Here is a 50,844-nt window from a genome sequence, read left to right as displayed (position 1 = left end):
CTCCGCTGGTTGCCGCGGACCGGATGGACCCAGCGACCGGCGACGAGACGATAAGGCAGGCGAGGGCCTGGTTCGGCGCGGAGTCCGACCTGCGGGTGGACGAAGTCTTGGCCGAGCTTGGGGAGGCCATCGACACCGAGTTGGAGGCAGCGGAAGTCGCGCTGAGCGAGCTACCCGGTCGGGATGACCTGGTAGCGGAGGCGATGGGGGTGCTGGCCGAGTCGGCCCCGTTGTTGAGCCCCGCGCAGCGGGAGTGGTTGGCTCCGCTGGTTGCCGCGGACCGGATGGACCCAGCGACCGGCGACGAGACGATAAGGCAGGCGAGGGCCTGGTTCGGCGCGGAGTCCGACCTGCGGGCGGCATGGCCGGAGGAGCGGCTGAAGGCGGAGGCCGCGATCCAGCAGCCCCCGAGCGAGGAAGCGTTGCGTAGCGCGGACAAGCTGATCGCCGCGGCGTTCGACGCGGGTGAGATCAGTGATGCCGACAAGCGTGACGACGAGCTGGCCGGGGCTATCAGGACGATGATCGCCACCGCGACGAGCAGCGGGGGTTGGGCTGCCGGGTTGCAGGTGGCGGACGAGATCGCCGCGGACCGCGGCAGCATGGCGCGTGAGTGGACGCAGGACCGCCTCGATGTCGAGGGGTACGTGGCGTCGATCGCGCTGGAAAAACTGGGCGACCCCGAGTACGTGTCGCGGCTGCGGGAGCCGGCGCTGGATCTGGCGTTGTCGTCGATCAATCCGTTGCCGAGGATCAGTGGTTTCCAGCAGCTCAGCAGTTCACCGGTGGAGGCGGCTCGCGACGTTCTCGCGTGGCGGATGCACCAGGCGGGCGGGCCCAGTACGGCCAGTCTCGGCGAGGGCGAGGCTTTGGCCGCCCAGATCGGTAGCGTGCCGGCTCTGCGCTGGGAGCCGCGGCATGTCGTGCTGGCGGCGGCCGGCTTGCGCGCCGATCCCGCCCCCGCATTCGCGGCCGTCGTCACGAACAGCAGTTACCTGCGCACCCAGGTGCATGGCTACAACGTGTTCGACATCGCGCAGGTGACTGCGGCGATCAGGGCAAGCAGCGGGAACACCATCGAAGAGGCTGTGGTTGCCACAGCGTTGGTGCGGCTGCTCGGCATCGAGCCGCTGAGTCCGGGCATGGTCGACGCTCTTCGCGCCGAAGCTGGCGCGTCGCCGGGGCAGGTCATGCCCGGCTCGGTGGTCACGTACTTCAGCAGCGTCGAACTCGCCCGCAACGGTTACGCCCCCGAACAGATCGCCTGGCTGGTCAATCACCTCGAACACGAGGCCGAGGGTCGTCTCAGCCTGGACCAAATCGCCGACTACCTGGCCGTGGAAACAAAGACGGAGCCGTGGTCGGGCAAGAAATTCGATGCGTTCCGCGAGCAGCCCGCCCTCCGTGGTGCGGTCGATCCGGCCGTGCGGGAGGCAGCGAATCAGCACAGCCCGGCGCTGCTGGCCCGCCGCCGGTATTCGCAGGACGACGTGGCCACGGCGCTGCAGAACGCCATCGACGCCAGCGCCGTTGTAGTCGAACCGGAAGCGTTGTCCAGGCACGTCGCCCGCGCGCTCGGCACGGAGAAATGGACCTGGGAGAAGTTCGAGCAGGTGCGCGCCGCAGCGCCGGCAGAGGCCGATCTCGATCCTGAGCTGCGCGGGATCGTCGAGTGGCATGTCGGAACCGCCGCACTGTTCGGTGCCAAGTTCGGGTTCACCGATGTCGCCGCTGTCGTGCAGGCGGTCTGGGAGCAGGAAGGCCGCGAGGTGCCCGTCGGGCGCATCGCGGAGAACATCTCCCGGGAGCTCCGGTTGGGCGGGGGGAACCGGCCGCAGTTCGACGAGGTCCTGGCGGAGGCGCCGTCGCTGGCTTCGGTCAGCTCGGACACCGACGCGGAGGTGTTGCGAGCCGTCGATATGCAGCTGCTCCACGAGGACAGCATCAACCTCGACGACATGGAACGGGTCGTTGAGCAGGTCCAGCTCAGGAGCGGGCCGGACACGAGCTTCGCGCCGCTGATGGCGCTGGTGATGGGCGTCGAAGCGTGGACACGCGCACGCTTCGCCCGCGAGCTCGCGCACGCGCCAGAGCTTGTCGACATTCCGCAGGACTTCCGGCCGTCGATCGCCGCGGAAGATCGGGAGTGGCTGCTTGAACAGGGCCTCGACCCGGATCACGTGATCCGGGTGGCCGACCGCATCGTCGAGATGAGCGACAACAACGTCAGCTCGTGGTTTGTGGTGGACAACATCATCCGGTCCTTCAAGACCGCTGCGCCCGAGCCATCCTCATCCGCTGACGGTGAGCCTGGCCCGAATCGGCGTCTGTTCACCCGCCAGGTGCTCAGCGACGAAATCCACGCCAGCGGCGAGAGGCCTGCAGTCGAGGTCCGCACCATGACTGCGGTGGAGGCCTTGTTCGACCCGTACCTGCTCGAACTGCACGAGCTGGATCCGGAGGCGGTGGCCTCTGTCGTGGAGACGGAGGCGGCGGCCAACGACATGTCCGTGGTGCAGGCCGCCAGGTGGATCGCCAACGACAGCGGTCTCGTCCGTAGCTTCACCCCGTTGCATCGCCGGCAAGTCACCGGCGCCCGGGTGGAGGAGGTCAAGGCGGAGGCCGACCGGTCCGCCGACCTGTTCGCGGAGATCGACGGTGACCTGCGAGAAATCGACCCCGCGTCGCTCGACAGGGCCGAAGACACAGCGGAAGCCAGCGCGCGTGCGACTCGGACGGCCTGGGACCAGGCTCAGCAGCGGCTGACCGACGCGGCGGCCAACCTGGACGTTGAGCGGGGCCGGCACGCTGACCTGCTTCGTGAGATCGATCAGACCCCTGCGGGCACTCTGCCGCCACAGGACTCGGACGAGCGTCTTGCCCGGTCCGCGGCGGCGGTGGAGCGGGCGGAGCGACTCGTGCGGGAAGCCTCGGACGTTGTGTCCGCCACCCGCCTCTCGTGGCAGGTGACCGACGCCGGGCTTGCACAGCTGCGAGAAGCCCGTGCCGAGCTCATCGACCGGATCGAGACCGTCCGCGGCAAGGCCGAGCGCCTGGTGGACAGGGTCCACGCCAGGTCCCAGGAGGCGAGCCGCGTCGAAGCCGACGCGCGCGAGGCCGCGCAGACCTACCGTGCCAAGATCGCCGAAGCCGCGCAGGCTATCGAGAAGCTCACCTCCCCTGGTCTCGACGGGGAGCAGCGACGGGAAGCCGAGTCGCTGCTCTCGCGGGACCTCGACGATATGACCGAGCGGGACAACCGGATCGCCGCAGCGGCTGACCAGTCGGAGCTCCTGCACGGCGAGGCCAAGGCCCTCGGCTCGGAGTTGCGCGAGCAGTACGAGACGCTGAACGCGGCCATCGAGAAGTACCAGACCGTTGCCGGCGCCACCGCTGCGATGGTCGAGCAGGCAGCCGAGCTCCAGTTGCTCGCCATGAGTTCAACGCTGACCATCGAGAGCCTCAAGGGCGTCTCGTCGCTGGTCGACGCGGTGGCCGAGTACAGCGGAGAGGACCGTGCGGCCATCGAGTCGCAGATCCGCGAGATGAGCCTGGTCGAGCTCGCCGAGGCATTCACCAACCGGGAGCTGCCGATCCAGACCGCCGCGGGTGACCGGATCCTGGTCCCGGTGCAGGTCGAGCTGCATCGGCCGCCGGGCAGTGCCGCGCCGTCCACGCTGGCGCCCATCATGGTCGAGTCGAGCGGCACGGAGAACCGTGACTTCGACACTCAGGAGGCATCGGCCAGGGCGGTCTTGCGGATCCCGCTGGGGACGATCGAGCCGATCTCTAACTCCGACGCGTTCGTCCGTCCCCTGGTGTGGGTCGGACCGGCGGTGGACTCGCGCCATGATCTCGACTACACCGAAATCAACCTGGTCATGGAGGGTGACGGCGGCCGCCCGGCCATCCCGGCAACGATGACCGTCCGGGTCGGGTCCGGCGCCGTGGGGCGGCGACCCGCGGTGGCGATCCTGGATGCGGGCCTGCGCGTGGCGAGCATTACGCCGGTCAAAGCAGCCGAGGATGAGGACACCGCCGAGCTGACGCCGGAGGTCGTTGACCGCCTCGCCGGGAACGGCATTCGGCTACCGAAGGGGATCACCGAGGCGATCACCGCCGGGGCGCGGGTTCGCCTTGTCGGCTCGACCCCGGCGAGTCGGGGCGAGGAGCACAAGGTCGAGTTCAACGCGTCTCAGCTCGAAGGCGTCGAGCTCGCCGCCGGTGGCGGCTTGGGTGCCGGCGAGATGGTGGGGCTCGTGACCGGGCTAATGGGCGGGCTCAACGTGGAAGGCGGGTTCGGTACCCACAACGGCCCCTTCTCGATGGTCTACCTGGAGAACAAGGTGAAGGCGCTCTACGACCGGCTGGTCTACGAGGTGGGTGGCCACCGGGTAGCGATGCCGGCGCACGTGGCCATCCGTGCCGGCTTGCCTGTTCCCCGCCATTTGACGCAGTCGAAGGACATCGAGGTGCCGCCCGAGCGCCGTGCCCCCGCCTTCCTGGTGGCGCCGGAAGAAGTGAAGGAGGTGCCCGAGCCGAAGGTCCGCGAGTTCGCCGAGATGGTCTCCGAGCGATTTGCACTTGGCCCACAGGGCAAGGCCGCCCTGTGGGAAGCCCTTGGCGGGCACCCCGACGCCGGCCGGGGGGAGCTTGCCGCGGCGAAGGCCACCGAGGCGATGCGCAGTGCGACGGCCGGTGAGTTCGCGTTCAGCTGGGTGGAGGCCGACGGCAGGGCACACCGGGTCGCGGTGCGCATCGAGGCGGAGGTGCCCAACAGTTTCCAGCCGTCCTCCGAACGCTCGAGGACCAAGGAGGACAACCGCCTGAACCTGCGTGCCCGCGTGAGTTCTGCCAACCGGTTCTTGCGGTTCGTCTTCGGGCTCTTCTCGTTCCTGAGGGGCAAGCCGAGCTCCTGGAACATGCCGAGCATGGGCGTCAGCGCCGGTTTCAACGTGCGGCGCACCAACATGCAGGGCTGGGCGACGGAGAACGCACGTGGGTACACCGCGGAGAACCTCGTCGAGGCCTACGCGAACGCGCGGGTCGCGGGCGTACACACCTCCTGGCAGCTGCCGAACTTGGCACAGAGTTTGCTGGCCGGTGGCACGATGATCGGCTCGGACGTGCGTGGTCGCCGGGCCGCGCCGACGGCCGCTGACGCGCAGCTGGCGGGCCTCACGCCCGGTGACTCGCTGTATCCACATGAGACGGAGCGTGCGGAGCCCGGCGATGCGTCCGGTTCCCCGGACTCGCGGTCGTTGTCCAGGCCGAAGGCGTTCCGGAAGGTGCTGCGCAAGGACGAGTCCGGCAATAAGCTTCCGCCCGAGCCGCAAGCCGTGCCGTCGCCGCGGCAGGGAGTATTCAGCGAGCGCATCGAAAACGCGGTCCTGCTGGCGGTGCCGGAGAGCAAGCTCGCCTGGGCGACCAAGCCGTTGCCCGCCAGTGAGGTCGAGGAGCGGACGTATCTCGGGTCGCTGCCGGACGGTGTCACCTTCCGCAGGCTCGAACCCAAGAAGGTGGGGAACTTCGCGTACCCGCAGACGGTGCGGGTCAGCCCCGCCGACCGGGCTGCCGCGGAGCTGTCGGGTGCTCGTTCGCTGGTTCCCGCCGACGGTGGACGGCCGGATGCGCCCCAGCACAAGCCGCCACGGCTGTTCAAGACGTGGTCGAGCCCCGAGGGGCTGAAGGCCTTCACCGAGGTCTTGCCCGACGGGACGACGACGGAGTACCGGTACGAGGCACCTCCGCACAAGGGATCCGGCGACGCGGTTGGCCGACTGGTCGATACGTTCGATAGCTACGGCGCTCATCGAGTGGACGCCGACCTCGCGCTCAGTGGCCGGAAGCAGGAGGTGCCCGAGCTGGCGACCGGCGGCCTGTGGTCGCGGCTGCTCACCAAGAAAGTCCACACCAGCGAGTTCGGCAACTACCGGCTGCTGAGCGCGCAGAGCGCCAAGGACTCCCCTGAGTTGTACCGCTATGCCAGCCAGTTGCCGCTGATGGTCAGGTCGCGTTCCCGGGGATACCAACTGGGCGTGCGGATCCTGCTGTCGCTGATCAGCGTTATGCCCGGCAGCGCTGGGCGGGTGCTGGGCAACCTGCTGGGGCTGTACAACCTGAACCTCGGAAAGACCGTGCTGAAGGCTCCGGGCCCGTTGCAGGTGCTCCCGTACTCCGGTCCCACGGCGGTCTTCGTCGTCGACCGGAAGACGACCTACGAGACGTCCAGCCGCGCGGTCAACTGGTTGATCAACAGCCGGCTGCCAGGGGGTCCGGCGGTCTCGGTGGTGCCCAACGCCGCGGTGATAGTGATGCCGCTGGAGGACGCCATCAGCTTGTACGAGGCGGACGGCGAGGAGGTGCCGCCCGAGCTGCTCAAGGAGCTGGAGAAGCACCGGCAGGAGCAGGCGGATGCCCAGGAGACGGCGGAAGCGGAGCTCGAGCCTCATCGGGCTCGGATCAAGGAGTGGATCGACGCCGGTGTGACGGTCGCGACGATCGTGCAGCGGCTGCGTGATGATCACGACCTGTCGGTGTCGGAGTCGTCGGTTCGTCGTTGGATCGAGGCGTCCCCGGTACAGACCCTGCTGCCGGAGAACCCGGAAGACTACCGTTCGCACAACGGGACGGTGGTGGAGTCGTCCGAAGTACACGGGCGGCAGCCCCTTGCCGAGGCCGAGCGGGCCCTCGATTTCCTGCAGGTGACCGATGCCGAGTTCCGCGACAAGATCCTGCAGCCGATCGAGGAAGTGCTGGCTGAACCGGACGGGCATGTCACGTTGAGCGACGCCCTGGCCGGCAGGACGACGGAGCAGGGCGCGGTGCTGTCGATCGTCAATCCGGCGAGCAAGGGCTGGCGGCGGCTGTTCGGGTTCCACGAAGTGGTCAACGTGCGGATCTCCGCGGAAAGGTCGGACCACGAGGACGAGACGCCGGTGCGGCGTTCCCCGGTGATGCCGACGTCGATGGCCTCCCTCGCCTTCTCGATCGTGCTCACGTCGCTGACCAAGGCGAGGACCCTGGTGTTCGGCGGCGGTCCCCAGGTCGGCGGCGCGCACGCCGAACCGCGTCCAGGCGGGGGGACGGACACGTTCGGCGGGGCCAGCACCGGACTCGTGGCGGTTCGCGAGAAGACGAAGGTGACCATCCTGGACGGCAGCAACAAGGAGGAGCGCGGCGTCAGCACCTCGCAAAGCCTCGTCGGCCGCACCGACGTGAAGGTGAAGTACACGCTGGAGTTCTCGCGGCACGAAAAGCCCAGCTTCTTGCTCAAGGCGGTCACGCTGGGTCATGTGGTTGACAAGGACGTGCTGCCGCTGCGGGACGGTCGGCCGCAGGGTCCGGCGAAGCTGCGGAAGAAGTCGCCGCCGCCGGAGGGAGGGGGCAGCGCCGCGGTGTCGGTGCCGGCGACCGTGCTCGGGAAGGTGGGGCTGATTTCGCCACAAGCCGGGTTCGCTCCGGCGCTGCAGCGCCCGGCACAAGGGCCCACGGTGACCGTCCACGCCACGCTGCCGGACGGGGCGAGCCCCGTCTTGGCGGTCGGCGACGGCCTCCAAACCATGGCCATCGGCGAGTACACCTCCAAGGCGTTCGAGTCGGTGTTGAAGGCTCAGCTGGGAAATGCTCCGCTGTCGCCGGGCGCGGTCACGGCAACGGACCTGGAGAACGCGGCGGCCAAGGAGTCGCGCTACACCGAGGAAGGCAGTGCCGGCCGGCTCGTGCTGGACATGCTCTCGCGCGGCAGCACGGTACGCGGCGGTATGCACGCCATGGCTCACAGCAAGGACCGCTACGGGGCCGAGAAGGTTGTGGTGCGACGGGGTTTCCGCAAGAGCCGGATGAACGTCAGTGCCCACGCCAAGCCCATTCCTGCCGAGTTCACGCTGCTGAAGAAGGTGCCGCCGGAGGCGGGCGCGACGCTGGCCACGATCGACCAGTTCAGCAAACGGTTCGGCGAGTCCGAGGCCACGGCGGTGGGCGCGGCGGCGGGGTTGCGCGGCGAGGGAATGGGCGTCCGTGCGGAGGGTGAGGGTGCCATCAACCCGAATGCCCGGGTAATCCCGGAGGGCAACGTGCTCGCCGAGCACGACACGCATTTCGTGTCTGATCGGGGGGCGACGAACTGGGCGAAGAACAACGTCTACAACGACGATAAGTACATATTCCGCGGTAGCTGGCAGTACTTCCTGTCGGTGAAGACCCGCCACCAGCGCAGTGTGACGCAGGTGGACGCGCACGACGACAGCATCGACGTGGTGACCGGTGATCTCGCACTGCGCCTCGGCATGACCGACCTGGGCCAGCTGTGGCAGCAGGAATCCGTCGCGGTGCCCAGGGGGGGCGTAGTCGGCAGCACTCCCGGGCGAACCGGAGCGTTCATGCATGGCGAGGGCCAGCGGTACGAGCCGGCGCGGCCCGCGTTGCCTCAGGACGACCTGACCAGGGGCCGCAACCTGGACATCGGGCCCGGTGTGACCATGAACCAGGTGGTCGGCTATCTCGCCGGCCTGCCGGCGGCCCTGCGGCCTGCCACGTACACCTTCGCCCAGGACGCCGGCTTCACCGAGCAGCGACTGCGCGATGCGCTGACCAACGCCATCCAGCTCAACTGGCGCGGGCAGCAGGTGCGCAACCTGCTCGACGCGATCTACCCCGGCGACGAGGTCGGCAAACACACGCAGCGGGAACGCGCCGACGCGATCGCCAAGCGCGAGATGAACCTTCGCTCGGAGCAAGCGCGGCACCTCGGCCGCGGCCTGCGCAACGATCTGCGCGACGTCATCGCCTTCGACCTGGTGACCCGGGGCGAGGGCGCGGCGCTCGATCGCGCCAGGAACATCCGCCAGGATCTGGACCTGCCGGCGGCACCCATCCCCAGCACCGGCCGCCCGGACGCCATCGAACCGGCGCCCACCCCGAAGGTAACGGAGGGCGCCGGTGAACGGGAGCTGGAACGCGGCCGGGAGGGTTCGGCGCTGCATGCCTCGCGTGTGCTTCGTTCGCTGGTTGCGGATCGGGTGGGCGTGGAGGAAGACGCTGTTACTGCTGAGCAGGTCGGTGAGTTCGTCAGGTCCCAGCCGGGCCCGGATGAGGTCGGCCCCCTGCTGGACCGGATCCAGACCGCCCGCGACCTGCTCAGCGAGGTCAGCGACGTCGACCAGTTGGAGAGCCGACGGAGGCATTACGTCGCCGCTATCGGCGAGATCAGCACGCTGCTGGGCAACCGCGAGCTGAACCGCGATGCCGTCCTCGAGATCGCCACGAGGATCGCGCGTGGGCTGGGGGCACTCCGGGCTGAGTCGAGGACCGCGTCTGATCAGCCGCTTGCCGTTGACCGCGGCGCTGGTCGGGAGAAGTTGACGAGTGAAGCCCAGATCTTTGATGCGGCGAGGAATCTGAGGCCGCATTACAACGACCTGAAGGCCGCGCAGCGAATCGTCAGCGAAACCAACCTGTTTGACACCCCGGTTAACCCTGATGTTGTCGATCTCGACGGTGAAATCGGCTGGGGTTTCCCGTTCAACACGGTGTCTCGCCTCGTTGCCGAGCAGCGCGCGAATCTCCCGCGTGGGTGGAATGAGCCTCGTTTGAAGCGGTTCGCCGCTGAACTCGGACGCGTTCTGCGCACCGAGAATCCGGGGTGGGTGGTGCGTAGGGAGCTGGAGAAGCTGAGGGGCGGCGCCGGCCCCGGCGACGCGGCTCATCAGCCCTCCGTCCCCGTGATGCCCGTGATGTCGGGTGCGGCGTTGGAGGCGCAGCTGGCCCGGGTCAGCTCTGACGAGGACGCATGGCTGGCGCGGCTTCCCGCGGCCGAGAAGTGGCCGTATTTCAACGGGCTGGGTATCGCGAACCGTCTGACCAACAAGAAGCATTTCGGGTACATCAGCCCGGCGGCGGCGGCTTTCCGCGAGGAGTACCCCAGGGACTGGGGCAATCTTGTGGAGATTGCCAAGCGAGCGCACGCGGGCTCGCAGCCGGCGCTGGCGTTGTTGAGGAGGACGCCTGAGCTGGCTGGGCTGGTGCATAAGGACTCATCACGGGTTTCTTTTTATGGGTTGGTGCCTGTGTTGACGCATGTCGTGCGGGAGGGGTACCAGCGGGCGGCGAACGAGCCGGGTGATCAGGGTGGGCAGGAGCGTGTTCTTGCTTGGGATGCGCTGCCGGTCATTACGGTCGCCGGGCTGGAGGATGCGGCGAATCTTCTTGTTCGTGAGACTGATAGCGATCGCTGGGATGTGCTGGACGCGGCTCACCCGCTGACCGAGGGCGGTCGGGAGTCGAACGCTGAGTGGCTGAAACGTGGCCAAACCGCGGCGAAGGCCTTCTGGGCGAAAACGTCGGATGCTGAGACATCGAAGATTTTGAAGAGGCTGCCTCCGGCGAAGCGGGACGCGGTCGAGGTCATCACTGCTCATGTGCTGGCGGGCAACCCGTTGGCCTTGTTGATGCTGGCGAAGACCGGGGCGTTCCGCGACGCCGACTCCTGGGGGCCTGTGCCCGAAAGGTGGTCCACTTCATCAACTGCTGTCGATGTGATGAAGGTCTTCGCGACCTTGGTGTCTGCTGGGCCTGTGGTGTCCGGGCAAGAGGTTTCCCGGGGCGCAGCGGCCGAACAGCGGGATGTGGTGCCGTTGAGCGCGGAGTGGCTGGTTCGTGCGGTGGATCAGCTTCGCACGGCCGAGCGAGACATACCGGTACGGAAATGGCTGGATCGCGCCGAGCAGCTGCGGACGGCGAAGGAATTGGTGTGGGCCGCGTACGGCGAGTTGAGCGATGACGACCTGCGTGCTCTGAATGCGTTGGACCCGGTGGTTCAGCGTGCGGTCAACAGGCTCGTCGCCGAGGCATTGGCGGGTGTGCCGGAAGCGCTGCAGATCGTGGGGGATACGCCGCGGCTTGAAGAACTTGGCTGGGATCCCAATGTGGAGTCCGATGGCGTCGCCGTTGCTTTGTCGGCGCTGGAAGTCGTTGCTCGGAACTCGTCGGCCTCGCCGGAAAGCGCGTCCCCGGCGTCGATGGTGTTGCCGGTGCGGTCGCAGGCCGAAGAGGAACCGGGGGAAAGCTCCACCGGTCCTGTCCGCGACCGGGCCACCGTGCCCGACCCGGGCGACGACGTGCTGATGGACGACGTCCCGACGTTCTCTGACGACGACGTCTCCGAGGGCTTCGGGGGCTTCGGGGACGGCTCCGAGTTTTCCGGTGACTCGGCGGATGTGCCGGGTGATAAGGGCAAGGAGGTTGTCGGGCGGCCGGGGGTTGCTGCGGAGCAGGGTCCGGCTATGGCGGATGTGCGGCGGTTGGAGTTGACGACGCCTGATGGGTTGGAGTCCCTGGCGCGTGACCTTGAGCTGCGTGAGGCGGAGCTGCGGTCGTCGTCGCTGCGGGAGGACGTGGAGAACGACCGGCGCCTTGACCGCGAGATGTTGAAGATTGGCCGGTCTTGGCGGGCAGCCGTGGACAGGGGGCTGGTCCCGGCCGCTTTGAGCGGGGTGTCGGAGAAGGTTCTCAAGACGGTTGCCAAGCATATCGTGGCGAAGACGCCGTCGGCGGTGCAGGCGGTCGGGACATCGGAGCTGGCGGGCCTGGTTAACGACGAGGGTGAGAGCCGGATTCCGCTGGCGGGGTGGCTGGTGGTGCTGGCGCACGTGGCTGAGGGGTCAGGGAGTGTTGCCGGTGGTGTCGGGACGCCGGATGGGCGGTTGACGTTCGAGCGGTTGGAGAAGGTTGCGGGGGAGCTTGGTGATGCGGCTGAGGTGGAGCGTTGGGCTCTGCCGCCGACGGGCGAAGTACACGACGAGAAACGGGAAGATGCGGTGTGGCAGCTGGTCAAAGCCAAGCTTGCGGTGGTTGAGGCGTCCGAGAAGGAGGCGCCGGAGTCATTGGGGCGGCTGCAGTCGCGCGAGCAGGAGGTTGTGAAGACGTTCGTCGCGCATGTGCTGGCGATGAATCCGGTGGCGTTGCGGGTGATGGCGAAGACCGAGGCGTTCCGCGCCGCCGAGTCGTGGGGCAACACCGACGGCTGGGCCTTCCACCTGGCACTTTTCAAAAAATCCAGGGAGGTTGCCGCAACCTTGCTGAACCTGGTCGCCGGGGCTCTCTTGCAGGGGGCGGTTCCGGGTGGGTCGTCGCAGATGCCGCAGCCGGGATCCGCCGAAGGTCAGAAGGCTGCGGGTTCCTTGCCTGCGGGATTGCGGGAGGTGGTCAGCGCTCTGGACCAGGACGAGCTGCGCCACTTGACGTCGGCTTTGAAGGCGAAGGGGTCGGTTAGGTCCGAGCTGTGGTCGGCTTCCGAGCGGCGGTCGGCTTTGACCGAGGCGAAGCAGGAGGTGGCCAGGGCGCTGAGCCCGGAGGGCCGTCGGGTCTTGGGCGGCGGGGACCCGGTGGTTCAGAGCGCGATCATCAGGTTCGTCGCCGAGGCATCGGTGAGTGACTCGTTGGCACAGAAGATTGCGCTGCAAACGGGCTTCGCCGCCGGTGACGTCGCGTCGTTGTTGAGGGCTGCTGTTTCGGGGGGTATGGATTGGACGTCGCTGGCGGCGGCCGCGAAGGAGCTCGCGCCGGAAAGCGGCGAGCGGTCGGTGGCGAGTGGGGTTTCTAGGAAGGGGCGTAAGCGGCAGCGTGCTGCTGTGGAGCAGGCCGGTCCTCAGGTGGGTTCTCCGGCGAAGCGGCAGCGCGGTGATGAGGCGGGACCGTCACAGGCGCTGGAAGCGGGATCGTCACCGGTGCAGGCGCAGGAACAGGTGCTGGATGGCGGGTCCGGGTTGCCGCTGGTGGACGACGCATTGGTTCCGAGGGCACTGCACGGGCTGTCGCCGGGTTGGCTCACCCCAGCCGAGTACGACGCTGCGGCGCGGGGCCTGGAGATGAATGACGAAGAGCGCGCCGCCGTGGTCGACGAGGTCGTGAGCCAGTGGGAACCGGCCGGCCAAGAAATGACGGTTTCCGCTCAGGGGCAGGAAGCCGAGTCCAATGCCGCCGACGACGGTAGTGCGGTCACCGGCATTTCGCCGCTCCCTGGCCTTGAAGGCGACAGCGACGGTAGTCCGGGCACCCTTGAAGGCGACGGTGGTGACGGGTTGCTGTTTGGTGCAGGGCCAGACGACGCGGGGTCTAGTGACGTGGGGGAGGCGTTCAACGCTGACGGCACCAGTGGCGGTGACGCGAGGTCAGGGGATACCGCGGCTTTTTCGGTGGAGTGGACGCCGCGGGGGTTGCTGGATGCGGCGTATGCGCTGGATGAGGTTCGGGCGCGTGACTTGTCGTTGTCTGCGGAGCGGTTGGGTTCGGCGTTGGCTGACGTGCGGCGGGTTTTCGATGGCCGGGAGTCGAGTGATGCGGTGCATCGGCTGGCTGAGGCAGGGTCGGCGTATCGGGATGCTGCGTTCAGGATTGTTGCGCATGTGCTGGCTGAGACGCCGGCGGCGATGTATTTGCCGGAGTTCGCCGGTGTTGATCTGGATTCCGTCGTGGATCTGTTGGGTGTTGTGGCCGCGCGGGTGCCGGCCTGGCCGGCGAGGTTCACGCCGGAGGGTCTGCGAACGGTGGCGGATCGTTTTGATGCGGCCGAGTCGGCGTTCCTTGAGGGGCAGCGGCGGCGGGGGACCGATCGCGAGCATGTCGTGCGTCTGCAGCAGGCGCAGGCCGAGGTGGCTGACGTCTTTGGCTGGATGACGGAGGCGCATCTCCTGGCTGGTCTGGATGAGGTGGATCGGGGTGCTGTCGGCAGGATCGTCGCCTATGCGCTGGCCGGTCGGCCGTTCGCGCTTGAGGTGCTCTACGCGACACCTCAGCTTCGTAATCTGGGCTGGGGTTCTGCGGAGGAGTTGGTGCAGGAAATCGCGGACAATGTGCGGCAGGTTCGGCAGTGGGGGGAGCTGGCGGGTGGAGTTGAGGCGTGGGAGTCGTTCTCCGGCGCGTTGGACCGTTTGCGGCTGAGGTCGCATCGCGTTCCGGAACCGGCGTCGTTGGGCATGGTCGTTGATGCCCGGGGTCGGTTGGGGGATCTCGCACGGAGTGCGGAGGAGCCGTCCACGACCGAGTTTCTGGTGGTGCGGCGCCCGAGTGGTGGGCGGGGCCAGGCGGTGCATGTGCGTGGATGGGAGGCGCTGAGTGGTGTGCTTCCGGATGCGCTCGGTGATCCCGGTTCCGGATATTGGGTGTACGGGCTCGATGCTGGGGGGCGCCGGATCGACCCTGGGCACGTTGCCACCGTGATGCCCGTGATGGCGGGGTGGACGGGTGCGGCGTTGGAGGCGCAGCTGGCCCGGGTCAGCTCTGACGAGGACGCATGGCTGGCGGGGCTTCCCGCGGCCGAGAAGTGGGTGTATGCCAACAGGCTGGGTATCGCGACCCGTCTGATCAGCGAGGAGTATTTCGGGTACATCAGCCCGGAGGCGGCGGCTTTCCGCGAGGAGTACCCCGGGGACTGGGGCAATCTTGTGGAGATTGCCAAGCGAGCGCACGCGGGCTCGCAGCCGGCGCTGGCGTTGTTGAGGAGGACGCCTGAGCTGGCTGGGCTGGTGCATGAGGGCTCGTCACGGGTTCCTCTTCGTGGGTTGGTGCCTGTGTTGACGCATGTCGTGCGGGAGGGGTACCAGCGGGCGGCGAATGGGGCCGAGCGCGGTGATCAGGGTGGGCAGGAGCGTGTTCTTGCTTGGGATGCGCTGCCGGTCCTTACGGTCGCTGGGCTGGAGGATGCGGCGAATCTTCTTGTTCGTGAGACTGATAGCGATCGCTGGGATGTGCTGGACGCGGCTCACCAGCTGACCGAGGGCGGTCGGGAGTTGAACGCTGAGTGGCTGAAACGTGGCCAAGCCGCGGCGAAGACCTTCTGGGCGAAGAGACGAACGCCGGATGCTGAGACATCGAAGATTTTGAAGAGGCTGCCTCCGGCGAAGCGGGACGCGGTCGAGGTCATCACTGCTCATGTGCTGGCGGGCAACCCGTTGGCTTTGTTGATGCTGGCGAAGACCGGGGCGTTCCGCGACGCCGACTCCTGGGGGCCTGTGCTCACAACGCAGCCCAACGCAAAAACTGCTGTCGATGTGATGAAGGTCTTCGCGACCTTGGTGTCTGCTGGGCCTGTGGTGTCCGGGCAAGAGGTTTCCCGGGGCGCAGCGGCCGAACAGCGGGATGTGGTGCCGTTGAGCGCCGAGTGGCTGGTTCGTGCGGTGGATCAGCTTCGCACGGCCGAGCGAGACATACCGGTACAGAAATGGCTGGATCGCGCCGAGCAGCTGCGGACGGCGAAGGAATTGGTGTGGGCCGCGTACGGCGAGTTGAGCGATGACGACCTGCGTGCTCTGAATGCGTTGGACCCGGTGGTTCAGCGTGCGGTCAACAGGCTCGTCGCAGAGGCATTGGCGGGTGTGCCGGAAGCGCTGCAGATCGTGGGGGCGGCGCCGCGGCTTGAAGAACTTGGCTGGGACCCCAATGTGGAGTCCGATGGCGTCGCCGTTGCTTTGTCGGCGCTGGAAGTCGTTGCTCGGAACTCGTCGGCCTCGCAGGAAAGCGCGCCCCCGGCGTCGACGGTGTTGCCGGTGCGGTCGCAGGGTGCTGTGCCGGTGGGTGACGGGCGGGTCGGCGCGCGGGACAGCGACGGTGATGGTGGCGCGCCGCAAGTGCTGCGTGACGCGCCGAGGCGAAGCCTGAGGTGGGCCGGAGAAGAACAAGGGGAAAGCTCCACCGGTCCTGTCCGCGACCGGGCCACCGTGCCCGACCCGGGCGACGACGTGCTGATGGACGACGTCCCGACGTTCTCTGACGACGACGTCTCCGAGGGCTTCGGGGGCTTCGGGGACGGCTCCGAGTTTTCCGGCGACTCGGCGGATGTGCCGGGTGATAAGGGCAAGGAGGTTGTCGGGCGGCTGGGGGTTGCTGCGGAGCAGGGTCCGGCTATGGCGGATGTGCGGCGGTTGGAGTTGACGACGCCTGGTGGGTTGGAGTCCCTGGCGGGTGCACTTGAGCTTCGTGAGGCGGAGCTGCGGTCGTCGTCGCTGCGGGAGGACGTGGCGAACGTCCAGCGCCTTAACAGCGTGGGGTCGGGGATGGGCCCGGCTTGGAAGTCAGCCGTGGACAGGGGGCTGGTCCCGGCCGCTTTGAGCGGGGTGTCGGAGAAGGTTCTCAAGACGGTTGCCAAGCATATCGTGGCGAAGACGCCGTCGGCGGTGCAGGCGGTCGGGACATCGGAGCTGGCGGGCCTGGTTAACGACGAGGGTGAGAGCCGGGTTCCGCTGGTGGGGTGGCTGGTGGTGCTGGCGCACGTGGCTGAGGGGTCAGGGAATGTTGCCGGTGGTGTCGAGACGCCGGATGGGCGGTTGACGTTCGAGCGGTTGGAGAAGGTGGCGGGGGAGTTTGGTGATGCGGCTGAGGTGGAGCGTTGGGCTTTGCCGCCGACGGGCGAAGTACACGAGACGAAGCGGGAAGATGCGGCATGGCATCTGGCCAAAGCCAAGCTTGCGGTGGTTGAGGCGTCCGAGAAGGAGGCGCCGGAGGCCTTGGGGCGGCTGCAGTCGCGCGAGCAGGAGGTTGTGAAGACGTTCGTCGCGCATGTGCTGGCGATGAAACCGGTGGCGTTGCGGGTGATGGCGAAGACCGAGGCGTTCCGCGCCGCCGAGTCGTGGGGCAACACCGACGGCTGGGTCCTCAACCTGGCACATTTCAAAAAATCCAGGGATTTGGCCGCAACCTTGCTGAACCTGGTCGCCGGGGCTCTCCCGCAGCGGGCGGTTCCGGGTGGGTCGTCGCAGATGCCGCAGCCGGGATCCGCCGAAAGTCAGAAGGCTGCGGGTCCCTTGCCTGCGGGATTGCGGGAGGTGGTCAGCGCTCTGGACCAGGACGAGCTGCGCCACTTGACGTCGGCTTTCAAGGCGACGGCGAGGTCAGGGGCCGGGCGGCGGTCGGCTGGGTCCGAGCGGTGGTCGGCTTTGGCCGAGGCGAAGCGGAAGGTGGCCGGGGCCTATGACGAGCTGAGCCTGGAGAACCCTCAGGTCTGGGGCGGCCTGGACCCGGTGGTTCAGAGCGCGATCATCAGGTTCGTCGCCGAGGCATCGGTGAGTGGCTCGTTGGCACAGAAGATCGCGCTGCAAAAGCAAGAGCTTGGTGGCTTCGCCGCCGCCGGTGACGTTGAGTCGTTGTTGGGGGCTGTTGTTTCGGGGGGTATGGATTGGACGTCGCTGGCGGCGGCCGCGGAGGAGCTCGCGCCGGAAAGCGGCGGGCGTAAGCGGCAGCGTGCTGCTGTGGAGCAGGCCGGTCCTCAGGTGGGTTCTCCGGCGAAGCGGCAGCGCGGTGATGAGGCGGCGGGGGATTCGTGGGTGGGGGGTGTGTGGGACAGGGCGCGGGTGCTGTCGGCGGTGTCGGCGTTGGAGGCGCCGGGCAGTGGTGAGGCGTGGAGTGGGATTTGGGGTGAGTTGGGTCCGCCGAGCGGGTTGGACGCCTCTCGGGCTTTGGCGGGTGAGGATGGGGAGGTTTTTGAGGGTGTGGCGCGGGTGGTGTGGCTTCGGGCTAATCGGGGCGAGGTCGCTGAGGTGGTGTTCAACGAGATCCTGGCTGGTTTGAGGGCTGAGCAGCCGACCGCGGGGGCATCGTCACAGGCGCTGGAAGCGGGATCGTCACAGATGCAGGAACAGGCGCCGGACGGCGCGTCCGGGTTGCCGCTGGACGACACATTGGTTTCGGGGGCACGGCGCGGGCTGTTGCCGGATTGGCTCACCCCAGCCGAGTACGACGCTGCGGCGCGGGTCCTGGAGATGGATGACGAAGAGCGCGTCGCCGTGGTCGACGAGGTCGTGAGTCAGTGGGAACTGGCCGGCCAAGAAATGACGGTTTCCGCTCAGGGGCAGGAAGCCGAGTCCAATGCCGCCGACGACGGTAGTGCGGTCACCGGCATTTCGCCGCTCTCTGGCCTTGAAGGCGACAGCGACGGTGGTGGCGGGTTGCCGGGTGGTGAGTTTGGTGATTCTGCGTTGCTGGACCGCCAGCCCGAGTCGGTCGGCGGGCCGTTTGGTGCCGGGTCAAGCGACGCGGGTGATAAGGGCAACGAGGTTGTCGGGCGGTCGCGGGTTGCTGCGGAGCAGGGTCAGGCTACAGCGGATGTTCGGCCGTTGGAGTTGACGCCTGGTGGGTTGAATTCCCTGGCGCGTGACCTTGAGCGGATCGAGGCGAGGCTGGAGTCGCCGTCGCTGTCGGAGAAGGATTTGGAGAACGCCCAGAGGCTGGGCGAGCTGAATAGTGGCCCGTTTTGGAATTCAGCCGTGTGGAGGGGGCTGCTGCCGGTGTTCCCGGCCGGTTCGGGTCCGTTCACTCTCCATGTCAAGACGATTTTCCGGCATATCGCGGCGAAGACGCCGTTGGCCGTGGAGGTGGTCAAGGGGACACCTGAGCTGGCGGGCTTGCTTCACGGGGATGTGAGCCGGATTCCGCCGGCGGGGTGGCCGGCGGTGCTGGTGCACGTGGCTTGGGGGTCGGGGAATGTTGCCGGGACGCCGGTTGGGCCGGTTGAGCGGTTGACGTTCGAGGGGTTGGAGGGGGTGGCGCGGAAGCTTGGTGATGAGGCTGGGGTGGCGCGTTGGGCTTTGCCGCCGACGGACGGAGTGCCCGACGAGAAGTTCGAGAAGTCGCGGGAGCTTACGGCGGAGTTTCTGGTCAGAGCCAAACATGCTGTGCGTGCGGCGTTCCTGGAGAACCTTGTGAGTCCAGATGCACGGGGTCTCTTGCAGCAGCTTCTCAAGAAACAGCCGGGCAAGTGGGAAGCCGTGAAGACGTTCGTGGCGCATGTGCTGGCGTTGAATCCGTTTGCGTTGCGGGTGATGGGGAAGACCGAGGCGTTCCGCGACGCCGAGTCGTGGGGCGACACCGACGGCTGGACCGACACGCGCGCAGCCGACCCAGCCAGGGAAGTTGCGGCAACCTTGCTGAATCTGGTCGCCAGTTTGGTTCCTGCACAGCCGGGATCCGCCGGAAGTCAGGAGGATGCGGATCCCATCATGCCTGCGGGATTGCGGACGGTGGTCAGCGCTATGGACCGGGCCGAGCTGGACCTCTCGAACAGACAATTGCAAAAGCGGCGGTCGGTTCTGGTCGAGGCGAAGCGGAAGGTGGCCAGGGCTTATGGCGAGCTGAGCGGGGGGGACAGTCAGGTCCCGCGCGTGGACCCGGTGGTTCAGAGCGCGATCAACAGGTTCGTCGCCGAGGCATCGGTGACTGGTTCGATGGCGCAGAAGCTGGTGTTGCAAACAGCGGAGCTTCGTGACTACGCCGGTGACGTCAAGGCGTTGTTGAAGGCTGTTTCGAGGGGTATGGATTGGAGGCCGCTGGCGGCGGCCGCGGAGGAGCACGATGCGGCGCCGGAAGGCGGCGGGCGGTCGGTGGCGAGTGGGGTGTCTGGGGATCGGACTAAGCGGCCGGCGCCTGTGGAGCAGGTGGGTTCTCCGGCGAAGCGTCAGCGCGGTGATGAGGGTGCGGGGTCTGGTTTTGGTGCGGGGTTTGGTGGGTTGGTGTGGTCGCCGGAGCGTGTGGTGGCCTTGGTGGCTGGGTTGGATGCGGCGGAGGGCGCGTTTGTCGCGGCGCGTACGGCTGAGTCTGTGGCGTTGGCGCATGGGCGGATGGACGCGGAGATGGAGGGTGTTTTTGCCCGTCTGCCCGGTGATGTTCGGGAGGCGGTGGATCGGTTTGTGGGTTATGTGTTGGAGGGTCGGCGGTTTGCGTTGCGGGTGGTGGAGCAGACGCCGCAGTTGCGGGGGGCTGCTGGTTCTGCCGAGTCGTTGTTGGGGGCTGTGGCGGCGGGTTTGGCGTGGGGGGCGTTGGAGGATGGGTCTGCGGCATGGGACGGGTTCGCGGGGGCGTTGACTGGTCGGGGGGCGTCGTTTGATGGCGGGGTAATGCCGGGGTCGTTGGAGGTGGTTCCGCCGCAGCAGGATGTACGGGGGGTGCTGGATGCGACGGTGATGCATGCGTTTGCGGAGGGTCGGGTTGCGGCGGAGGCGCTGGTGGTGGGGTGGCCAAAGGACGGTTTGAGAGGTGGTGCGGGAATTCGGGCGTGGCACGTGCCGGCGATGGGGCAATTGCCAGCTGGTCTGAGTGATGCGGATTTCCGGTACTCGGTGGTCGTGGTCGATAATCAAGGGCAGAAGCTTGATCTGGTGGTCGATGACGAGGTAGCGCCGCCGGGGCAGTTGCACATGCCGGAGGCTGCGCCTGCCGATCCGAACATCGCAGCCGCCCGTGGTGTCCTCGACAAGTTCGCTGACATGAACCAGTTGGAGGAGAGTCGGCCTCTGCATTATGCCGCTGCGGTCGACGCGATTAGCCAGCTGTTGAGGAATGGCGAGTTCAGTGACGCATATATCGACGACGATGCTCGGTTGATCGCGCGTGGGCTTGGAGTGCTTCGTCCTGCGCTGGTGACGTTTGCGCCGCCTGCGGTGGTTCTTGGAGACGGTCAGGCCCGGTTGACGAGTGCAGACGACATCTACGCGGTCGCAGCGGATCTGAGTCCGGATTACAACGACCTGACGATCGCGCGGCGAATCGTCGACAAAACCAATCTCTTTGACACGTCGGTTGATCTCGGGAGCACGGTTGGCCGTCGCGTGGGATCTCAGTACGACGCCGTTTCCCGTCTCGTTGCCCATCAATACGCGACGAACCCCAACCTGAGGTGGAACGAGAAGAATCTGGAGCAGTTCGCGGTTGGTCTTGGCCTCATTCTTGGCACGGTCAATCCGGCGTGGGTGGTGCAGTTCGAGGGGTTGGGCGGTAGCGGCCCTGATCAGGTCGGTCAGGAGACGCCAGCGGAGCCGGTGCAGTACGACCCGGAAGAACTTCGCGACTACTGGGAACAGCAGCAGCTGTCCGGGGGTGGGCACGATCCGGCCGGGGCCGGCCCGTCCACTCAGCCGCCGCCGCGGCACACCGCACCCGATTACGTGGTGGGGTCACAGCCCGGTCTGGAGTGGGAATTGCAGGGCGTCGTGCGCGGTGTGCAGGATCGCTTCAAGATCCAGATTGGAACATTGCGCGGTGTTTCCGGCTGGGACGAGGTCGTACAACGTCTGCAAGCGTCTGACAGTATCCGAGCCTACGGGGTGTTGTTCGACAGCTCGAACGGCGCGGCGTGGGGACTAGAGCGCGATCAGGCGGAGCTGTGGGCTTGGCGCGGCGGCCACGGGCAGCCCCTGTCGGAGGTTGCCGAAGTCGCGGAAGGCGCCCTTCACCTGTTCGTGATCGACGGCAACTACAAGGTGTTGCACGGCACCACGGTGCCCGTGACGTACCCGTCGGTCCCGTCCGAGGCGCTGAAGCGCGATAACGTCCGAGGCGGCGTGGCGGCGGTTGACAGTTTCACCGAGGCGACGGGACTGGATCCGGAGGTACAGACGTTCCCGGGCAAGGCACCGGCGTTGTTCCGGAGCCTGTGGGAGTTGGCGGAAGCCGCGGACTCGTTTGATGCACTGGTGCTCCGGGAGGTGCGCGGCGGCGTCAGCGAGGCGTGGCATCTGACCCGGCAGGCCGTGCTGGCTGGGGAGACCCCGCCCGAATTCGGCTCTGAGGCACTGAACGAGCCGGTCAGGTACGGCGTTTACGTGGCTGCCGATGGCATGAGGATCGCCCACGACGTGGTGATCGATCCCGCGACAGCCCCTGCGGTGCTGTCCCGGCATGTGCTGGTCACGCGCATCGACGGCGGGCGGTTGGCGGCTGAGGGTTTCGAAGCGGCGACGGGCAAGTCTCTGGAGCTGCGGCTGCTCGGCGGTGATCCCCGTGAGGCGAGGGCGCGGCTGCGTGCGGCGGCCGTTGTTGCGGATCTTGCCGGGGTCGTGGTGGCGACGGCTCCCGTCGCCGGGAAGGCGTGGGTGCTGACCCGGGAGCAGGTGACGCGTGAGGAATTCGGGCCGGAGTTCTCACGGAGCGGGGTTGACTACTACGCCCACGCGGTCGACAGCGCGGGCGAGACGATCGACCTCGACCTGGACCAGCTGTCGCGCACGGCGCAGGCCGAATACGCTCCGCTGACCTGGACGTCGGAGGGAATGCGTCAAGCGGCACAACACCTTGCGATGCTTGGGGAACCACGGGTCGACATTCAGCGACACGCCGAATTTCGGGCGAAGGCGGAGCAGGCGTACCGCGCCTTGCGCGCGGAGTCGCGGGCCTTCCTGGCCGCGCTGGACGAGCCGGACCGGGACGCCATCACCGCGATCGTCACCGACGTGCTCTACGGCACCAAGGAGGCGGCGACGATGCTGGTGGCGACACCGGAACTTTCGAACTCCTCTTGGCGGTCCGCCACCAGCTTGCTGGACGCTTTCGCGACGCACCTGCGGACGAATCGGCCTGCTCACTTTGGTGAGATCGCCCCGCAGCTGACGGTTGCCTCCTCTACTACTGCGGCGGCGCTCGCCGGGGAGGAATCAGCAGATACGGCGGCGCCGCCTGTGCCGGTGGCGGTTGATCGGGTGATCACCCGTCAGCAGCTGATGGAGAACGTGGATGGGGGGCGTGAGGCGCGGCAGGAATTCCAGAGCGCGCTGCGTGATCTGGAGCTCCCGGTCATGGAGCCGGAGCCGGTTCTGTTGAGTTCTGATGCCGGTGATGCTCGGCGTCGCCTGGAGAGTTTCGCAGAGAGGGATGTTTTTGCTCAGGCGGTGGTAGTGCGGCTGCCGCGGTCCGGGGAGGCTGGGCAGGCTTGGCGTGTGACTGTTGTGGAAGTGCGGATGTGGGCGGAGTTCGACGATTTCCCTGATGGTTTTGAGGATAGTTCCTCCGATTACTTCTTGTACGCGGTCGATGATCAGGGGCGTGTGGTTTTTGGCGGGTCGTCGGGTACGGAGTCTGTGGCGGAGGAATCGGCCGGGAGTGGTGTTCGCGATGAGGTGGAGTCTGGGGTTGATCACCCCGGTTTCCCAGCCGATGGGATGCTTACCGAACGGGCCCGCAGGATCCGGCGTCGATGGCGTTCCTGGCACCGCGGTTACGATCGGGTCCTCCGCCTGTTCCGCCGCATCCGGCATGGGTCTCCGCTGGTGCGGTCGCAGGGAATCGTGCCGGAGGATGAATTGGTCAGGGGCGATGATGTCGCGTCAGGCCCGATCCTGCCGAGGCGGACGCCCGATGTGATCGACAACGACACGTTGGCGCGCCTGGTACCGGGTGGCCAGGAGGCTAGTTCGGATTTCTTGCGGGAGACGCAGATTTCTCCCGTCGAACCTCCCCACATGGTGCCGCGCGCGGCGGATGTTCTCGATGGGCAGTCTCCGCGGCCGCAGACACCGAGCCAGCAGCACGGGGAGCAGCAGGCTGCTCCGGATTCGGTTGACGGGCTGACCTGGACGCTCGACGACTTGGCCGCAGCGGCGGAGCGGCTTCGGGACGCCGAGAACGAGCGCCTGTCGCCGGAGGAGCGAGCCAGTGCCGAGAGCCGCTTCGACCAGGCGATGAAACAGGTGGAAAACGCCGGTGCCGGCACGACGCTGGCCAGGCAGCAGAAGATCTTCCTGACGGGCCTGGCACCGGAGTACGTCGAGGCCATCAGGACGATCATCGCGCTCGCGTTGATCGGCAGTCCGGCGACGACGGGAGCGTTCGCGAGGACGCCGGAGTTGAACTTTGCCCACGGGCGCCAGGCTGACGTGTTGCTGAAGACCTTTGTGCAGCAACTGCTGGATCATCGGCCGGGATCGTCGGCGTCGGCCGCGCAGGTGCTGGCGGCGGAGACCGCCAGGCGGTCGGACGAGGTGAGCTTGCCGTCGGTTGAGCCGTTGACGGTGCGGCCCGCGCCGGAATCGCCCGGCGGGTGGGGCGGTGCGCGGGACAGGTCTTCGGACAACGACGGATCTTCCGTGGAGTTCGATGAAACCGCTGCCGACGATCAGGTGATCGAGCACGAGAATCCCGACCAGGAATCGCGTGCGAACGCGGCCGGCGTCGCTGGTGGTGAGGTGATCACCCGTGAGCAGCTGAGGGACAACGTGGTCGATGGGCCCGAGGCGCGGGAGAACTTCCGGCAGGCGCTGAGGAATCGACGCCTGCCGGACGCTGAACCGGAGCCGGCCTTCTTCAGCGACGATGCGAATATCGCCAAGTCTTTGCTGACGGCTCTGGCCAATGCCGGTGCGTTCGTCGAGGCGGTGGTGGTGCGGCTGCCGAAGACCGGGGCGTCCGAGTTGGACGGGCAGGCATGGCATCTGAGCGTCGAGCAGGTGCGGGGCTCGGAATTCCCGGCCAACTTCGAGGACGCTGCCTCCAAGTACTTCCTGTATGCGGTACGCGACGACGGTAGTGCGTTCACCGGCAATTCCCCGCTCCCCAGCCTTGAAGGCGATCCTGGGGTGAGGTCGGAGGTGTCCGGGCCTCGTGTCGGTGGGCCGGGGCCGGAGGTCATGGGTGAAGCGGGGGGAAGCTCGGCCAGTCGTGTCCCCGACGGGTGGGTCGGCGCGCGGGACAAGTCTTCGGACAACGACGGATCACCCATGGAGGTCGATGAAGAGGCGCCCGCTGAAGTACTGGCAGTGGAGCCCGGTTCCGGGTCGATGAGCGCGCAGGACGCGGAATGGGTCCGCCGGATGTTCGCGGGTTTGGAGCTCCGGGCCGCGGATGCTTTCGCGCGCGGGGAGGTCAGTGACCATCCGACGCGCGGTCCCCGGCTGTTCGGGAACACCCGGATTCGGCCGGTTCCGGCGGCGTTGGACGTCGATCTGATGGAGTTGCCGCTGCGCCAGGTGTGGGGACTGTTGAAGCGCGCTGACATGATTCGTTCGGAGTTGCCGGACGAACCGTTCACGCCGGAAGCCCTCGACGAGGCTGGGCGGGACGTCGTCATCTTGGAGTCGGACTGGACAGCGGCTGACCGTCAGATCCTGCAGGAGCTTCCGGAGGAGTTCCGAACCGGTTTTCGGCTGCCCGCCAAGCGGGAGATCGCGGTGGCGCGGTCGGCGATCTGGCTGGGTGGCCCGCTGGACGGTTCGCCGCGGACGACGAAATTCATCGAGGGCTTGGCGGCGACACGGCGCAAGTTCAATGGCCCGATGGTCCTCTTCACCGACGTTCCGCGGGCGGATATCACCCAGGCGTTGAACGGGCTCGCGCTGCGAGCTGATCGGCTCGACAGTGTGCGGCGGATGGTGCGGATCGCCGGGCAGCTTGGTATGTGGGTGGTCAATATCGACGAGCTTCCGCTGGCGAAGGTGTCCGCGCCGGTGGTCGAGCGGGTCCTGATGGACCGGACGAAGAGCAGCCCGTACGGCTATGTCCAGGCCAGCGATGCGTTGAGATGGCTGCTGAGCTTCGCGCTCGGCAACCTCTACCTCGACGGCGACGCCGTCCTCGATCGGCCCCAGGTGTTCCAGCAGGTGCATGTCTCGGATGTCGGCTACCGCTTGCTGGAAAGGCAACGCGAAGAGCGGGAGGACGCCGGTGGGTTCGTCAACAACGACGCGATCCTCATGTCCAGGGGGCACCCCAAGGCACTGGGTTATCTGGGTACATATGCCCGTGCCGGAGAGCTGACACAAATCGACCTGTTCGGAGATCGGCTCTACAACCGGCCGGCCGAATTCTTCGACGAGAATCGCAATGGGATGTTCTGGCATGATCATGGTTCGGTCACGGGCAGAACGGGTCCGGGCTTGCTGGCGAGTGTCCGGCGGAATACTGGCAAATTCCACCTGCTTCCGGGCGTGAGCGGAAGTTTTGCCAATTCGTGGGCGGCCGCGGTCGTCCCGTCAGCGGAACCGAAGATTGTCCAGGAGGATCATGCGAGGTCGGAGGAGTTGGTGGCCAAGGTCGCCGACGTCCTGATCTTGTATCTTTACAACCGGCCGCACGACATGTTCTACCCGGCGGTCAGGAATCTGCTGAGCCGGCACGAGAACCCTCAATTGGTGTTGCAGGCCGCGAGTACCTTCATCGCGAGTGTTCCGGCGTTTCGTTCCCGGGCCGCGTCGGTGACCAACGCGGAGTTCCGCAATCGCGAGTGGCACCACGTGGCGACGACGGCCACGCTGGAGGAACTGTTCACTGTGACCGGTGGTGACGCGCTGACGTGGCGTGGCTACCTGAGTGGGCCGGCGCAGCTGAAGCGTCCGCCGGCGGAGCTGCTGCCGGAAGAACTCATCACGGCGGGCGGGTGGCGAAACGCCCTGACGCCGGTCGCCTCGGCGCACGAGAACAGCCTGATGGACTCGCTCCTACGCTGGCGAGTGGCTGATGAGGCGGGGCACTGGTGGAACTACGGCATCGCGGCAATGGGACCGGCGCTGCTGAACCACCTTGATTTGCACAGGCGTATGCGCTGGGCCCAGACGAAGGTCGCGCTCGACTTCGACGACGTGAGGGACATCATCGAGTCCGTCGACTTCGAGCGGGTACCTGGCGGGGTGGACGCGCTCATCCTGATGTTTTCCGGAAAGCCGCACGTGACGGCGGTCGTCGCCGGCAAGAAGGACGGCGAGTGGTCCCGTGCCTGGAACGTGATGTCGTCCCAGAATGGTCGCCCCCTTCTCGTTGACACGGCGAACTTTCAGGAGGATGGGGAACTGCGACAGGGCGAGTTGCGAGCCACTCTGTCCGAATATGACGAGTTGTACGCCTCCGCGGTCAACGTCGATGGCACCCCTCTCACGGTGGCGAACGCCGGGGGGCAAGCGAACGCCGAGAGGCCGCGATGGGATCGGAACCTGGCCCTTGGCATGGCCGCGCACCTGAAGTCGCTGGAGTCTCGGACCGAGGCCGGCACGGGCACCCTGCGCGCAGCGCAGGCGGAGCGCCTCCGTGCGGCGTATCAGCGGTTCGACGAGCGTCCGGCGGACGACGATCAGGTCCTGGCCGCGACGAGGAGTTTGTTGGGCGGTTTCGGCCTGGAAGAGGCCGTCGAAGTGATCACGCTGCACGCCTGGCGGGGAGCCGAAGCGGTGAGACGGCTGCTGCCATCCGGCTTGCCGAGCGATCTGAGCCAGTTCGTGCGCGCGGTGGCGAAGATCATCGCGTTGGACGTGGCCGGGGCGATGGAGTCGCCGCCGTTGGATCACCTGCGCGAGGATGCCTCCGCTGAGGAGATCAAGCTGACTGTCCGGCGGCGAGTCGGCCAGTACCTGACCAGCCTGCATGAGGCTGCTTCGGGGTTCACGAACCTCGACGACATTACCGACGAGCAGGTGCGCGGGGACCGTACGCGGCAACTGGAGCACGCCAGGCGTGCGGTGGCTTTGATCGATGGCGCGGCCCTGCGTGAGCGTGGTCTGACGGCGGAGCAGCTCGCGTTGATCGTCGCGCAAGACCTTGACCCGCTCGATGAGGTCTCGTCCGCCCACAAGGTGGTGCGGAAGATCGCGGGGCGCCTGGGCATCGCGATCGCGGAGCCTGGCAGTCAGCCGGCACACGTGGTGAGCGGGAACGTCCCGGCAGGTGTGGTGTCCGCAGGGGGCGCGGTAGGGCTGGATCGGCCGGGCGGCGGCTGGACTGCCGAGGGCGTCGTGTCTCGGGCGTTGTCGAAGGGGGAGTGGCCGTACTCCGGCGATGCCCTGCATTCGGAGCCCTCGCGCCGCCTCCGGGACACCGTGAAGAAGCTGGTGCAGGATGCGGCGCCGGGCGCTCTTGGTGGTCGGGAGTTCATCGACGGCAGCCTGGGCAAGGCCGTTGTGGTACTCGCCGCGCATGAGCTGTGGGATCCCAGCCGCCGCTCCCGCGGCTGGGAGGTCGCGGTGTCCGACACGGCTGATCTGGTCCGGGAGATCATCACGGACCTGGCGGGTGTGCCCAACCCCCAGGAGGTGAGCCTCGAGAGCTTCGAGAGCCGGGACGAGGCACGTGCGTGGGTCGACATCAACGCCGAACACATGCGGCAGATCGGCTCGTTGTTGCACATCCCCGGTGCGTTGTGGCGCCACCCGGACTACGACATGTTGTGTGTGTATGCCTTGGGGGCCTTGTACAACTCGATGAAGACGGGTGAGCCGTTCAGGTTCGATCCGACGGGCGATCTGTCGAAGCGGGTACTGCCGTCCGATGTCGTGCGTGAGTTCGGGGTGGGTGGTTTCACCGAATACGACGGCGGGCGGAACAGCCTCATTGATGTTGGTCGTGAGCTGCCTGAACGCGGCGTTGGCGTGGCTATGTGGACGGTCAATGGGGATGAGTACCACCTGGTGGGGGTCTGGCGGAATTCCCGCGGGCAGGTGTGGGTGCTCGATGCGTCCACGGGGTTGCCCGCCGCATTGCCCGGCGGAACCTACTACTTCGGTGTTGTCGACGCGAGCAAGCTGGATGGAGGGCTCATCCGGTTGCCCGGTCTCAAGCCCGGCAGCGATGACGGGCGCGACGCGCAGCGGCGCCTCACCGAGATCGTGGAGCCCGGGCTGCGCCGGGACCGGGTGTCCGCCTATCCGGCTGTCGACCGTGCGACGTTGGAGGAGTTCGCCCAGGGTGACGGTGCGATCGGTGAGTTCCGTGCCGCTACGGGTCGTGATCCCCGGCCGAGGGTGATCGCCGCCGGTGATGACGTGCGGGGAGTCTTCACGCGGCTGGCGGGGCAGCAGGATGTCGATCAGGTGTTCCTGCTCGAAGACGTGCGGGGTGGTCTGCGGACGTGGCGGCTGACCGGTGACGATTTGCGAACGGGGAATGTGCCGGACGGCTTGGGCGGCGACGACGCCGTCTACTTCGTTGACGTGGCCGATGTCGATGGAAATCTGATCGAGGTCGGTTCGGAGCCGGACGCCGGCCTGGTGGAGCAGTCGGCGGGGACCGTGCGTGAGCTGGGGCGGCTCACGGACCTGATGTACTTCGTCGACGACGTCCGCGGTGCCCGCCGGGCGGTCGCGGAGCGGTTCGGTGGGGCGTGGGAGCTGGCGCGGGTGGTAGGCGAGTTGCTGCCGTCCAGCAACGAGCCCGGGTCTGATGTCGTGGTGCATCATCAGCTGCGTCGGCTGGGGGACGTGGTGCGGTTCCTCGACGCCAGCACGCCCGGCGCGTTGGTGGGCTACGTGGGTGGGGACGACGCTGCCGTCAAGGTGACCGGTGCGGCCCCGGAGACGGTGCGCGGCTGGGTGAGTGGTGTCGTCCCCGAGACCGGAGATGCTGGGCGGCTGCGGCTGGCCGCGCTCGAGAGGGTGGTCAAGACCTTCGGTCGTCCGGCGAACATCCAGCGGCTGGACCAGCGGCTGGCGGACCTGACCACTCAGCAGCGCAGGCAGTTCAACCTGCCCGGGGACGTCCCCAGGTTCAGTGACGTGCTGGCGGTGTTCGCGCAAACTCCGGCGAGTGACCGGGTGCGGTTCGTCGACGACCTCGCACGCGTTCTGGGCCTCGTCGAGTCGTCGTCCGGGGAACAGCGTGGTGGCGGCTTTGTGGGCGGCCACGAGCGAACGGAGCGTTTGGAGCGGACCAATGCCCCGGCCGAGGCCGGCGGCGGGTGGGTCGGCGCGCGGGACGAGTCCTTGGACGACGACGGATCCCGCATGGAGGTCGACTCGGCCGCCGTGGTCGCTCCGGACGATGTGCTGATGGGGGAGTTGCTTCGGTTCTTGGAGAACGAACAGGACGCGCCTTCGGTTCGGCTGACGCCTTCGGTTCGGCTGACGCCTTCGGTTCGGCTGACGCCTTCGGTTCGGCTGACGCCTGAGGTGCTGCGTGACGCGGCGGAAATGCTTCGGGCAGCCGAGCCGCCGCGGCTGCCGCGGACGGACGCGGAAAAGCAGGTTCGTGAGGACCTGCGCACGGCGGGAAAGAACGTCACGAAAATCACGGAGCGGGCGGCGCTGGCGCAATCGGTGAGGGATTTCCGGGCCAAGTACCAGACGACGTGGGATCACATCAGGTTGATCGCCGTCCATGCGGCGGCAGGCACGGCCGCGGCGCTTGACCTGCTCAGGAATTGGGGCTTGTTCCAGGGCCAGCTGACCCCAGTTTCAATTGAAACTGCGGAACGACTGGGTCGGGACGATGTCGCGACGTTGCTGGCTGACTTGATGCGGCGTGTGCGCGAGCTCGCCCCCGCAGACTCCGGTGGCTCTGGCGGTAACGCGGGCCAGGTGAAGCGCAAGAGTCCCTCGGAGATTCGGGGGGATGCGTTGAAAGCCGCGTTCCTGGCGAATCCGAATGTGCTGTTGGAGCCGGAAAAGTGGTTGGACCTGGCGGGCCAGACTTCGTTTGAGAAGTCTCTCCCTTATGTGCGGAAGAGTCTTGGTTCGGGCCCTGACGCGGCGGGTTGGGTCGTGTCCAGGTCTGGGAAGTACATGCTCGTTCCTGCGAAACAAAATGCTGCGGTATCGGATGTCGTGGGACCGGGTGGTGATGGTGCGGGTGATGGTGCGGGGTCGGTGGGGGATGGACAGGGCCGGTTGAACTGGGATGCTGTGCTGTACATGCCCGAGGTCAAGGTGTTGGCGGAGTTCGTCAAGAATCCTCGGAGTTTCATTTCATCGGCGAGGGTCGATGCGCTGCACGGCCGAAAGTCTTCCAATAGCTCTGTCACCGATATCAATGGGTTGTTGCTGGCGAATAATGTGGGGCGCATCTTTGTTGCCAATGATGACGTGTGGGGTAAGGGGTTGATATATGCGTCGACTGGCGCGGGGGATCGGTTGTTGTCGATGGACGAGATCCCGGACGTCACTCGCACACAGTTGTGGACCCATCAACGGTGGGATGGGTGGGAGCTGCTGGTGGGGAATGTTTGGCGGGTGTGGTTGAGTGACGATGCGGGGCGGTTGTTGTCGGACCTGCAAGCTCACCACCCGCGGCTGGTGGATGAGTCGTCGACGCGGGCAGTGGACGAACTGAACTCGGTCGGCGCCGAGACAGGGGTGGGGGAGCTGGTCGCGCGCGATGGCGGGAACCTGTGGCTGGAGCAGGCCGGGCATGCGGCGACGTTGACCAAGTTGGATGATCCGGAACTCGGCGAAAGGAACTACTCCGCGCAGGAGGTGGCGCGGAGGAAGCGGGGGCCGTCGGAGCCGGGGGAGGCGCGCGGTGTCAAGCGTCAACGTGCCGAGCGGAGCGCGGTGCAGTTGGCGTCGTTCAAGCAGATTGACCCGGCGTCTTTCGCGACCCCGGCGAAGCGGTTGCTGGCGTTCTATCAGGCGAATCCGAGTCGCCCCATACCTATGCGCATTCTGAACCAGGTGGGGTGGCCGGAAAAGCTGGGCAATCCCGTCCCTAAAACCACGTTCTCTGATAGCCATGCTGTGGTCCAAAAGAGCTTGGGTGACGGAGGGTTCGGCGCGAGCGGCTGGATTGTCGGCGAGCACCGTGGTGACGAGACGGCTTATCGGTATGTGCCCGCTATGCCGGTGGTCGATATCGCTGGGCGAACGGGGCACCGGTTCACCGCGGTCGATTGGGGGAAATTATTAGACGCAGGCGAGTTGAAGATGCTGCATTTCTTCGCGTCGAATCCGATGCGGGAGTTCTCTCGTGCTGACCTTCGGAACGGTAGCTGGGGTCCGAACTCTGACGTCAAAGATCATGCTATGTATCAAGTACTCTCGCGAGTCAGCATGGTGTTGAGGCGGCATGGTGCCGGAATCATCATTTCGCACACTCCCCGAAAAAAGCGTGGTGGTGAGATTTCGTGGTGGTATACGACGACCGGTGCGCCAGGGGATCGGCTGGTTGATCCGTCCATGATCGGCGATCTGGTGACCAGGGTGTGGCCGCGGGGGAATTCGCCGCGGGGTGAGGGGTTGTTGATGACCACGCCTGGGTGGTGGGGGTGGTTGAAGCGCGATGAGTTCGAGGTGATGCGTGCGCTGCTTGAAGCCCAGCCGGGTGAGTGGTTGAAGCCTGACGTTTTCGAGGAGCCTTGGGACGAGGTCGTTCCCACCGGGCCGGATCGGATCCAGAAGCAGTTGAACGCGGTCCTGACACCCCGGCCCGAGTCGGGTGGTGGGGAATCGGTGGGTTCGGGTCGGGTTGAGGTTGACGAGCGGGGGGTGATGTTCGTTCCGGGTCTGGGTGCGGTGGACCTGAAGTTGGAGGTGGCGGGGGAGTCGTGGGTGGGGGGTGTGTGGACCAGGGAGCGGGTGTTGTCGGCGGTGCAGGGTGTGTCGGAGCTGGAGCGGCCGGGTCTTGGTGAGGTGTGGGGTCGGATCTGGGCCGAGTTGAGTTCGGTGAGCCGCGACGCCGCTCGGGCTTTGGCGGGCGAGTCGGGGGAGGTCTTTGACGGGGTGGCGCGGGTGGTGTGGCTGCGGGCTAACCGGGGGGAGGCTGCTGAGTTGGTGGTCGAAGAGATCCTGGATGGTCTGGTGGCTGAGCAGGCGGTTGCGGGGGCACCGGCACAGACGCGGGAACAGGTGCCGGTGCGGGTATCGGCCGAGGCGAGGAATTTGTGGGTGGGGGGTGCGTGGACCAGGGAGCGGGTGTTGTCGGCGCTGAACGAGGCGCCTGGGCCTGGGTTGCCGCGGGTGGACGATCCGTTGCTTTCGATCTCGGTGCGCGGGATGTTGCCGGAGGGACTTGAACTCACCGAAGCCGAGTACGACGCTGTGACGCGGATCGCGTGGCATCGGACCGATCACGGCGACGAGCTCACCGCCGTGGTCGACGAGATCGTGAGCGGTCTGACCGCCGAGCGGGAACTGGCAGGCCAACAAATGACGGTTCCCGTTCGGGGACAGGCGGCCGAGTTCGGTGCCGACGCCGGCGGTAGTGCGGTCACCGGCGGTTTCCCGCTCGGCAGCCTTGAGGGCGATCCTGGGGTGGGGTCGTCCGGGCCTCGTGTCGGTGGGTCGGGGCCGGAAGAGGCCACGGGTGAGTGGTCTGGTTGGCCGGAGACGCCGGGGCCGCGGTTGCGGTGGGATCGGGATCTTGTTCTGGGGATGGCGGCTCGACTGGCGGCTGGGGACCGTCGTGGGTTCGAGCCGGAGGATGCGGTTCTCGCGGATGCGGTGCGGGCGGCGTATGAGCGGTTTGACGAGCCAAAGCGTGGTCTTGAAACCCGGCAGTTCTTGGGTCGTCGTAATTTGGCCGATGCCGTCCAGGTGATTGCCGTGCATGCCTGGAAGGGGCGTGCGGAGGTGTGGTCGTTCTTGCCTCCGGCGTTGCCGCGTGATCTGAACGCGTTTGTGCCGGCGATGGCGAACGTGGTCGCGCAGGACGTGAAATGGGCGATGGGGGATCCGGCGGCGGCCGCGCACATGGGTGCCGGCGATGGCGGGGTGGTGCGCGAGCTGGTGATTCGGCGGGCGGTCGGCCAGGTCTTGTCCGGTTTGAGCGAGGTGGCCCGGAAGTTCACGGATCTGGACGGCCTCCCTGCCGACGTCCGGCAGGAGCGCGCGACGCAGTTGGCGGCGGCGCGGCGGGCCGTGGGAGACGGCATCGATCCGACGCAGCTGTTGGACAATGGCTTGACCTTGGAGCAGGTCGCGCTTGTGGTGGCGGATCAGGTGGATCCCGCGCGTGCGGAGGAGTCGGCGCGTGACGAGGTGCGGTTCTGGGCGCAGGCGTTGTCTGTTGGCCCTCCGGCGTCCGGGCAGGCCGGGGCGCTGGTCGGGGATGTGCACGCCGTCGAGCCAGAGCCGCCGGTAGCTGTCGACGCACCGCGCGATGCGGGGGATGGCGTCAAGGAGTCCTCGCCCGATGCGCTGGATCTGCAAGGCATGAATCCGGACGAGGTTCCGGATCGGGCGAGGTCGCTGCGTGACTGGCTGAAGTCGTCGGTGGCCACTCCGGGAAGCGATGACGCCTCGACGGCAGTGGCGTCGGGTCAGCCAAGGCAAGGCGAGCAGGGATTCGTCATGGACCTGCGCCGGCCCGAAGAGGGGTGGACGGCTGAGTTTGTCCTGCAGAAGGCGAACGAAGGGGACGGGCGGTTCGCGGAGGGTGTGTGGTCGCGTGCGGTGGGGCTGGTGCGGGATGCGGCGCCGGGTTCGCTTGGCGGCCGTGAGTGGGCCGATACCCCGGTGGGTGCGGGTGTGGCGAGGCTTGCCGCGTCCGGGATGTCGCGGATCCATTCTTCGTCGGACGCGGCGCGGTCCTATGCGGACGAATTGGTCCGGGAGATCGTCACCGATCTGCTGGGGTTGCCGAATCCGCCGGTGGTGACCCGGGATGTGTTCAGCCGGGAGGAGGCGCTGCGGTGGGTGGCGGTCAACGACGGGTTCGCGTCGCAGGTGGCGGGGTTGGCGCACCATGCGGGCGGGTTGCGGCACCATGAGGACTACTTCTACACCTGCGTGCTGGCCACGGCGGCGGCGTATAACTCGCGTCAGCGGGGGGAGTTGTATTCCTTCGGTCCGACGACGCAGCGGGTGTTCACGGAAGAGGACGTCGTCGAGGCGTTCAAGATCGATGAATTCGTGCCCTATGACAAGGCCGGTCTGCTCTGGGAACTGGGCGAGCTGCCTGCCCGGTATTCCGGTCTGATTCTCATCGAGAACAGCGAGAAGCCCGGGGAAAGCCATCTGATCGAGGTGCGGCGGACCCCGCGCGGCCGGCTGGACATCATGGACAGGCGGACGGGGCTGCCGGCCGAGTTGCCCGACGGCGACCAGTACACCTTCAAACTCGGCGAGATCGTCGAGAGCAGGCTCACCGACGGGCTCGTCGAACTGGACGGGCTCCAACCGGCATCCGCCGACCGGCCCGATCCCCGCCAGCCCCGCCAGCTCGTGCGTGAGATCGGTGAGGGCAGGCGGGACAAGGTCCGGCTCGGCTACCAGCCGACGCTGAAGGCGATGCTGAACGAGATCAGCCTGACCAGGATCGCCGGCTTGGGCATGGATGTCGACCAGGTGGCCGGGATGATCGAGCGCCGCTACAACGTGGAGGCCGCGTCGCAGGTCAAACCGATCGACGAGATCGTGTGGGAGGTCGCGCACGACCTGAAGGTCGTCAAGCACCGGTCGCCGGACCTGCCGGAGCCGGTGGACGTGCCGATCAACAACGAGGCCGGCGACCCGGCTGCGGCAGCGGGCACAAGGCCGTGGCTGTATGGGATCGAGCTGTTCGAGAAGATGCACGCGGATGTGCGGCGCGGTGAGACGGTGCACGTACTTGACGACGGGACGGTGGGCACGCGGACCTACCGCGTCGTCGCAGCGGGAGCTGCCGAGCAAGGCGCGAACACGGTGGGCGAGCAGGTGCGTGCGGGGTTCGACTATGCGCGCGCCGTGCACCTCGCCGGGCAGTCGCTACCAGAGGATCTGCCGGCCGGCGAGGATCTCGTCATCGTCACCGAGCCGGGGTCCGCGGGGATCGTCCCGCCGCACGAGGCCGACCCGGCGACCGAACAGGTGAGGATCTCGGTCCAGGAGGACTTCAGAGCCAACCCGCCGGAGCAACCGACGGAGGCACCGGAGGTCTGGACCGTCGAGGACGTCAAGGCTCTGGCCGAGAAAGTCAGCGCCACCAGCGGTGACCGGTATTCGGTAATGCGGATGGTGCTCGCCGAAGCCAGCGTGAGACTGCTGGTTGACATGGTGGATGTGCAGCAATTTGCCAAGGCGGTCATGTGGCACCACCGCGGAGACATCCGGGACCGTTCCGCCGTCCGTGCCACGGTGAAGAAGATCGCGGCCGACCTCAAGGCGAGCAAGGCGGACGGGCGACTGATCAACGACTCGACGACGGTCACGTTCGAGGACAGTCGTGGCACCGCGCTCTCCGGCAGGGATGCGGAGACCGCGTCCAACGTTGGCCTGACATGGATCGACAAGGCGTTCCCCGGCGATCGAGAGCGCGACGGAGCCGACTCCACGCAAAACGCATCGAGTGCGAGTTCCGGCGTGGAGCCGGTCTCCGGCGCTGTGCGGCGGAATCTGCCACGGATCGTGCTGCACGTCTACGGGGACGCGAGCGAGCGCGGCCCCCGCAGTGGACAGACCAAGGCGGAACGGGTCGTCGCAATGATCCGCGATGCGGTAGGCCTCGTGCGCGGGCTGTATCTCGAAAGCGGCATGCCGCTGTCGGGGGCTCCGGACCCACGGGATGTCCCAGTGACGGTGGTGTCGCACGGAGAAGACGAGTTGCGGGCGATGTCGGAGTCGTCGGCGAACCTCCTGCGGCGGCAGGTGCGGATCGAGCTTGACGACTCGACTCCGCGGGCCGAGAGCGAAAGGTTCGACACGTGGCTGCGGAACCAGCCGGAGACCTTCCCGGTCCGTGACCTGAGCGAGCAGTGGAAGGAGGAGCCCCCGGTCGCGCCGAGAACGCCGGAGGAGCGACGGTTCCCGCAGTTGCCGGATGACCAGCGCGTCGATGAGCAGTCGGAGCTCATGGTCGCTCTGAATTCGTATGAAGGCGGGCCTGGCGTCACCCCGGCCGTCTATCAGGGCATCCTCGGCGCCCTCGAGTTGCAGAGGAACTTCCACGGCGATGACTCCAAGTCATTCGTCACTTTCTCGCCACAGACGGATTCCGGCATCGAAGGGCTGGCCGCGATCATCGCGCGAGTGCGTGGCGCTGGTGCAGGCACGTTCTCCGTCATGCTCGGGTATGGCGCGCCCTTCAAGGGGCGTGTCCGGGTTCTGCTCAACCTGGGTCGAGATGAAAAGGGCGAGCAGGTGTACATCGTCGATCCCGCGAACGGGGACAAGCTCAGGGTCGAGAACCTGGAAACGGCTCCCCGCAAGGAATTCGAGAACCGGCAGCAGGACGGGGTCACGGTTCGGCAGGAGGTGTGGACGCATGCGGTCCGCTCTGTGTCGGTGAGCGACGAGAACTCCGTGCGGTGGGAGATCAAGGAGATCCGGCAGAGCCGCTTCGAGTCCAGGATGAGGATCCAGAATCCGGTCACCCGCGAGGAAATGCCGGATGACGATCTGCCCGGACTCTTGCAGCTCTACGAGGTCACCGTCGACGCCCGGGGCAACCAGGTGATCGTCGCCCCGGCGGAGCCGAGGTACTGGCAAATCACCGACGCACCGGCCACGGCGTCTCAGTTCGGGGGATTGCGGTCGGTCAAGGCCGAGGGACTCGTCGAAGCGCTCAAGGCGTACGAGAAGCACAGCCGGAATCCGTCGGATGTCATCGCAGGGCACGCGCTGGAGCAGTTCGGGATCGGCGACGTCGGGGTGCGCGAGGTGCGTCAGCGGATGATGATCGCCAGGCACGGCGATCCGGGGCGGCCGGGTCCGTTCGCGATCATGTTGGTGCACGCGCTCGAGGAACCCCGTCCGGAGGCCGAGGTCGGTTCCCATCGTCGGAAGGGGCCGCCTGGGCTGGTGCTGCCACGCGCATACGTCGTGCGTTTCGACGGCGATGAGCTGACGATCGTGGACCCCCGGACCGGGGTAGTGGCGTCGCCGGCGGACTTCGGCCACGCCGGCGTGATCGAGGCGGCCGGTATTTCGGTGTCCACGCTTGTGGCGGACCCGGTCGACGCCGGCGGCGAGTACGTCAGCCCGCCGGAGAAGCCCGGTGACGCCGGGAATTCCGGTGCGCGAGTGGGCGGCGGGCCGGGCGACGAGCCGGTGACGGAGGACGACCCCAATCGGCCGTTCGGTGCCGGACAGTCGGGCTCGGGGGATGGGCTCCTGGCGGATGTCGCCCGCGAGCGCCCGGTGTCGGTGGCGGATTCGTCGGAGTCGGATCTGCGCGCGGAGATCGAGCGTGCCAAGGAGGTGGCGGAACCCGGCGATGTCGCGGCGGCCAACATGGTTGTGCGGCACACGCACGATGTCATCAAGTTGGCTCGCAACGATGCTCGCGTGCCCTTGGCGGATGTGGTGGCACTCGTCGCTGCTCAGCACCCCGGCCGCAGCCCTAAAAACCGTGCCTGGGCCACCAAGTTCTCCCAGACGCTGGCGGAAAAGCTTGGCACGCAGGGAAACAGCCTGCGCATCCACGCCGGAGCAGGGAGCTCCAAGCCGTCGGGAGTTGACTTGGCATGGGTCGCGGAAAGCGACTGGAGCAGTATCGTGGAGGTCTCACCCGAACATGTGTTCAAGTCTACGAACCGGGCGCCCGCCGACGTCACGACGAATGGCTTTATCGGCGGTAACGACAGGATCACGACCATCCACGATCACACCTATGCGGCCTCCCGCGACCAATACGTGTCGACGACCGAGGATCCGAATTATCATCACAAGAACGCTCTCTACCGCTACATGATTGACCCGCCGGTTACTGGGATCTCGGTGGCGGAAACCCTGAAAGCGCAGAACAAGAATTATTGGGTTCCGTGGGAGCGGGAAATCGTTTATCGCTATATTCGAGGCGAGGATATTATTGGGTGGTATGAGTACAGGAAAGATTCGAATTCGCTTTCCGGTATCACCCTGGTAGGGTTCTTCCAAAATGAGGGTTATCGCGGAAACTGAGACGCTCCTCCGATGCTGTGAGTACTCGGCCCGAAGCACGCTTCGAATCCGGTCAAATCGCCTGTGGTGTGGGACGTCCACTCCTCCCGGCCGCGTGGCTCGATGCCGCCGCGAGTAGGGGAGGTCGCGGCATCGGGCCGGGTTTTTAGAGCGCTCGAAGGCGCTGGATGATTCGGTCTTTGAGCTCGTGGTCGATTCGGGCCCAGACGGGCGGCTCGGTGAATCGCCAGGCGTGGTTGTCGGTGGTCGGGGTGTCGTCGGGTTCGGGGTCGACTGGGGTGCCGTCGGGCCACCGCATGGGAGAGGTCACCGCGGCCAGCCCTTCATTTCTTTGAGCAGCGCGTTGCAGTCTGGGCATGTCCGGGCGTGAATCCAGTCCATTTCGGACGGATTGGCCAGGGCGAAGGTGTTGCCGCAGAACGCTTCGTCGGCTGTGCGGGCGTCCAGGCGGGTGCCGGCGAAAGCGTGCCGCACGAGGCCGTAGGCGCTGGACTCGTCCGGCACTGGCAACCAGAAGTAGCGCTGCTCTGTCTGGGGCTGGGGCATGAGAACTCCAGGGTTCGGGGGTTGTAGGGGTGGCGGGCGGCGCGCGGAGCCCGGGGGGCGCGCGGTGTCGGGGGCACCGCTCGGTCTCGACGCAGCGCCGCCCGCCTCATGTGCCCGGTCCGTCCCGTCGGGAGGGGGCACGGACGGCCCGGGCAGGTCTCAGGAGTGCTGAAGGTCGTTGGTACAGGCGAAGTTCCGCATGGCCAGGCGCGAATGTGCCGGGGTGCGGGGGACGGGCATACCACTCTCCTTTAGAAGGTGACATCGATCGCATCGAGATCTGGAACACGCTGCCCTGATGATCCTAGCTTGATCTAGGAAAGCTGAATAATCAAGCTATCGGCACCCATCCGATCGAGTGGCTGTGGGCGATACCCTTCGGGAGGAAGGGACGATCGCCGCGCTTGGCAACGCCGCTCGTCAATCACAGGAGAGGCAGAGCAGATGCCCGCAACCGTTCGCACGGCCAAGAAGCTGCTGCTTGGGCGCGAGATCGCCCACATGATCCAGGAGGCGGACTCGTCGCAGGCCGAGGCAGCGAAACTCATTGAGACGAGTCAGCCGCGCATTGCCAGCCTGATCAGTGGTGCGAGCAGCATCAGCCCCGGCGACCTCGTGCTTCTGGCGTCGAAGCTCGGCTTCAGCGATGAGGGCTATCTGGAAGCGCTGCGCGAGCTGCGCCGGGACAACCACAAGCGAGGTTTCTGGACCACCGGCCACAACCGCGCGTACTCCGAGGACATCCGGCTACGAGTTGACCTGGAGAAGCACGCTGATCAAATCCGTGCAGTTGAGGTCGAGGTCGTACCGGGGCTACTGCAATGCGAGGCGTACGTCCGGGCGATGCATGCCGATCAGCCCGAGATCAACGGCGTGACGCTGGAAGATCGCATCCAGGCAAGGCTGGCGCGGCAAGACATCCTCGACAGGGACGAGCCACCAATGGTGCAGTTCGTGCTGTCGGAATCATGTGTCCGGCGAGTATGGGGCGACAAGTCGGTTATGCGCGAGCAGATCGACCACCTCATCAAACTCAGCAACCGGCCGAACGTGCACCTACAGGTTTTGCCGTTCGACCGTCCGGCCGGTCGACGATCGCCGATTTCGAGTCCGTTCGTGTTGATCCGGGTGCCTTCGCCCGGCGCGGCCGGGCCATTGGAACTGGCATACGTCGAGGGTGCAAACGAAATCCGGTACCTCGACGACAAGAAGGCGCTCAAAGCGTATGAGGCGGCGTGGGCACGTCTCGCGAACGCTGCGTTGACGTTCGCGGAGACCCGTCGGTTCCTGAAGGGCGTTGCCGCCGACTTCGCACGATCGTCCCCATCCAAGTGACACCCAAGGAGATTGCCGATGAACACAGCCCCGTCGTTGGCCTTCGCGGAGATTGACTTCCGGAAGGCCAGTAAAAGCGTTCCTGACAAGGACTGCGTGTGTGTGGCCCGCCGGGATGGTTGGGTCGAGCTGCGTGACGACAAGACGGTGTTCGGCGCGTCGGATGACCATCGGTTGGTGTTCACCGCCGAGGAGTTCGATGCCTTCTTAGCCGGTGCTCGGGAGGGCCGGACCGAGGGGCTGTGCCTGGAGATCACCCGCCGCGATGCGGACGGCATGCACGTGTTCCGCCGGCGCGGCTGGGCAGCCGTCGAGCTGGTGTTCACCGAAGCCGAACTGCTGGCGTTCCAGGACGGCATCGCCAACCACGAATTCGACGCAATCGCCTACGCCGCATAGGTTTTCCGCTGTCGCCGTCGTGTGAAGTCGTGAGTGTTTTGGGGCGCTATGGCACCCCAAAACACTCACGGCCCCTGACCTGCCGGAACGTCGCTCCAGTCTGAGTGAACGGCACTTTCACGCCCCCGCCCGGGATCGATTGAACCGGATGCCGCTCGGCATACGTGTGCTGGCCAACAGGTCCGTGCACCGACAAGGCAGTTGGAGGAACCCCGTGACCGAGCCCGGCAGCTGGAGCGAGTTCGAGCGGATGGAGCAGCGGAAAGCCCAGGATGAGCAGCTGATCCGGGAGTGGGAACGCGCCAACGGCAGCGAGCATGTGCGGCACGTGCGCAACTTCGTCGAGCACGTGCGCCGGGACATTGGCGTCAACGGCGTCATCGGTCAGGTTGACATCAAACCGGTCAAGGGAGGGATCGAGGTCGTCGCTGGGTATCGCATGGAGTCGGACCCGGTCGATGGTCTGCCAACTTTGCGCCCGTCGGTGTCGAGTCCGGATTCGTCCCGGCCAGACCGCGCTGGCGCGGGCGCCTGCGGGGTGGGTGAAGTGAGCACACCCCTGATGAAGAATGTCGAACCGCTGTCTGACCTCGTGTTCCCGGGCGGGGCGGCGACGCAACCGGACTGGGATGGTCCAGGCGGTGCCGGCGCGGTCGCCGATGTCGCCGATGTCGCCGATGTCGAAGGTCAGCAGGCCAGTGCGACTGGGTGGAGCGGGCCCCAAACCTGATCAGTCGCACGTCCCGCAGGAGGTGGCCCCGTACCAGGCGTGCACGGCGGTGAGGTGCGTGTAGCCGGCGTAGCTGTCGTGCACCAGCACCCCGGTGAACTCCGCGAGGCCGTCGCCAGCATCGAGGGAGAGCGGAAAACCGCACGGCAACGAGACGATCCGCGTTACCCCTGATGGCGAGGTGAGCATTGAACTTCCCGCGCCGTTGGCCGCCTACGCCAACAAATCATGCTCAGTCTCTAGCAACGGTTTCCTGGCTAACGGGCACTCAGACGCATCCGCAGCGATCGTGGGGCGAGGACGGCGCTGGGAGCGGCCCGCACGGCACGTGTGGTGTGCCGGAGCTCCCAGCGGGCCGCGACCGAAGCAAGCGTGAGCACCGCCTGGTTCAGCCCGAAGGTGTCGCCGATGCACCTGCGGGCCCCCGCAGCGAAGGGCAGGTAGGCGGTCCGGGGCGGCCTCGCGACGTGGCCGGGCAGCCATCGGTCGGGATCGAAGCGGTCGGGGTCCGGGTACAACCGCGGACTACGGTGAATGAGGTAGGGACTGTAGATCACGATAGTGCCCGCTGGTAGCGGCTGGCCGGCTAGTTCCGCGTCGGCGGTGACGATTCTGGTGAATATCCACCCCGGCGGGTAGAGGCGCAGGGTTTCGGTGATGACGCGGTTCGTCAGCTCGAGAGCGGGGAGGTCGTCGGCTTCCGCGACTCGCCCGCCGAGTACCGCGTCGGTCTCGGCGTGCACTTGTTCTAGCACATCGGGGTGGGCGGCCAGGAGGTGCAGTGCCCAGCTTAGTGTGGTGGCACTGGTCTCGGTCGCGCCCAACAGCACGGTGACGACCTGGTCCCGGATCTCGGACTCCGCCAGCGCCCTGCCGTTGTCGTCGCGGGCGGCGAGCAGCGCCGACAGGACGTCGGCATGGTCAACGCCGCTCCGCCGGTACTCCGTGATGCAGGCGTCGACGGCCGCCGCGACGCGTGCCCTGGAGCGTCGGAAGCGCAGGTTTAGCGGGGTGGGCAGATTCTTGAACGGAGGCGGCACGACCAGGTTGCGGAACACGCCACGCACGATGTCGTCGAGCGACTCCTCCAGCGCGACAGCCGCCGGTCTGGCGACGTCGGCGACAAACAGGGTTCTGGACACGATGCGGCTCGTAAGTGCCTGCATCTGGGCGCGCACGTCAATGACGTCGCCCTGCTGCCATGAGTCGAGCATCACGCTGATCTGCTCGGACATCATCCGTGCGTAGTTGGTCAGGCGATCGCGGTGGAACGCGGGCTGCAGCAGGCGACGCTGCCGTCGGTGGTCCTGATGTGAACAGGAGGCCAGGCCGTTGCCCACCACCTCACGGACCTTGTCGAAGGTCGGGCCACCCTTATCGAAAATTCGGTCGTTCACGAGCAGGTGGTGCACCAGGTCCGGGTCGGTCACGACGAACGCCTTCCACGGACCGAGCCTGATCCGCACCAGATCGCCGGCAGCGGGCAGAGACGTCAGAAAGCCAAGCGGATTGCGCGCCATCGCGAGTGCGTGGCCCAGCAGGGGCAGGGCGCCGGGGGCGGTCGGCGCGGTCACCGAGCTAGTCATTGGCTGGCTCCAAAACCAGCATTGGCTGGCTCCAGAACCAGGTGATCGTCGGGAGCGGTGGCGGGGGTCCAGACAGCAGCTCGCTGGGTAGCCATCATGACATCCTGGCAGATATGTCCACGACGCCAATCGTGCAGTGGAGCTGTTGCCGAGCGGCAAATGGTTGCCCGTTTGCCCTTTTCTTTTTGCCCTTCTGGGGCGACGACCTGTCGATTAGACCCAAACTCGTCCGCATCCGGCTCCCCGGCGATTCGCTGACGCCCGAAGAAGCCGACCTACGCCAGCGCATCCAGAACCAAGTACTCCAGACCCTCGGGTACGCGGTCCCGTTTATAGATCACCGGAATGCGGCGCTCACGCCGAGCAAGTGAAGCGACACACCTCTGCCTTTCCAGACATCCGCGCTTGGGTCTGTCGGGAAATTCATCGGTGGATGTGGCGAGGCGGGAGTGGGTCGGTGGCTACAGTCGACTCATCAGGTGTTGCCAAGGGTGTTCGTCGCCGGCAACCGGTGGTTGGTGAAGCGACTCCCGAAGGACACTTGTGCCGTTGCACGAGTAGCGGCCGGTGAGGACCCCGTCCACTGTGGCCGATCCGGCTCGTGAACCCGCGGCCGGTCGGGACACGCGTCCCAAGCAGTCGCACCCGACCGGCTGAAAGCAGGCCAGTGCGACTGGGTGGAGCGGCCCCCAGTCCTGATCTCTGCACCGCAACCGCGCCGGCGTCAGAAGTGCACCAGCACCCGGCCGTCGTTGTTCGGATCGACCTCTACGGAACGGTAAAGGCGCTTGAGATGCGCCGCACCTAGCATCTTCACGACCCGGTTCTGCAGCGTTGCCTTCCCTTTGCCGACGATGATCTCGGCCATCGGGATCCGCTCGCGTGCGGCCCGGAAGATCACGGTGCGCACCGCCTGATCGATGTCGCGGTCGCTGCGGAAGATCGGGTGCAGATCGACCGTGATCTTGTCGGCCATGAAGAACTCCTTCTGAGTACGTGACGGGCGGTAGCGCTGCAATCGACACCGCGCTACCAGCACGTTGGGAAGGCGGTTGGGGGTTCATTCGGGCAAAGCCAGCAGCGGGTTCGCGGTGCGATGAACCCTAGCGCTGTGTGTGGCCGTGTCCATGACGGTGAAGGGAGGCACGGTGGACGCGCCGATCGAGGTCGAGCGGGTTCGGCACGCTCTCGTGGTCAGCCGTTCGAAGACTGACGACGAAGCTGTCGCTCTCGCTGAGGCACTGCCGCAGGAACGCGGTCGCACCACGGTGGTGGTCGGCGCGTCGGCGCTGGCCGCAGTGGCGCAGCTCGATCCGTGGGTGGTGGCGGACATCGCCGGGGCGACCACTCGCAGCCTGCGAATCCTTGCGCCGAGCCTGTCGTCGGTGGCCGAGGACGGCTCGCCGTTGCCGGGACGGACATTGTCGGAATGGCTCGGCGTCGAGGTCGTCGTGCCGGGCGGCGTCCCGCGCACCCTGGCGGACGGGAGCCTGTTCGTGCCCGGCTCCGGCCCTGGGTGGGTCGCCTTCCGTTCGGGGCGGCCGGGTGTCCCGCTCGGGCCACGGCTGCCCAGCCCGGAATGGCAACGCCCGCTGGCCATGCCGTTGCCCGAAGGCGCCACACAGATTCCGCTCGGGCTGTGGGTTCGCGGTCCGGGGAGCCCGGAGCGGCCCGACGACCAGCTGTCCACGCGACCGCCGGACCCCGATCGGATGTACGTCGTCATCGGCGCTCCCGGCGAGCAAGCTCCGTCACCGGCGGCTGTGGCCGCTGTGTTGCGAACGCTGCCAGACGAGGTGCGTGGGCGCGCGGTGCTGGCGGAGTACGGCGGCTGGGGTGTGGCCAGTGCCGTGGCTGACGAACTTGGCGCGCCGGTACGCGCGGCGCACGGTGTCCCGCTTGAAGGGCGCCCAGTGCTTCTTGACGAATCGGGCCGTCCGTTGTGGCGCCCGTTCGCGGTGGAAAGCGTGTATCTGCCCGGGCGTGGGCCGGTGCTGGACCGTTGGGTCGCGCCAGGCCCTGCGATGCCGTTGGCTGCCCCTGGTTCGTATCGGCTGGCCGATGGGTGGCGGGTCGACGTCGTGGCGCGCGGGCTGCTGGTGCGCCCGGACTCGCAGGCCCCGCGCCCGGAGTGGCTGGCCGAGCCAGGGCCGCACGCTGACCTGGTCCTGGCCGCTGACTGCGCGGTGCCCGCAGAGGTGCTGTCGGCGCTGGACGGTCTGATCCACGGCCTGCCGGAGGATGCGCGGGAGCGCCTGCGGTTCGTTCCCGCATCCCAGCACGCCGCCGAGGCGGTCAACCGGCTCGGTGCGGCACCGGGCGCGGAGCGCGGCGAGCTCGCGCAGGCACCCCAGGCGCCCCAGGCGCCCACGGCGCCCACTGTGGCTACACCCCCCGTACGTGAGGCACCGCGCGACAAGCGGCTGGTGGCGGGAATCGTGGTGACGACGGACGGCCGGATGCTGCCCGCCGAGCCGATCGTCGCCAGTTCGGTCAGGGACTTCCGGCCCCCGGCAGCGCCCGGTGTGATCGGCGCCCCGGCGCCTGCGGAGCCCAGCAAGCCCGTCACGCCGGTCGCGCCCGCCACGGTGTCGGCGACCACGCCGCCGCAGCAGCTTCCGGTGACCCCGGAAGCGGCACGCCCGCCGCAGCAGGTTCCGGCGACCCCGGAAGCGGCACGCCCGCCGCTGGCCGAAGCAACCAACTCGTCCCCCCAGGAGCCTGCGGTACTCCCGAAGACCTCGGCCGGTACTCCCCCGCCGGTCGAGTCTGGCCCGCCAACAACGGGCCAGATCCCCGCCGGTGGGTCGGTTCTTCTCCCACCAGGACCGGCCCACCGCGGGGTTAGGGCTCCGTCGGAGCCGCCGAGTGACAGGCCGATGACCACGGTGGGCCTGCCACAGCGGACCGAGACCGCGGCCGAGTCGCGGCGCCAGCAACCGCCCGCTGACCCGCCTGCCTCGCTCCCGCCGCTGGTCGCCAAGGCCGGACGGGCACCACGGGACACGCCGCCCGCCGACCCGGTAGCCGCACAGGCCGCGACGGTCGCCGCGCCGCCTGAACCCGAAGCCAAGGTCTCGCCGACCCCAGCCCAGGAGCCGGCCGAAGCTCAGGAGCCGGTCGAGGAGCCAGCTCAGGCGGCGGTCGAGGAGCCGGTCGAGGAGCAGGTGCAGCGCCAACCGCGGCGAGAACCGCTCGAGGTACCCGCGGACGCACGCAGCACCCCCGAGCAGCGGAAGAACGTCCGCACCAGCCTCGGCTCGAAGTACGACGTGGCCACCCGCGCGGTCACCAAGCTGCTGTCCGAACGTCCGGGACTGCGGGCCGGCCGGGGCGAGGAGGCCGCGATGCTGGCGGAGCTGGCCGTGGTGCGGGTGTTCGGTGAGGAGCCGGGCGGCGATTACGACACCGATTTCCACGTGTGCCTCGCCAGCGGCCTGCGCCGCCTCCCCACGGTGCGCGCCGTGGTCGTGCGGGGCATCCCCGACGACACGCTGCTGGCGCCGGGCGCGGTGGTGCGGTTGCGCGAGCCGGTGGTGGCGGCTCCGGTGGCGCAGCCGCAGTCGGTCGGCGGGACGGAGGCGCTGATCTGGGTCTCCACCGCCCGTCGTCTCGACGGCCTGGTGCGCAGCGTCGGTGCGGACGAGCTCGACATCTCCGGCGATGTGGTGCTGCCAGGTCAGACTCGGCTCAAGGTGCTGGGCGTGGAAGGCGGCGGCTCGGTCCGCCGGATCCTGTTCGCCGAGGACGGTAGCGACGGCGAGGAAATCCTTGCCCGGCTCCGTGCCGCAGCCAAGGAACGCGCCGACGCGGAGCTGGACGAGCCGGTGTCGGACCGGTGGTACGGCCCGTTGCACGCCGCATAGCCGGAAGGATGATCCGCCGCATGGACGACCTGGCCGACGAGTACGAATCGCCGCGGCTCGCCGTCGATCTGGATCCGCACGAACGTCTCCTTGAGCTGGCAGGCCGCGCCCCGGACGGCTGGCTGGCCGTTGCCCGCGAGGTGCTGGCCGGCGGCGACCGGCAACGGCTCGACGAGCTGGTCGGCGCGCTGCTGCCGCGGCTCGAAGGGCGTCCCGCGGCGCAGTACCGGTTCGCGCCGGATGCCGATGGGGCCTGGGACGGGCCTGACCGCGCCGTCGTGGCGTCGGTGCGGGCCGCGCACGGCACGGCGGCATGCTGGGCGACGATGCGCGACGGCGTCGACCGCGTCTACCTGGTGCAGGCCGATGACGGTGCGAATCTGCCAGCCGTCACCATGGCCGTTCAACGGGTTGCCGGCCACCAAAGCGATCCGCGCGTTGAGGTGTTCGCGGCGGGCACCGACCTGCCCGTCTACCACAAGACCGCGCTGCGCTCGGCCGTCCTGCTCTGGACTCGTGAGCCGCCGGCGGAGGTGAAGGTCGCGCGGACGTTCGACGGCGCATCCGGCGACGGGGGCCCGTGGTTCGATTCCGCGCACGAGCTCGTGGTCGACTCCACCGAGCGGCAACGGCTGCTGGACTTCCTCAGCAGCGGCGAGATCGTGCTGGATACCGACCTGCGGATGACCGACCTGGTCTCCGGGGCGGCCGGTGCGGTGCCCGCCAGCCTGCGCTCCGACGGCGCATGGGTGTGGTCGGACGCCTCCCGCTACTACCTCGACCGACATCTGCTGGCGCCGGACGCCGCGCTCGCCGCGCATGCGTTGGCCAACGGGCGAGCAAGCCGCATGACCCCACTGGACCGCTACCGCGTGTGCTCGATGCTGAACCCGGAGAACGAGGAGGGCCCGCTATGGCGAGCAGAATGACCGGCACGCGGTCGATGCTGGGGGTTTCGCCCAGTGAGCCGGAATGCTTTCGCACCATCACCGACGCGATCGCCGCGGCGAAGGACGGCGACGTCATCTCGGTGCGGCCCGGCACCTACGCGGAATCGATCGTGCTGGATCGCGACATCACCATCTCCGGTGCGGGAGCACCCGGCCAGGTGCGGGTGGAGGCATCCGGCGATCCGGTGCTGCGGCTCGATGTCGAGCACGCGGCGGTTTCCGGTATCGAGTTGGCGCACCGCGACGGGGAGATCGCGGTGGATCTGCGGGCCGGAGTCCTTGAGCTCGACGAGTGTGTGCTGGCCGCCGAATCCGAGGTCGCCGTCGCGGCGCGGAGCCGCACGGAGCTGAAGGCCCGTGAATGCGAGCTGCGCAACCCGGGCGGCGCGGGCCTGCTGGTGTACGACAACGCCCGCGCCGAGCTGAACGCATGCACGCTCGCGTCCATCTCGAGTACGGCCGTGGTATCTCGTACCGGCGGCACGGCGACGTTGGTGGACTGCGTGGTGACCGATGCCAACAGCGCACTGCTGGTGGCCGACCACGGCCGGAGCACGCTGCAACGCTGCCGGATCGACAAGATCGCCGACAACGCGATCGTCGTTGAACAGCACAGCCAGCTGAAGATGAACGACTCCGACATTTCCAATGTGCGGGGTGTGGTGCTGCTCGCGGCGGCCGAATCGATGCCCGTGCTGCGCGACTGCCGGATCAGCGACGTCGACGCGCAGGCCGTGGTGGCGATGCAGAACGCCACGGTCGAGCTGGAGCGGGTGGGGATCGCCAAGGCGGGCGGGCATTCGGTGCAGGTGTTGGACGGATCGACGGCCCACCTGTCGGCCTGCACCTTCACCGACGCCGGGCACGACGCGGTGTCGGCAAGCGCCGACGGCGTCGTGAAGCTCACCGGCTGCGACATCACCGGAGGCGCGGCAGGCGGGGTCGTCGCGGACGGCCAGGCCGAAGCCACGGTGTCGGATTGTCAGGTGACGCGGACGACGGGCCCGGCGTTGTCCGCCCGCGGCGAGGCCACGCTCGCCGTGGACGGTGGCATCCTCCGCGAGTGCGGCTCCGGCGCGGAATGGCACGGGCAGTCCGGCGGCGGGATGATTTCCTGCACCGTCCGCGACAACGTTCGTGACGGTGTCGCGGTGTTCAGCGACGAGCCGGTGGAGATCCGGCGGTGCCGCATCGACGGCAACGGCGACCAGGACACCCGGTTCGAAGGATCCAGCGTCATCTTCGACGACAGCGGCGAGCCGGGCGAGTCGCGCCCGCCGGTGGTCCAGGAGGAGTCCGGTAGGGCCGTTGATTCAGACGAGCCGCAGGACACCGGAGAACCCCGCCACGCCGACGAACTCGACAAGCTGCTGGCCGAACTGGACGACCTGGTCGGTCTGGATGGCGTGAAGCGCGAGGTGGAGACGCTGGTCCGGTTGCACCAGATGGCCGAGCGCCGCGCCGCGGCCGGTCTGCCGTCGCCGCCGATGTCGCAGCACTTGGTGTTCACCGGCTCCCCCGGTACCGGAAAGACGACGGTCGCGCGGTTCTACGGCCGCATCCTGGCTGCCCTTGGTGTGCTCCGGAAGGGGCAGCTGGTCGAATGCGCCCGGCCTGACCTGGTGGCCGCCGTGGTCGGTGGCACGGCGCTCAAGACCGCGGAAGTCTTCGAGAAGGCCCTCGGCGGTGTGCTGTTCATCGACGAGGCATACACCCTGTCCCAGGGTGGTGGCGGCGGTGGCCCGGACTTCGGCCGGGAGGCGATCGACACGCTGGTCAAGCTGATGGAAGACCACCGTGACGACGTGGTGGTGATCGTCGCCGGGTACACCAACGACATGCGGCAGTTCCTGGCCGCGAACGCGGGCTTGTCCTCCCGGTTCTCGCGCACCATCGACTTCGCCGACTACTCCTCGTCCGAATTGGTCACCATCGTCGAAGGGATGTGCCAGAACCACCACTACCAGCTGGAGTTCGAGACCCGTTCCGCGCTGCACGGGTATTTCACGGCGTTGCCGCGCGACAGCTCCTTCGGCAACGGCCGCACCGCGCGCAAGGTGTTCGAGGAGATGGTCGGACGGCAGGCCTACCGGCTCGGCGACGACCGGTCGGTGACCGCCGCCCAGCTGACCCGGCTGCTGCCGGAGGATCTTGGGCCGCTGCCTGGGGCCGCCGTGGGTGCCGGCGCGGGCAAGATCGACGAGGAACGGGTCGAGCAGCTGCTGGGCACCCTGCGCAGCCTGGTCGGGCTGGCCGAGGTGAAGGCCGAGGTCGCGGCGATGGTCGACCTGCTGGCGTCCGCGCGGCAGCGGGAGGCCGCTGGGCTGCCGTCGCCGCCGGTGAGCAGGCACCTGGTCTTCGCCGGACCTCCGGGCACGGGTAAGACCACCGTTGCCCGGCTGTACGGATCGCTGCTGTCCGCGATGGGCGTGCTGGCGCAGGGGCAGGTCATCGAGGTCGCCAGGGCAGACATGGTCGGCGAGTACGTCGGCCACACCGCGCGCCGGACCACCGAGGCGTTCGACCGTGCCCGCGGCGGCGTGCTGTTCATCGACGAGGCGTACACGCTCTCCTCCGGTGGCAGCCGCGGCAGTGGGCCGGACTTCGGTCGGGAGGCGATCGACACGCTGGTCAAGCTGATGGAGGACCACCGTGACGAGGTGGTGGTGATCGCCGCCGGATACGAGCAGGAGATGGGCGGGTTCATCGCCGCCAACCCCGGTCTGTCCTCGCGGTTCTCGCACCGGGTGCGCTTCGCCGACTACACCGCCGACGAGTTGGTCACCATCTTCAACCAGCACGCCGCCGAGTCCGGTTACGAATGCACTGGGCCGTCCGTGGCGGCGTTGCGGGCGCATTTCGCGGCGGTGCAGCGGGGGAGTTCTTTCGGTAATGGTCGTTATGCTCGCCAGGTTCTGGATGTGGCGATTGCGCGGCATGCTCGTCGGACGCGGGGTTTGGTGAATCCGACGTTGGATGATTTGTGTGTGCTGCATCCTCAGGATATTCCGGGGCCGCCGCAGCCGGAGCAGGTTCAGGGTGGTGAGAATTCGGTTTAGTTGGCGCGAGTGCTGGGAGGGGTGAGCTAAAGGGGCGGTTATGGCGATCATGTTCAGTGAGTTTGAGCGCCAGCTGTCGTATTGGCTTACGGGGGATGAGCCGCCGCCTGTTAAT

At 67.3% G+C, this 50,844-nt stretch carries 12 protein-coding genes; 8 read left to right on the top strand and 4 right to left on the bottom strand.

The features are described 5' to 3' along the window. The first annotated feature begins 23 nt into the window (after positions 1-23). A complete protein-coding gene (locus tag AB0I53_RS33005; RefSeq protein WP_358611869.1) occupies positions 24-38,258 on the top strand; it encodes a hypothetical protein in 38,235 nt (12,744 codons plus the stop codon). A 306-nt stretch (positions 38,259-38,564) separates the two neighbouring features. On the opposite strand, the gene AB0I53_RS33000 is transcribed toward AB0I53_RS33005, so the two are convergent. Continuing rightward, positions 38,565-38,804: a hypothetical protein gene (locus AB0I53_RS33000; RefSeq protein ID WP_358611856.1), complete on the bottom strand. Its 240-nt coding sequence runs from the start codon at positions 38,802-38,804 to the stop codon at positions 38,565-38,567. 444 nt (positions 38,805-39,248) lie between these two features. Between AB0I53_RS33000 and AB0I53_RS32995 the strand changes: the two genes are divergently transcribed. From AB0I53_RS32995 to AB0I53_RS32985, 3 genes are all read left to right on the top strand, one after another. Continuing rightward, positions 39,249-40,139 (top strand): Scr1 family TA system antitoxin-like transcriptional regulator, encoded by an 891-nt coding sequence (locus AB0I53_RS32995; RefSeq protein ID WP_358611853.1) that lies wholly within the window; start codon positions 39,249-39,251, stop codon positions 40,137-40,139. Between the two features lie 18 nt (positions 40,140-40,157). After that, the gene (locus AB0I53_RS32990) at positions 40,158-40,538 is read left to right on the top strand and encodes a DUF397 domain-containing protein (protein ID WP_358611850.1); all 381 of its coding nucleotides are present in this window, start codon (positions 40,158-40,160) and stop codon (positions 40,536-40,538) included. A gap of 214 nt (positions 40,539-40,752) precedes the next feature. Next, positions 40,753-41,268, top strand: a complete 516-nt coding sequence (locus AB0I53_RS32985) for a hypothetical protein (protein WP_358611866.1) — start codon at positions 40,753-40,755, stop codon at positions 41,266-41,268. On the opposite strand, the gene AB0I53_RS32980 is transcribed toward AB0I53_RS32985, so the two are convergent. Both AB0I53_RS32980 and AB0I53_RS32975 read right to left on the bottom strand, forming a co-directional pair. Then, positions 41,269-41,457, bottom strand: a complete 189-nt coding sequence (locus AB0I53_RS32980) for a hypothetical protein (RefSeq protein WP_358611863.1) — start codon at positions 41,455-41,457, stop codon at positions 41,269-41,271. Between the two features lie 68 nt (positions 41,458-41,525). Further along, the gene (locus tag AB0I53_RS32975) at positions 41,526-42,842 is read right to left on the bottom strand and encodes a cytochrome P450 (RefSeq protein ID WP_358611847.1); all 1,317 of its coding nucleotides are present in this window, start codon (positions 42,840-42,842) and stop codon (positions 41,526-41,528) included. Between the two features lie 125 nt (positions 42,843-42,967). Here AB0I53_RS32975 and AB0I53_RS32970 point away from each other — a divergent pair, with 125 nt between their 5' ends. Beyond that, a complete protein-coding gene (locus AB0I53_RS32970; protein ID WP_358611842.1) occupies positions 42,968-43,225 on the top strand; it encodes a hypothetical protein in 258 nt (85 codons plus the stop codon). A 353-nt stretch (positions 43,226-43,578) separates the two neighbouring features. Here the strand turns inward: AB0I53_RS32970 and AB0I53_RS32965 are convergent, their stop codons facing one another. After that, entirely contained in the window at positions 43,579-43,830 is a 252-nt protein-coding gene (locus AB0I53_RS32965; protein WP_093275530.1) for a Smr/MutS family protein, read from the bottom strand. Between the two features lie 172 nt (positions 43,831-44,002). Here AB0I53_RS32965 and AB0I53_RS32960 point away from each other — a divergent pair, with 172 nt between their 5' ends. The 3 genes from AB0I53_RS32960 to AB0I53_RS32950 are packed head-to-tail and all read left to right on the top strand — an operon-like array spanning position 44,003 to position 50,729. Further along, a complete protein-coding gene (locus AB0I53_RS32960) occupies positions 44,003-46,720 on the top strand; it encodes a hypothetical protein (protein WP_358611839.1) in 2,718 nt (905 codons plus the stop codon). 20 nt (positions 46,721-46,740) lie between these two features. Continuing rightward, on the top strand, positions 46,741-47,649 hold the full coding sequence (locus tag AB0I53_RS32955; RefSeq protein ID WP_358611836.1) for a hypothetical protein: 909 nt from the start codon (positions 46,741-46,743) through the stop codon (positions 47,647-47,649). Further along, positions 47,634-50,729 (top strand): AAA family ATPase, encoded by a 3,096-nt coding sequence (locus AB0I53_RS32950; RefSeq protein ID WP_358611833.1) that lies wholly within the window; start codon positions 47,634-47,636, stop codon positions 50,727-50,729. Before AB0I53_RS32955 ends, AB0I53_RS32950 begins: the two co-directional genes overlap by 16 nt. Positions 50,730-50,844: the final 115 nt, after the last annotated feature.

This window comes from Saccharopolyspora sp. NPDC050389, assembly GCF_040655595.1.
Lineage (GTDB): Bacteria > Actinomycetota > Actinomycetes > Mycobacteriales > Pseudonocardiaceae > Saccharopolyspora.
The sequence above is the reverse complement of the archived record's forward strand: the minus strand, read 5'-3'. Positions and strand labels throughout refer to the sequence as shown.

Bases quoted from the DNA above. Each gene is read 5' to 3' on its own strand.
- AB0I53_RS32950 (WP_358611833.1), top strand. From the start codon at position 47,634: ATGGCGAGCAGAATGACCGGCACGCGGTCGATGCTGGGGGTTTCGCCC.
- AB0I53_RS33000 (WP_358611856.1), bottom strand. From the start codon at position 38,804: ATGCCCCAGCCCCAGACAGAGCAGCGCTACTTCTGGTTGCCAGTGCCG.
- AB0I53_RS32965 (WP_093275530.1), bottom strand. From the start codon at position 43,830: ATGGCCGACAAGATCACGGTCGATCTGCACCCGATCTTCCGCAGCGAC.
- AB0I53_RS32980 (WP_358611863.1), bottom strand. From the start codon at position 41,457: ATGCTCACCTCGCCATCAGGGGTAACGCGGATCGTCTCGTTGCCGTGC.
- AB0I53_RS32970 (WP_358611842.1), top strand. From the start codon at position 42,968: ATGTCCACGACGCCAATCGTGCAGTGGAGCTGTTGCCGAGCGGCAAAT.
- AB0I53_RS32990 (WP_358611850.1), top strand. From the start codon at position 40,158: ATGAACACAGCCCCGTCGTTGGCCTTCGCGGAGATTGACTTCCGGAAG.
- AB0I53_RS33005 (WP_358611869.1), top strand. From the start codon at position 24: ATGGACCCAGCGACCGGCGACGAGACGATAAGGCAGGCGAGGGCCTGG.
- AB0I53_RS32995 (WP_358611853.1), top strand. From the start codon at position 39,249: ATGCCCGCAACCGTTCGCACGGCCAAGAAGCTGCTGCTTGGGCGCGAG.
- AB0I53_RS32955 (WP_358611836.1), top strand. From the start codon at position 46,741: ATGGACGACCTGGCCGACGAGTACGAATCGCCGCGGCTCGCCGTCGAT.